This is a genomic window from Micromonospora sp. NPDC093277, from assembly GCF_044765245.1.
GTDB lineage: Bacteria > Actinomycetota > Actinomycetes > Mycobacteriales > Micromonosporaceae > Micromonospora.
Window position 1 is genome coordinate 1 of sequence record NZ_JBIWJO010000019.1, and the last position, 57671, is coordinate 57671.

52 protein-coding genes (1 of these 52 running past the window's edge) are annotated in these 57671 nt (G+C 70.3%); 26 read left to right on the forward strand and 26 right to left on the reverse strand.

Translation table 11 applies throughout. From position 1 onward, the window contains the following. Window positions 1-428 precede the first annotated feature (428 nt). Window positions 429-1448, forward strand: coding sequence for a BTAD domain-containing putative transcriptional regulator (locus ACIRG9_RS29090; protein ID WP_402862819.1), 1020 nt, complete (start codon window positions 429-431; stop codon window positions 1446-1448). Window positions 1449-1461: 13 nt separating this feature from the next. On the opposite strand, the gene ACIRG9_RS29095 is transcribed toward ACIRG9_RS29090, so the two are convergent. From ACIRG9_RS29095 to ACIRG9_RS29110, 4 genes are all read right to left on the reverse strand, one after another. Continuing rightward, complete coding sequence (locus ACIRG9_RS29095; protein ID WP_402862822.1) at window positions 1462-1980, reverse strand: flavin reductase family protein; 519 nt, start codon at window positions 1978-1980, stop codon at window positions 1462-1464. 10 nt (window positions 1981-1990) lie between these two features. Beyond that, window positions 1991-4153, reverse strand: coding sequence for a tetratricopeptide repeat protein (locus ACIRG9_RS29100; RefSeq protein WP_402862825.1), 2163 nt, complete (start codon window positions 4151-4153; stop codon window positions 1991-1993). A gap of 12 nt (window positions 4154-4165) precedes the next feature. Then, complete coding sequence (locus ACIRG9_RS29105) at window positions 4166-5383, reverse strand: hypothetical protein (protein ID WP_402862828.1); 1218 nt, start codon at window positions 5381-5383, stop codon at window positions 4166-4168. 422 nt (window positions 5384-5805) lie between these two features. Then, window positions 5806-6291 carry a carboxymuconolactone decarboxylase family protein gene (locus ACIRG9_RS29110; RefSeq protein WP_402862831.1) on the reverse strand — a complete coding sequence of 162 codons (486 nt, stop codon included), beginning with the start codon at window positions 6289-6291 and terminating at the stop codon, window positions 5806-5808. Between the two features lie 232 nt (window positions 6292-6523). Here ACIRG9_RS29110 and ACIRG9_RS29115 point away from each other — a divergent pair, with 232 nt between their 5' ends. Next, window positions 6524-6988, forward strand: coding sequence for a DUF4345 domain-containing protein (locus tag ACIRG9_RS29115; protein WP_402862834.1), 465 nt, complete (start codon window positions 6524-6526; stop codon window positions 6986-6988). A 64-nt stretch (window positions 6989-7052) separates the two neighbouring features. Here the strand turns inward: ACIRG9_RS29115 and ACIRG9_RS29120 are convergent, their stop codons facing one another. After that, the gene (locus ACIRG9_RS29120; protein WP_402862837.1) at window positions 7053-7619 is read right to left on the reverse strand and encodes an FIMAH domain-containing protein; all 567 of its coding nucleotides are present in this window, start codon (window positions 7617-7619) and stop codon (window positions 7053-7055) included. A 237-nt stretch (window positions 7620-7856) separates the two neighbouring features. Between ACIRG9_RS29120 and ACIRG9_RS29125 the strand changes: the two genes are divergently transcribed. Together ACIRG9_RS29125 and ACIRG9_RS29130 are read left to right on the forward strand one after the other, a co-directional pair. Further along, window positions 7857-9182 carry an aminopeptidase P family protein gene (locus ACIRG9_RS29125; protein WP_402862840.1) on the forward strand — a complete coding sequence of 442 codons (1326 nt, stop codon included), beginning with the start codon at window positions 7857-7859 and terminating at the stop codon, window positions 9180-9182. A gap of 70 nt (window positions 9183-9252) precedes the next feature. Beyond that, window positions 9253-10836, forward strand: a complete 1584-nt coding sequence (locus tag ACIRG9_RS29130) for a nucleotidyl transferase AbiEii/AbiGii toxin family protein (RefSeq protein ID WP_402862843.1) — start codon at window positions 9253-9255, stop codon at window positions 10834-10836. 48 nt (window positions 10837-10884) lie between these two features. Here the strand turns inward: ACIRG9_RS29130 and ACIRG9_RS29135 are convergent, their stop codons facing one another. The 3 genes from ACIRG9_RS29135 to ACIRG9_RS29145 form a co-directional block, all read right to left on the reverse strand. Continuing rightward, entirely contained in the window at window positions 10885-11364 is a 480-nt protein-coding gene (locus ACIRG9_RS29135) for a YcxB family protein (RefSeq protein WP_402862846.1), read from the reverse strand. Between the two features lie 93 nt (window positions 11365-11457). After that, complete coding sequence (locus tag ACIRG9_RS29140; protein ID WP_402862849.1) at window positions 11458-12843, reverse strand: rhodanese-like domain-containing protein; 1386 nt, start codon at window positions 12841-12843, stop codon at window positions 11458-11460. A gap of 108 nt (window positions 12844-12951) precedes the next feature. Further along, on the reverse strand, window positions 12952-13266 hold the full coding sequence (locus ACIRG9_RS29145; protein ID WP_402862852.1) for a rhodanese-like domain-containing protein: 315 nt from the start codon (window positions 13264-13266) through the stop codon (window positions 12952-12954). A 209-nt stretch (window positions 13267-13475) separates the two neighbouring features. On the opposite strand from ACIRG9_RS29145, the gene ACIRG9_RS29150 reads away from it, so the two are divergent. The 5 genes from ACIRG9_RS29150 (at window position 13476) to ACIRG9_RS29170 (ending at window position 18255) form a co-directional block, all read left to right on the forward strand. After that, entirely contained in the window at window positions 13476-13745 is a 270-nt protein-coding gene (locus tag ACIRG9_RS29150) for a metal-sensitive transcriptional regulator (protein WP_402862855.1), read from the forward strand. A 134-nt stretch (window positions 13746-13879) separates the two neighbouring features. Continuing rightward, complete coding sequence (locus ACIRG9_RS29155) at window positions 13880-15280, forward strand: rhodanese-like domain-containing protein (protein WP_402862858.1); 1401 nt, start codon at window positions 13880-13882, stop codon at window positions 15278-15280. Between the two features lie 40 nt (window positions 15281-15320). Then, window positions 15321-15911: a rhodanese-like domain-containing protein gene (locus ACIRG9_RS29160; protein WP_402862861.1), complete on the forward strand. Its 591-nt coding sequence runs from the start codon at window positions 15321-15323 to the stop codon at window positions 15909-15911. After that, complete coding sequence (locus ACIRG9_RS29165) at window positions 15908-16798, forward strand: sulfite exporter TauE/SafE family protein (RefSeq protein ID WP_402862863.1); 891 nt, start codon at window positions 15908-15910, stop codon at window positions 16796-16798. Before ACIRG9_RS29160 ends, ACIRG9_RS29165 begins: the two co-directional genes overlap by 4 nt. Window positions 16799-16914: 116 nt before the next feature. After that, the gene (locus ACIRG9_RS29170) at window positions 16915-18255 is read left to right on the forward strand and encodes an MFS transporter (RefSeq protein ID WP_402862865.1); all 1341 of its coding nucleotides are present in this window, start codon (window positions 16915-16917) and stop codon (window positions 18253-18255) included. On the opposite strand, the gene ACIRG9_RS29175 is transcribed toward ACIRG9_RS29170, so the two are convergent. Then, complete coding sequence (locus tag ACIRG9_RS29175; RefSeq protein ID WP_402862868.1) at window positions 18203-18535, reverse strand: hypothetical protein; 333 nt, start codon at window positions 18533-18535, stop codon at window positions 18203-18205. The two genes, ACIRG9_RS29170 and ACIRG9_RS29175, sit on opposite strands and share 53 nt — an antisense overlap. Window positions 18536-19121: 586 nt before the next feature. Here ACIRG9_RS29175 and ACIRG9_RS29180 point away from each other — a divergent pair. The 3 genes from ACIRG9_RS29180 (at window position 19122) to ACIRG9_RS29190 (ending at window position 21543) form a co-directional block, all read left to right on the forward strand. Next, window positions 19122-19835, forward strand: coding sequence for an alpha/beta fold hydrolase (locus tag ACIRG9_RS29180; protein WP_402862871.1), 714 nt, complete (start codon window positions 19122-19124; stop codon window positions 19833-19835). 42 nt (window positions 19836-19877) lie between these two features. Continuing rightward, window positions 19878-20591, forward strand: a complete 714-nt coding sequence (locus tag ACIRG9_RS29185) for a putative quinol monooxygenase (RefSeq protein WP_402862874.1) — start codon at window positions 19878-19880, stop codon at window positions 20589-20591. 229 nt (window positions 20592-20820) lie between these two features. Continuing rightward, window positions 20821-21543 carry a hypothetical protein gene (locus ACIRG9_RS29190; protein WP_402862877.1) on the forward strand — a complete coding sequence of 241 codons (723 nt, stop codon included), beginning with the start codon at window positions 20821-20823 and terminating at the stop codon, window positions 21541-21543. A gap of 211 nt (window positions 21544-21754) precedes the next feature. Here ACIRG9_RS29190 and ACIRG9_RS29195 read toward each other — a convergent pair whose 3' ends face one another. The 11 genes from ACIRG9_RS29195 to ACIRG9_RS29245 form a co-directional block, all read right to left on the reverse strand. Further along, window positions 21755-22204: an ester cyclase gene (locus ACIRG9_RS29195; protein WP_402862880.1), complete on the reverse strand. Its 450-nt coding sequence runs from the start codon at window positions 22202-22204 to the stop codon at window positions 21755-21757. A 167-nt stretch (window positions 22205-22371) separates the two neighbouring features. Next, entirely contained in the window at window positions 22372-22605 is a 234-nt protein-coding gene (locus ACIRG9_RS29200) for a hypothetical protein (RefSeq protein WP_402862883.1), read from the reverse strand. A 269-nt stretch (window positions 22606-22874) separates the two neighbouring features. Continuing rightward, window positions 22875-23486: a DNA-3-methyladenine glycosylase I gene (locus ACIRG9_RS29205; RefSeq protein WP_402862886.1), complete on the reverse strand. Its 612-nt coding sequence runs from the start codon at window positions 23484-23486 to the stop codon at window positions 22875-22877. 18 nt (window positions 23487-23504) lie between these two features. After that, window positions 23505-24173, reverse strand: a complete 669-nt coding sequence (locus ACIRG9_RS29210; RefSeq protein WP_402862889.1) for an alpha-ketoglutarate-dependent dioxygenase AlkB — start codon at window positions 24171-24173, stop codon at window positions 23505-23507. A gap of 2 nt (window positions 24174-24175) precedes the next feature. Further along, entirely contained in the window at window positions 24176-24697 is a 522-nt protein-coding gene (locus ACIRG9_RS29215; protein ID WP_402862892.1) for a hypothetical protein, read from the reverse strand. Next, the gene (locus ACIRG9_RS29220) at window positions 24682-24972 is read right to left on the reverse strand and encodes a metal-binding protein (RefSeq protein WP_402862895.1); all 291 of its coding nucleotides are present in this window, start codon (window positions 24970-24972) and stop codon (window positions 24682-24684) included. The genes ACIRG9_RS29215 and ACIRG9_RS29220 overlap by 16 nt, the downstream gene beginning before the upstream one ends. Then, a complete protein-coding gene (locus ACIRG9_RS29225) occupies window positions 24969-25634 on the reverse strand; it encodes a 2OG-Fe(II) oxygenase (protein WP_402862898.1) in 666 nt (221 codons plus the stop codon). Before ACIRG9_RS29225 ends, ACIRG9_RS29220 begins: the two co-directional genes overlap by 4 nt. Window positions 25635-25699: 65 nt before the next feature. Continuing rightward, on the reverse strand, window positions 25700-26314 hold the full coding sequence (locus ACIRG9_RS29230; RefSeq protein WP_402862901.1) for a methylated-DNA--[protein]-cysteine S-methyltransferase: 615 nt from the start codon (window positions 26312-26314) through the stop codon (window positions 25700-25702). Then, the gene (locus ACIRG9_RS29235) at window positions 26311-26802 is read right to left on the reverse strand and encodes an RNA polymerase sigma factor (protein ID WP_402862904.1); all 492 of its coding nucleotides are present in this window, start codon (window positions 26800-26802) and stop codon (window positions 26311-26313) included. Before ACIRG9_RS29235 ends, ACIRG9_RS29230 begins: the two co-directional genes overlap by 4 nt. Before the next feature lie 46 nt (window positions 26803-26848). Next, entirely contained in the window at window positions 26849-27361 is a 513-nt protein-coding gene (locus ACIRG9_RS29240; RefSeq protein WP_402862907.1) for a methylated-DNA--[protein]-cysteine S-methyltransferase, read from the reverse strand. 339 nt (window positions 27362-27700) lie between these two features. Then, window positions 27701-30460 carry an ATP-binding protein gene (locus ACIRG9_RS29245; RefSeq protein ID WP_402862910.1) on the reverse strand — a complete coding sequence of 920 codons (2760 nt, stop codon included), beginning with the start codon at window positions 30458-30460 and terminating at the stop codon, window positions 27701-27703. Between the two features lie 279 nt (window positions 30461-30739). Here ACIRG9_RS29245 and ACIRG9_RS29250 point away from each other — a divergent pair, with 279 nt between their 5' ends. Next, on the forward strand, window positions 30740-31441 hold the full coding sequence (locus tag ACIRG9_RS29250; protein ID WP_402862913.1) for an alpha/beta fold hydrolase: 702 nt from the start codon (window positions 30740-30742) through the stop codon (window positions 31439-31441). A 459-nt stretch (window positions 31442-31900) separates the two neighbouring features. After that, complete coding sequence (locus ACIRG9_RS29255; RefSeq protein ID WP_402862916.1) at window positions 31901-32593, forward strand: alpha/beta hydrolase; 693 nt, start codon at window positions 31901-31903, stop codon at window positions 32591-32593. Window positions 32594-33011: 418 nt separating this feature from the next. Here the strand turns inward: ACIRG9_RS29255 and ACIRG9_RS29260 are convergent, their stop codons facing one another. Beyond that, a complete protein-coding gene (locus tag ACIRG9_RS29260) occupies window positions 33012-33461 on the reverse strand; it encodes a hypothetical protein (protein ID WP_402862919.1) in 450 nt (149 codons plus the stop codon). Between the two features lie 510 nt (window positions 33462-33971). Between ACIRG9_RS29260 and helR the strand changes: the two genes are divergently transcribed. The 7 genes from helR to ACIRG9_RS29295 all read left to right on the forward strand — a co-directional run bounded on the left by helR (window position 33972) and on the right by ACIRG9_RS29295 (window position 44449). Then, window positions 33972-36155 (forward strand): RNA polymerase recycling motor ATPase HelR, encoded by a 2184-nt coding sequence (gene helR, locus ACIRG9_RS29265; RefSeq protein WP_402862922.1) that lies wholly within the window; start codon window positions 33972-33974, stop codon window positions 36153-36155. A gap of 258 nt (window positions 36156-36413) precedes the next feature. Continuing rightward, window positions 36414-36833 (forward strand): hypothetical protein, encoded by a 420-nt coding sequence (locus ACIRG9_RS29270; RefSeq protein WP_402862925.1) that lies wholly within the window; start codon window positions 36414-36416, stop codon window positions 36831-36833. Between the two features lie 120 nt (window positions 36834-36953). Continuing rightward, on the forward strand, window positions 36954-37964 hold the full coding sequence (gene pstC, locus ACIRG9_RS29275; RefSeq protein WP_402862928.1) for a phosphate ABC transporter permease subunit PstC: 1011 nt from the start codon (window positions 36954-36956) through the stop codon (window positions 37962-37964). Window positions 37965-37974: 10 nt separating this feature from the next. Next, on the forward strand, window positions 37975-39126 hold the full coding sequence (gene pstA / locus ACIRG9_RS29280; protein WP_402862931.1) for a phosphate ABC transporter permease PstA: 1152 nt from the start codon (window positions 37975-37977) through the stop codon (window positions 39124-39126). After that, window positions 39123-40805 (forward strand): phosphate ABC transporter substrate-binding protein PstS, encoded by a 1683-nt coding sequence (locus ACIRG9_RS29285; protein WP_402862934.1) that lies wholly within the window; start codon window positions 39123-39125, stop codon window positions 40803-40805. Before pstA ends, ACIRG9_RS29285 begins: the two co-directional genes overlap by 4 nt. Window positions 40806-40846: 41 nt before the next feature. Next, window positions 40847-43462: a hypothetical protein gene (locus ACIRG9_RS29290; protein WP_402862937.1), complete on the forward strand. Its 2616-nt coding sequence runs from the start codon at window positions 40847-40849 to the stop codon at window positions 43460-43462. Between the two features lie 63 nt (window positions 43463-43525). Further along, on the forward strand, window positions 43526-44449 hold the full coding sequence (locus tag ACIRG9_RS29295; RefSeq protein WP_402862940.1) for a sortase domain-bontaining protein: 924 nt from the start codon (window positions 43526-43528) through the stop codon (window positions 44447-44449). Window positions 44450-44498: 49 nt separating this feature from the next. Here the strand turns inward: ACIRG9_RS29295 and ACIRG9_RS29300 are convergent, their stop codons facing one another. After that, window positions 44499-45593: an esterase-like activity of phytase family protein gene (locus ACIRG9_RS29300; RefSeq protein ID WP_402862943.1), complete on the reverse strand. Its 1095-nt coding sequence runs from the start codon at window positions 45591-45593 to the stop codon at window positions 44499-44501. Window positions 45594-45762: 169 nt separating this feature from the next. Then, window positions 45763-46797, reverse strand: coding sequence for a substrate-binding domain-containing protein (locus tag ACIRG9_RS29305; protein WP_402862945.1), 1035 nt, complete (start codon window positions 46795-46797; stop codon window positions 45763-45765). Between the two features lie 345 nt (window positions 46798-47142). On the opposite strand from ACIRG9_RS29305, the gene ACIRG9_RS29310 reads away from it, so the two are divergent. Beyond that, complete coding sequence (locus ACIRG9_RS29310) at window positions 47143-47988, forward strand: phosphate ABC transporter ATP-binding protein (RefSeq protein ID WP_402863020.1); 846 nt, start codon at window positions 47143-47145, stop codon at window positions 47986-47988. 180 nt (window positions 47989-48168) lie between these two features. Further along, entirely contained in the window at window positions 48169-49128 is a 960-nt protein-coding gene (locus ACIRG9_RS29315) for an SGNH/GDSL hydrolase family protein (protein WP_402862948.1), read from the forward strand. 14 nt (window positions 49129-49142) lie between these two features. On the opposite strand, the gene ACIRG9_RS29320 is transcribed toward ACIRG9_RS29315, so the two are convergent. Further along, the gene (locus tag ACIRG9_RS29320) at window positions 49143-49823 is read right to left on the reverse strand and encodes an alpha/beta fold hydrolase (RefSeq protein ID WP_402862951.1); all 681 of its coding nucleotides are present in this window, start codon (window positions 49821-49823) and stop codon (window positions 49143-49145) included. Between the two features lie 120 nt (window positions 49824-49943). Then, a complete protein-coding gene (locus ACIRG9_RS29325; protein WP_402862954.1) occupies window positions 49944-52208 on the reverse strand; it encodes an ATP-binding protein in 2265 nt (754 codons plus the stop codon). Window positions 52209-52486: 278 nt separating this feature from the next. On the opposite strand from ACIRG9_RS29325, the gene ACIRG9_RS29330 reads away from it, so the two are divergent. Genes ACIRG9_RS29330 through ACIRG9_RS29340 form a run of 3 tightly spaced genes read left to right on the forward strand, consistent with a single transcriptional unit; the run spans window position 52487 to window position 56612 of the window. Further along, on the forward strand, window positions 52487-54184 hold the full coding sequence (locus ACIRG9_RS29330; protein ID WP_402862957.1) for an ABC transporter ATP-binding protein: 1698 nt from the start codon (window positions 52487-52489) through the stop codon (window positions 54182-54184). Further along, a complete protein-coding gene (locus ACIRG9_RS29335; RefSeq protein ID WP_402862960.1) occupies window positions 54181-55977 on the forward strand; it encodes an ABC transporter ATP-binding protein in 1797 nt (598 codons plus the stop codon). The genes ACIRG9_RS29330 and ACIRG9_RS29335 overlap by 4 nt, the downstream gene beginning before the upstream one ends. Window positions 55978-56021: 44 nt before the next feature. After that, entirely contained in the window at window positions 56022-56612 is a 591-nt protein-coding gene (locus ACIRG9_RS29340; RefSeq protein WP_402862963.1) for an HD domain-containing protein, read from the forward strand. 112 nt (window positions 56613-56724) lie between these two features. Here the strand turns inward: ACIRG9_RS29340 and ACIRG9_RS29345 are convergent, their stop codons facing one another. Beyond that, window positions 56725-57671, reverse strand: the end of a protein-coding gene (locus ACIRG9_RS29345; protein ID WP_402862966.1) for a PQQ-binding-like beta-propeller repeat protein. It continues 1024 nt past the right edge of the window; the window shows 947 of its 1971 coding nt (coding positions 1025-1971); its start codon lies off the right edge, out of view — the gene reads right to left on this strand; the stop codon is at window positions 56725-56727.

A 57671-nucleotide genomic window follows, 5' to 3' on the forward strand; every position in this document is an offset into this window, starting at 1 on the left:
ATCGTGGCCGCCGCACTCATCCTGCTCCACACCGAACACGACCGCACCACATGATCACCTTCGGTGATCAGAACGTTGCGCGGAATGGCTCACTGGTGATCCGGCGAGCGTGGAACGGGGCTGACTTCCGCTCCTAGCTCCGGCTGAGCCCATTGACCTAAATCTCTGCCGCTTTTTCCCTTGTGCGGCTCCGGCAGGTCCGAATCACTAGAGTTTACTATCTTTGCGCCTGGGTGAAAGAGGTGACCAGAGTCCCGTTACCTTGTCGAAGGCGGAGTGTGTTGCTAGCATTACCGGCAGCCACCTAGATTCACCTGCACCAATCAATCATTCGCTTATGGTCAGACGGGGGATGAATGCCGCAGGGAGAAAACTGAATGGCATCCCCCGCCAGTCAAGGACACACTGATTGCGCATCTGAGTCCATTTTGGCGTCCTTATCGATACCCCGCTTCGACCGGCACCGCAAGCCCGCACCCCGGCACCCGGTCACCGGGCAGCCACCTGCCGCCGCCCCGGACTCCCACCATCAGGCTGATCCATTCCCCGCCCCGGCGCTGCGGTTTCACATCCTCGGCCCGCTTGAGGTCTACCGGGACGGCGAACCGTGCACCCCGACCGCCCCGTTGCAACGCAAACTGCTCGCCCTGCTCCTGTTGCACGGCAACGAACTGATCCCGGTCACCCGGATCATCGACGCGCTCTGGGGGCACCGGCCGCCACGATCGGCCCTCGCCGCGTTGCAGATGTACGTCTCAGCGGTCCGCCGGGTCCTGAGCCCAGGTGCCCGAGTCCGAGGCGGGACCCGACAACATCCGGTCCTACGGACCCAGCCGAGCGGATACGTCATCCGGGTCGAGCCCGGTCAGTTGGATCTCCACCGGTTCCGGTCCCTCTCCGCTGACGGCCGCCGGCGGGTCGCCGAGGGCCGGTGCGCGGAAGCGGGCGAGTCGTTCCGGCAGGCACTGGCGATGTGGCGCGGGCCGGCGCTGGCCGATCTGAGCCGCTCAGATCTGATGGAGCGATACGCCGTACCTCTGGAAGCCGAACGTCTCGCGCTGCTTCAGGAACGGATCGGGGCCGACCTGTGCCAGGGCCGCAGCCTCGAACTGGTCGGCGAGCTGGGCGAACTCTCCGCCCGGTACCCACTGCGGGAGAGCTTCCACCAGCAGTTGATGCTGGCGCTCTACCTCTCCGGCGGCCGGGCCGAGGCGCTGCAGGTCTACCAACGCGCGCACCGGATCATGGTCGATGAGGCCGGCGTCGAGCCCGGGCCGGGGCTGCGGGCCCTGCAACAGATGATCCTCGACGGCTCGGCTGCTCCGCACCCGCACCACTCCGCGATCTGGTGTCCGGCCTGCGCCGACCGGCCTACCGCCAATTGCCGTTGCCGCAGGACCTGCCAGGCCGGGGTGCACCATCCGGTCGCCGTCTCGAACCGGTGGTAGCCGGGCGGGCCGATCATCGCGGACGGCTCTGGACCGGCGGCTCAAGCCGCCAGTCCAGGGCCCGCCGGTAGTAGACCAACGGCTCACCGTGCGATATCTCGCCGTCGGCCACCTCGCCGATGACAATCGCGTGGTCACCGTGCTCGAACACCCGTCTGCGTACGCAGCGCAGGTAGACAGGTGTGGCGTCCAGGCGCGGCACCGAGCCGTCCCACGCCCAGTGCAGGCCGGCGAACTTGTCGTCGCTCCGGCTGGCGAACAGCCGCGCGATCGGGCCGTCGCCGCTGCCCAGCAGGTGCACCCCGAACTCCGCCTGCCCGAGCAGGGACCGGTACGACCGGGACTCCCGGCCGATGGACACCAGGACTGAGGGTGGCCGCACGCTGTAGGAACAGATGGAGGAGACCAACAGACCGCAGGGTGCCCCGCCCGGTTGCCGGGCGGTGACCACCGCGACCCCGGAGGCCAGCCGCGCCATCGCCTCGGTGAAGACTCCGGTCCGCGACGGGACTGCGTGCTCCTGCGTGGTCATCGCGGCGGCCCTACACGGCGGCTGACGTGGAGGTGGCCCGCAGGCAGTCAGCCAGCCGCGCGGTGGCATCGACGTCGTCGGTGACCTCCAGGACGGCCCGGTAGTCGGCCGCCGCCTCGGCGAACCGACCCGCCGCCTGGTAGACCATCGCCCGATTGTAGCGGATCTCCGGCGTGCCGAGCAGCTCGACCGCGCGGCTCAGATCGCTGATCGCCGCCACCAGGTCACCCGACTCGTACCCGAGGCCGCCCCGGATGGCCCACGCCTCGGCCAGACCGTCGTCGATCCCCAGCGCGGCCGTCAGGACCTCCCGGGCCGCCGCGGCTTCGCCCCGTTCGACCAGGATCCGTCCCTTGACGCAGAGCAGGTGCGGGTTCTCCGGCGCGTACGCCAGCCCGGCGGTGACGTCGGCCCAGGCCCCGTCGACGTCGTCCAGGTCGCACCGCAGCGCGGCCCGGTTCAACCGCGCGTCGACGTGCTCCGGGTCCAGTTCCAGCACCCGGTCGAAGTCGGCGAGTGCCCCGTCGACGTCGCCGAGTTCCAGCCGGGCGTCCCCCCGGTTGTAGTACGCCTCGGGGAACGGCGGGGACAGTCGCAGCGCCCGTTCGTAGTCCTCGATCGCCTCCTTGTTCCGCCCGAGGCGGCGCAGGACGTTTCCCCGATTGAAGTAGTGGTCGTGGAAGTTCGGGTCGACCTCGATGACCGACGAGTAGTCCGCCAGCGCCTCTTCCAGCCGGCCGGACATGCCGTACACCTGGGCCCGGTTGTAGCGCAGCCCGGTGCGGTGCAGCAGTTGCTCACCCGGTTCGAGCTCCCGATCCAGCCGGGCCATGCCCTCGTTCAGCAGCCGCAACGCCTCCTCCGGTCGGCCCTCCCGGGTCTCCACCAGCGCGATGCCGTTGCGGTGGAACACCGAATAGAAGGCCCGTTCCTTGGGATCGGGCAGCAGCGACGCGATGGCCACCGCCTGGTTGAGCCAGCGCCGGGCCTGCTTCGCGTCACGCCGCTGGTCGCCGTAGTGCCGGGCGAAGAGCATCGCGGTGCCGTACGCCGCATGCATGTGGATCAGCGGGTCGGTGGAGATGGCCCGCGCCTCGTCGTAGCGGGCCTCGGCCTCCTCGGCCCGACCGATGGCGGAGAGCGAGGTGGTGACATCACCGGTGAGGTCCCACCACAGCTCGGGGCGGCTCGCCCGGTCGACGACCGCCCGGCCGCGCTCGCCGAGCTCCGCCGCCGCGTGGTAGAGGCCAAGGTTCTTGCAGTACAACTGGGCCTCCCGCAGCGCCGCCGCGCCGGCGCCGGCCGGGTCACCGCCCTGCTCGGCGTGGTAGGGGACCGCGCCGAGCAGCAGGGACCGCTCGCCCCGGGCCAGCAGCGCGAGCCGGCGCTCGTCGTGCAGCGCGGCCCGGTCGGCAGCGGACAACGACTGGTACGCGGCCCGCTGTCGCGGGTCGTCGCCGGTGCACTCGGTCGCCACGTACGCCCGGGCCAGCCCACCGAGCGTGGCCTCGTCCAGCCCTTCCACCAGTGACCCGCCGGAGCCGCTGCCCTCAGCGTCCGCCGGATCGCCCGGCGCGCCCGGTCCGGCCGGCTCATCGACCCGGACGGTCCGCTCCCGCAGCGTCTCCGGCAGCGAGATGCTCACCGGACCCGGCGCCTCGGCCGGCGGCCCGGCGGCGGTGCCCACCACGACCGTCAACTGACTGGGCGACAGCCGCTGCAGCAGCACCGCGACGAACTCGTGATCGGTCGGATCGGCCTCCTGCACGTCCTCCAGCACCAGGGTGCGCGGACCGTCGCCGAGTGCCGTGAGGTAGTCGCGAAGGAACTCGGCGAGCCCGTGCGCGAGCCGCAGCGTGTGCAACCGGGCCTGGTAACGGGTACGGGCGCCGGACTCCGACTCCTGCTCCAACGTGGACTCGATGGGTGGCACCGCGCCCTCGAACTCCGGGGCGGCGGTCAGGATCTCGATATGGTGCCGAGGTCCCAGCTCCGGGCAGCGGGCCAGCGCGTCCGCCCCGATCGCCCGTAGCACCGCGCCCGCGGCGGTGTACGGGCCACGCAGCCGACGGTGTGCCTCGACCCGGGCGAGTAGCGGCGGAAGGTCGATTCCCGCCCGGAGCCGATCGCGGTCCGCGCGGCGATCAGCGCTGATCCAGTAGTGGCTGCCCATGCTGGCGCCTCCTTAGGCGATGACGTGCTGGAACTGTTGGTTCTTGCGCTGCCGGCGTTCGCGTACGGCCAGCCAGACGGTGAGCGCGATCTGCGCCAGGTTCAGCCCGAGGAAGACCACCGAGTCGAACGTCTGCCCACCGGTCGCGGCGTCGCCGAAGAGCCGGGCGATCGAGTTGGCGAACATCCGGTAGACGGCGGGGGCGACCGCGACCAGGAACGTCGTGATGCTGAAGGTGTATCCGGCGACGATCAGCCAGGAGTACCAGCCGGCGGCCCGTCGGTCGACCGGGTGCCACTGCGTCTCGTCCGTCGTCCGCTCCGGGCGGCCGAGCAGTCGCACCGCGCGGTTGCGCAGCAGCCGCTTCGCGGTGGTGTGCAGGTCGACGCAGCCGAGCAGGGTGGACATCAGGACGTACAGGTCGGTGCGGAGATAGAAGAAGAACTGCCAGAGCACGCGCAGCAGGGTGGCGAAGGCCAGGGCCAGGCAGAGGCGGCCCGCCATCGAGTACGACCCGTCGGGCCGGCGGTTGAGGTCCGCGACGACGGTGAACGCGGCCAGGGCGAGCACGTCGACCAGCATCCCGGCGAGGATCGGCAGGTACCGCCTCCGGCGGGGCACCGCGACCAGGCCGTCCAGGCTGGTCTCCAGCACCACGTAGTAGAACCTGCGACCGATGCTGACCCGGGAGCGTACGCCGAGCCGGCGGGCGGCGAGCACGTGGAACAGTTCGTGCAGGATCAGCAGCGGCACGGCACCGACGAACAACGCCACCTCGATGAGCGTGAAGTAGTCGGTGAAGAACAGGTTGCGGTAGCTCGGGACCAGATCCGGCGAACGGACCATCGCGATCATCGCCCAGGCCACCAGCGCGCCGTAGCCGACCCAGGCCGGCGCGGAGAAGAGCGCGGCGCCCAGCCGCTGCCAGCGCACCGGTGCCACATCCACCGGTGCCTGATCCGTGGTGGCGATGAAGCCCAGCTCGTCCAGGGCCGCGAGGACGTGCTCGAGGTCGGCGCTCTCGCCGTACTCCGCCTGGTACCACCGATCGACCTCGCGCGGGGTGTCCCCGGCCGCCAGCCGGCGGACCACCTCGGCGCCGTCCGGCGGGAAGATCCCGTACGAGTCGACGTCCGGTCTGCCGATGGTGACCTCGTCCCCGTCGGCGAAGTACACGAGGGGATGGAGGACCACCCGGCGGTCCTGGTCGTACTGCACTTCCGTGTCCACGGTCCGTCCTCCACTGGTCCGCGATGGAGAATGAAGCGTCGGGCGTGGGCGCCCACTCCGCGCCCACGCCCGACGCCGGACCCCTTAGAGCTTGGTGGGGTACTGCGGGCAGGCGGCGGCGGTCAGCCGGACCGGACCCGCCTTGCGGATCTTGATCTTCTTGAGCTCCTTCTTCTCCATCTGGGACACCTCCTCCCTCTGTGCGTTCCTGCCCCAACGGTGTCGCCGGCCGCCAAAGTCTCGCCATAGCCACGCCAACACCCCGACGCTCACCTCGACGCGGGGCCAGCGGCGACTCCTCCGTGGCGACGTTGGAGGCCCCCTGGAGCGATGCCGCGGATGCCTGCTGGGCGAGGTCCCCGGCGGAGCACGGCTGTGGCCCGGCCCGGATGGTCCCGGGCCGGGCCACAGGTCCCTTTCGGTCAGCTCGCCAGTCGGTCGAACATGCCGGCCTCGTAGGACCCCCCTTGCTGGTGCACGATCACGGCGAGCCGGTTGGCCGCGTTGATCAGGGCGACCAGGGCGACCAGCGCGGCGATCTGATCGTCGTCGTAGTGCTTGCGTACCTGGGCCCAGGTCTCGTCGGACACGCCGAGGTGGGCGTCAGCGAGCCGGGTCCCCTCCTCGGCGAGCGCCAGCGCGGCCCGCTCGGCCTCGGTGAACACGGTGGACTCGCGCCAGGCGGCGACCAGATGGAGCCGGACCGAGGTCTCGCCCGCGGCCGCGGCCTCCTTGGTGTGCATGTCGATGCACCAACCGCACCCGTTGATCTGGCTGGCGCGCAGCGACACCAGCTCCTGCGTCGAGTGCGGCAGCGACGACTGCTGGATCACCAGGCCGGCGTTGGCGAACCGCTTGGCGAACCGGGCGCCGATCTCGTTGGTGAACAGGTCGATACGAGGCTCCATGGCTTCGTCCTCACTCGTGGAGTTACGTACCGCGCGGATCGAACGCGCGGCGTCTGACGAACATGGAGATGCCGGCGGACCGATCCTTGTGACAACGTGGCCGCGTGACGTGTGCCACGGATCGTAGGGGTACCACAGCGCGACTGGGGCCGGTGTCTGGCGCGACGTGGCGCACCGCCATAGAGTGATGGCGATCGGTCTGCGCATGGCCAGGGACACGACGGTGGGAGCGATGGCGGGGCGAAGAGCACTCATGGTCGTGCTGGTGGCACTCGGCGCGGTGCCCATCGTGTCGGGGCTGGCCGGGCTCTTCATCGGGCCGGCCTTCATACCCGGCGGCGCGTCGACCCCGGTCAGCGTCGACAACAACTACCGCTTCATCGACGCCTACTGGCTGGCGGGCGGCGTCGCGCTCTGCTGGTCGCTGTTCCGGCTGGAGGAGCGGGCGGTCGTCACCCGGACGATTCTCGTGATCGCGGTCGTCGGCGGGTTCGGCCGGCTGATGTCGGTCCTGGCCGTGGGCTGGCCGACTCCCATGTTCGGGACCGCGTTGGTGTTGGAACTCGTCGCGCTGCCGCTGGTCGTCTGGTGGCACGCCCGGGTCGTCCGGGCGGGCGGCAAGGACCGCGAGCCGGCTACGGAGGCGCAGCCGCTGGGTGCCGCGTCGTCGATGGCCAGCCCGGTTGACGCGGCGTGAGACCAGTCCTTTCGACGCCGCCCGCCGTCCCCGCCGGAAGCCTCGCCGCCGGCGTTCCGGCGGCTCAGCGGTTCGTCATTGCTTGGGCGAGTTGCCCCGCCCCGGCGGCGAGCGCGTCATAGCCGGCGCTGCTGATTCGGTCCTTCTTGCGGAGCCTGACCAGCTTCTCAGCGAACTCGCGCAACTTTTCCCGTGCCTTGTCCAGATTACCGTCCGCGATTTCCTTCTTGACCTCCCGTAGTCGCTTGGTCAGGTCCTCACCGGCGTCCCGGGACAGCTGACGGTCCCGGACGAGCAGGTTGATGGTGGTCTGCATCCCCTCGACGAGGTCGGCCGGGCGCGTGGGACGCCCGGTGGATGCGCGGGGGGACGGCGATGGCGACGGTGACGCGGAGGCGGACGCTTCCTCGGTCACCGCGACGTCGACGGTTGGTTCGTCGTCAGCCTCGGTGGGCGCGGCGAGCGCTGGTGCCGGCTTCGGCGGTTCCGCGTCGTCGCCGCCGCCGGAAACAGCCACCGCGATTGTTGCGGCCGTGACGGCGACCGCCGCACCCGCGACGGTCGTCCACATCAGCCGGCGCCCATCCGTCATGGCGCGGTGCCGCGGCCGCGTACGTAGCTGCGGCAGCACCGTGGTCGGCGAGGCGAGGGGGGAGGAGTCTCGGTTGTCAGGAGTAGTCGACACGCCTGACATCGTGCCAGGGCCTGATGTGCAGGTCACGGCCGTCGGAGCATGATCTCCTGGCGCAGACCGGTCACGATCTATCTCGGTAGATGTGGTTGGACACGAGGGCAACCGTCTTTCGGCGTGGCGCTAGGATCAGTGCAATGGCACACCGTACTGGTTTCGAGGCTGGAGGATTCTCCGTTGCGTCAGGGTAGGCCGCCGAAGCTGTCCGAGATCACGACCTTCGCGGAGTACATGAACACGGGATGGGGCGCGCGGGAGCGTACCCCATCGGTTGTCCCCGGCGCCGCCGACGCGGCCGCCGCCCATCGGGCCCGGCTGGCCGAGGCGCTCCCCGGCCGGACCGTCGTGCTGGCCGCGGGGGAGGCGCCCGTGCGCAGCAACGACACGATGTATGACTTCCGCCCGGACAGCGACTTCGTCTGGGTGACCGGCTGCGATGTCGAGAACGCCGTGGTGGTGCTGCGCGACGGCGATGCCACCCTCTACCTGCCGCCGCCCGCCGGCCCCGGCGACCCGGGCTTCTGGACCGATCCGCGTTACGGGGAGCTGTGGGTCGGGGCCGCTCCGGGACTGACCGACTGGGCGCGGGCGCTGGGTGTCGAGGTACGGCCGCTCGCGGAACTCACCGAGGACGTGACCCGGGACGAGGAGGTGACCCGGGTCCTCGCCGAACTGCGCATGTACAAGGACGAGTGGGAGATCGGGCAGCTCCGCGAGGCCGTGGACCGCACGGTCGAGGGTTTCGCCGCGGTCGTCCGCGAGATCCCCACGGCGATCGCCGGGCCGGGGGAGCGGTGGCTGCAGGGCACCTTCGACCGATACGCCCGGGCGTACGGCAACGGCCCCGGCTACGCCACGATCGTCGGCAGTGGCGGCCACGCGCCCACGCTGCACTGGGTACGCTGCGACGGCCCCGTGCTGCCGGACGAGTTGCTCCTGCTCGACATGGGCGTCGAGGCCAAGAGCTGTTACACCGCCGACGTCACCCGCACGTTTCCCGCCTCCGGGCGGTTCACTCCGGTCCAGCGTCAGGTTCACGACCTGGTGGAACAGGCCCACCGGGCGGGCCTGGCGGCGGTCGGCCCCGGCCGCCCGTTCACCGATTTCCACCATGCCTCGATGGAGGTGATCGCGCGGGGACTGGCGGACTGGGGGCTGTTGCCGGTCTCCGTGGACGAGGCGCTCTCCGACAGCGGTCAGCACCACCGGCGCTATCTGGTGTGCGGCGTCGGACACCACCTGGGGCTCGACGTGCACGACTGCGGGCGGGCCACGCCGGAGGCCTATCAGGGCGCGATCATGGCACCCGGCATGGTGCTCACGGTCGAGCCCGGCCTGTACTTCCACTCGCACGACCTGACCCTGCCCCCGGAGTTGCGCGGGATCGGCGTGCGCATCGAGGACGACCTGCTGGTCACGCCGGACGGCGCGGAGGTGCTGTCCCGTGCGTTGCCGCTGGACGCCGTCGGATTGGAGAAGTGGATGGCGGCTCAAGCCCGCTGACCTCGGGTCGAGCGATTGCCCGAGGAATCCTGGTCGCGGCCGTGGCGGGCGGCCGCGTACCGTGGGCGGCGTGTCCGAAACGGATCTCACGAACGATGTCAGTGGCGACTTCGAGGTCCACATCACCGCCTACGAGCGGCACGCCGGCAAGCTGGCGGACTTCGCCGAGAAGCACGGTCTGAAGTACACCCATGTGGTGCTGGACCGGGGACAGAGGCCATCTCAGCCGATGCTGACGCTGGTGGGGTCAGGGTCGCTGGAGCAGCAACGCGATGCCGCCGAGCGGTGGACAAAGCGGCTGAGGGCTGCGGGCCTGCCCGTCGCCCGAGTCAAGATCGAGGCCGCGCCGTGGTGCGACGGTGTGCCGGTGACCGATTCGGATGCCGGCACACAACCCCTCGACCGGTACTTCGAACACCATGTCAAGCTCGTGCTCCCGGTGGGGGTTTCCGCGCTGGTGGCGGTGACCGAGCTGGCCGAGCGACACGGCGCGCGGCTGTCCCGCAACCCGAGACGGACAAGCCACGACGGGAGCCAGGAACGGTTCGTCACCCAGCGGTGCCACCGGGTCGGTCGCATTGCCGCCCAGGCTCGGCTCGACACCCTCGTTGCGGCCCTGCGCGACTCCGGCTGGGACATCCTCGCCGTCGAGCAGGAGTACGTCGTGTCCGACGACCGGATCTCGCTCGACGCCGGCTGGCTGACCCAGCCCGGACCGAATGCACGGGAGCTGGCCAGGGAGGAGACGATGCGCTCCGCACCGGCCGGCACACCTGGCTACCCGAACACCTATCAGCCGCTGCCCGCCCAGCCCGGCGTGCGGCAGCGCGCCGCGTTCGACCCTGCCCTGAAGCAGTACGGCAACGCCTATCGCGCCGGCGAACCAGTGTTCTCCGACCCCGGCACCGGTGCCCGGTGGCGCGCCGCCCGTCGTGCCGCGATGCGACACATGATCACCGTCATCGCCGACACTCGGTGGGCACAGCACCTGGTCCTGCGCGGCAGCGTCACCATGTCCGCATGGTTCGGAGCCGCCGCGCGCGACCCCGGTGACCTCGACTTCGTCGTGGCCCCGCCCTCGATGGACAGCCACAGCGACGAGGCCACGGCCATGTTCGCCGGGATCCTGTCCGCACTGCGGCACCGGCCAGGAGCCGGCCTCGATCCCGACCGGGTCGAGACGAGCGACATCTGGACCTACGAACGCGCCGACGGGCGGCGTCTGATAATCCCGTTCACCACCGACGACGGGTTGACCGGATCCGTGCAGGCCGATTTCGTCTTCAACGAACACCTTCCCCTCGAACCCACCACGATCCGGCTGGACGGCGTCGATCGCCCCGTACCGGCGGCGACCGCGGAGATGTCGTTGGCCTGGAAGGTCATGTGGCTCGCCACCGACACCTACCCCCAGGGCAAGGACCTCTACGACGCGGTGCTGCTCGCCGAGCACACCACAGTGAGCCCGCAACTCGTCCGGGACCTGCTCCGGCCGGAACTGGGCGCCGAAGCCGACGACTTCACCGTCGAATCGGTCCTCGCCTGGAATGTCGACTGGGGTAACTTCCTCGATGAGTACCCCGGGGTCTCCGGTGACGTCGAGGCCTGGAAACGCCGACTGGCGCTCGCCCTCGACGGAGGGTCCCACGGGTGACCGCGGTGGCGGTCCCGACCAGCCGCAGCGAAGGTGGGACCTCGGACGTCACCTACCGGCCGGCTGCAACCCCTTGACGAACGCGCCGAACTCGGCCCGCTGCTCCTCGGTCATCGGGCCTTTCGGAATCGTGACCGCCTGGATCCTGCCGAACATGACGTACCAGACCTCGGGGGTTTCGATGACCCGGCCGAGGCCCGCCCACCGGAGCCGCGACTCGGCGAGCGGGTAGGCGAGCGTGACCCATTCGTCGTCCAGCGTCATGTGCAGCCCATCCCTGATGACGTTGGACTGCATACGCATCGACCAGGCCACCGTTATCGGTGCGATCGCGAACACGAAGAGCAGTCCGAGGACCAGGACGAGGTAGGCCAGCGGCGTTGACGGGTCCAGGGCCACCATGGCGAGGCCGAGGACGATCAGCACGCCACCCAGCGGGCGGATGGCTCTCAGCTGTGGGCGGAGGATGAACCGGAGCGTGCGGCGGAGTTGTCTCTCGTCGTAGGGGACCCACATGGAGATATGCACCGCCGCATCCTAGATCCAGGATCAAAGCGGTGCCGGCCCGGCGGACGGGAGTGGTCGTCTCGCACCGACGGCCACCCCCGTCCCGGCCGGTGTTCAGGCTGCGGTCGGGTGCAGCATCGCCTGCCAGGCACCGTACCCGCCGAGCAGGTCGGAGACGTCCGCCCGGCCGGCGTTGCGGAGCACGCTGGCCGCCACCGACGAGCGGTAGCCGCCGGCGCAGTGCACGACGACGGGCCGGTCGGTCGGCACCTCCTCGATTCGCCGGGTCAGCTCCGCGATCGGAACGTGCAGCGATCCAGCGACGGCACCGTGCTCCCGTTCGCCGTTGTTGCGGACGTCGAGCACCACGGGTGGCTCGGCCGTGTCGAGGGCCGCGCGCAGCTCACTGGCGGTGAGCCGGCTGGCCCGCGCCAGGTCGGCGACCATCTCCAGGAAGGCCGCCTCAGGCTCGCGCAGGTAGCCGACCACCCGGTCGAAACCGATCCGGGCGAGGCGTACGACGATTTCCTCCTCGCGGTCCTGCGGGGCCACCACGAGCACCGCGCGGTCCGGCGCGACCACACTGCCGGCGGTCTCGGCGAACCGGCCGTCGGCGGGGATGTTGATCGCGCCGCGCAGGTGGCCCGCCGCGAACTCCTGCGGGTCGCGGGCGTCGATCACCACGGCGCCGTCGGCCCGGGCGGCGGCGAAGTCGGCGGCGCCGAGCGGACGTGGGGCCCGGCTGTGGTCGAACAGTTCGCGGGCCTTGCGGTTGAGCACGGCGTCGAAGGCGAAGTAGCCGGGCGCGGCGGGCTGCCCGCCGGTGACCAGGGCGAGGAACTGCTCCTGGCTCATCGGGGTGCAGGCGTAGTTGGTGCGGCGCTGCTCGCCGATGGTGGACTGCCGCTCGGTGGAGAGGTTCTTCCCGCAGGCCGAGCCCGCGCCGTGGGCGGGGAAGACCCGGACCTCGTCAGGCAGGCCCATCAGCTTGCGCTGCACACTGTCGTAGAGCATCCGGCCCAGTTCGTCGGCCGTGACGCCGAGCGAGGCGAGCAGGTCCGGCCGGCCCACATCGCCGATGAACAGCGCGTCACCGGTCATCACCCCGTAGGGCACCGCGTCGTCGGCGCGCTCGTACACCAGGATGCTGATCGACTCCGGGGTGTGGCCCGGGGTCTCCATGATCTCCAGGGTCACGTCGCCGAGGCCGATCCGCTCGCCGTCGTGCAGTTTGCGGCTCGGGTACTCCGTCTCGGCCCGCTGTCCGTAGCCGATCCAGGCGCCGGTGGCGGCGGCGACCTCGAGGTGACCGGCGAGGAAGTCGGCGTGGAAGTGGGTGTTGACGACGCCCTCGATGGTCAGCCCGCGGGCCTGCGCGTCGGCGAGGTATTCGTCGATGTCCCGGCGCGGGTCGACCAGCACGGCGCGCTTCGTGGTGTCGTCACCGATGAGGTACGACGCCTGGGACAGGCAGTCCAGGTAGTACTGGGTGAACAACATGGCGCTGAACTCCTTCGCAGCGATGACTGGCGATGCTTTCACAGTAGCGTATACCCCGGGGGGTATATTCCGGAGCCGCCGGCGTGCTGCCGAGCGGCAAGGAATGCGTCAGGCCCGGCTGCCGTCGGTCAGGGGGTGGCCCGCGCGGGCCCACGCGGCCGTCCCGCCGGCGACCGACCGGGCGTCGATCCCGACGCGTCCGAGCAGATCGGCGCCCACCTGGCTGCGGTTGCCGCTGGCGCAGATGACATACACCGTGCCGCCGCGTGGCAGGTCCCGGATGCTCGCGTGCAGGTCGCCCAGTGGGATGCACCGGGCGCCCGGGACGTGACCGCCGACGTACTCGACGCGTTCCCGTACGTCGATCACCGTCGCCCCGTCGGCGTGGGCGGCGGCGAAGGTCGCCAGATCGACCTTTCGCATGGCTCATCACTCCTTTGACCAGATACCCCGGGGGGTATATCGTGGCCGACGATAGCGCGCCGATCCGCCCCGGGCCAGCCGTGCGGCGGGGGGTGCCTGGCGGGGAATGAATACCCCGGGGGGTATGTTTCTCCGGACGCGCACAACGGGGGCCTCGCAGCCGGACGAATACCCCCTTAGGTATGTTTGGAGGCTAGGGAGGTGGCGACATGAAGCTGCGACCGGAGATGACGAGCGACGCGCTGACTCGGCTCAAGCGGGCGCGCGGGCAGCTCAACGCCGTGATCGAGATGATGGAGGAGGGTCGGGACTGCCGGGAGGCGCTGACCCAGCTCGCCGCCGTGTCCAAGGCGATCGACCGCGCCGGCTACAAGATCATTGCATCGGGAATGCGGCACTGCTCGGCCGCGCGTGACCGCGGCGAGCAGCCGGAGATGACCGAAGAAGAGCTGGAGAAGCTGTTCCTCGCCCTGTCGTGACCCGCAGGGTTTGACGTTCGCGCCCAGGCCGTGATCCGCGGCCTGGGCCGGTGACCGCGCATGAGTTCGACCAAGAGAGACGAGTGACCGTTACATACCCCCCGGGGTATGTGCGACAGGAGAGGAGAAGGCGAGTGGCAGTGCAGGTGTCGGTCATCTCGACCTCGTCCCTGGGCGACCGCAGCTACCTGGCCACGGACGGCCGGGTGGCGGTGGTGGTGGACCCGCAGCGGGACATCGACCGGATCATCTACCTCGCCGGCGAGCAGGGTGTGCGGATCAGCCACGTGGTCGAGACGCACATCCACAACGACTACGTCTCCGGCGGCCTCGAACTGGCCCGGGTGACCGGTGCCCGGTACCTGGTCGCCGCGGCCGACGAGGTCGGCTTCGACCGGGTGCCGGTCGCCGACGGTGACGTGGTCGACGTGTCGGAACGGCTGCGTATCCGGGTGGCGGCCACGCCGGGGCACACGTTCCACCACCTGTCGTACGTGCTCGACGAAGCCGGCGACGACGGCTGGTCCCCGGCCGGGGTGTTCACCGGCGGCTCGCTGCTGTTCGGCACCACCGGCCGCACCGACCTGCTCGGCCAGCAGCACGCCCACGAGTTGGCCCACCACCAGCACGCCTCCGCGCGGCGGCTGGCCGACCTGCTCCCCGACGGCGCGCAGGTGTGGCCCACCCACGGGTTCGGCAGCTTCTGCTCCGCGAGCCAGGCCGACGCGCCGGAGTCGACCATCGGCCGGGAGAAGCAGGCCAACCCGGCGCTCCGGCTCGCCGCCGACCGGTTCGTCACCGAGACCCTCGCCGGCCTCGACGCCTACCCGGCGTACTACGCGCACATGGGCGTGGCCAACGCCGCCGGCCCGGCCCCGGTGGACCTCACCCCGGTCGCGCGAGCCGACGCGGACGAACTACGCGCCCGGATCGCCGCGGGGGAGTGGGTGGTCGACCTGCGCCACCGCACGGCGTACGCCACCTCGCACCTGGCCGGCACGGTCAGCCTGGGGCTGGACGGGCCGATGTCGACGTGGCTCGGCTGGCTGATCGACTGGGGAGTCCCGATCACCCTCCTGGCGCAGACGCCGGAGCAGATCGCCGACGCCCAGCGGGAACTGGTGCGGATCGGTGTCGACCGGCCCGCCGCCCAGGCCACCGGGGCACCCGAGCAGTGGGCGAGCGACCGAGCCGATCTGCGCCAGCTGACCGTGGCCGACTTCCCGGCCCTCGCGGCCGCGCAGGCCGGTGACACCCCGGCCGGGCTGCCCGCTCCGCAGGTGGTTCTCGACGTACGGCTCACCAACGAGTGGAAAGCCGGCCACATCGACGGTGCCGTCCACGTCCCGCTTCCCGACCTGCCGAAGCGACTGGCCGACCTTCCCGCCGGAACGGTGTGGGTGCACTGCGGCTCCGGCTACCGCGCCACCGCCGCCGCGTCCCTGCTGGCCAACGCCGGCCGCCAGGTCGTCCTGATCGACGACCTGTTCGGCCGGGCCGCGCAGGCCGGCATACGGATGGCCCCCACCGACTGACCCGCCCCCTTCCACCAACCAACTTCAGGAGAGGAAACCAATGACCACGCCGACCCCCTCGACCCTCGACGCGGCGACCCTGCGGGAGCTGATCGCCGCCGGCCGGCCGCCTCGGCTGCTCGACGTGCGCACCCCGGGCGAGTTCGAGACCGTCCACATCCCCGGCGCCTACAACGTCCCGCTGGACCTGCTCAAGGAGCACCGCGAGGAACTGCGCAACCACCTCGACGAGGACATCGTGCTGATCTGCCGCTCCGGCGCCCGCGCCACCCAGGCCGAACAGTCCCTCGCCGCCGTCGGCCTGCCCAACCTCAAGGTCCTCGACGGCGGCATGCTCGCCTGGCAGGCCGCCAACGCGCCCACCAGGCAGGGCAAGCAGCGCTGGGACCTGGAACGACAGGTCCGCCTCGTCGCCGGCTCCATCGTCCTGGCCAGCGTCCTGGGTTCGGTGTTCGTACCGGGTCTCAAATGGGTCGCCGGGTTCATCGGCGCCGGACTGACCTTCGCCGCGATCACCAACACCTGCGCCATGGGCATGCTGCTCAGCAAGCTGCCCTACAACCGGGGCGCCAGTTGCGACCTGGACACCATCGTCGGCCAACTGCGTGACGGCGCCGGGAATCAGTCTTGACCGCCCTCGTCCTGACCATCGCCGGAGCGGTGCTGATCGGCGTCAGCCTCGGGCTGCTCGGCGGCGGTGGCTCCATCCTCGCCGTACCGCTGCTGGTCTACGTCGCCGACCTGCCGGCCAAGGAGGCCATCGCCACCTCCCTGCTCGTCGTCGGCGCCACCAGCGCCGTCGGCGTCCTGCCGCACGCCCGCGCCCACCGGGTGCGGTGGCGTACCGGACTGGTCTTCGGCCTCGCCGGCATGACCGGCGCCTACGCCGGCGGTCGGCTCGCCGAGTACATCCCGGCGGCGTTCCTGCTCACCGGCTTCGCGATCATGATGCTGGCCACCGCGGTCGCGATGATCCGCGGGCGGCGCACCGCCGAGGGCCGGCCGGTGCCGCACGAGCTGCCGGTGCCGCGGGTGCTCCTCGACGGGGTGGTGGTCGGCCTGGTCACCGGGCTGGTCGGCGCCGGCGGCGGCTTCCTCGTGGTGCCCGCCCTCGCCCTGCTCGGCGGCCTGCCGATGCCGGTCGCCGTCGGCACCTCCCTGGTCGTCATCGCCATGAAGTCCTTCGCCGGCCTGGCTGGCTACCTCTCCAGCGTGCACGTCAACTGGGGACTGGCCGCCGCAGTCACCGCGGCCGCCATCGTCGGCAGCCTGCTCGGCGGACGGCTCGCCGGACGGATCCCGGCCGACCTGCTACGCCAGGCGTTCGGCTGGTTCGTCGTGGTGATGGGCGTCTTCGTCCTCGCCCAGCAGCTTCCCGGGGAGCTGCGGTCCAACCCGCTGCTCTGGACGGCCCTCGCGGTGGCCGCCGTGGCCGTGGCGGTTGCCATGCTCCGGCGGCGCCGTGGCCGACGATCCCGGCACGCCGAGCGCGACCTCCTGGTCACCGGCCAGCGCTGACACCAGCGGGACGTGACGGTGGCACCAGCACCGCAGCCGTCACGTCCCGCCGCCGTGGTCGGCGGTGCCCACCGGCGGCTGTCCCGGGCCGAACGGCGACCTGACGAGGAGACGTGATGACGAATCTGAACGTGGGGACCACCCCGGCCGCCCCGGCCCGCCCCATCGTCCTGGGCCTGCGACAGAACGCGGAGCAGTTCATCCTGCTCGTCGCGGTCAACGCGCTCGTCGGTGGGATGCTCGGGCAGGAACGCACCGTCCTGCCGTTGCTCGCCACGCGGACGTTCCACCTCAGCGCGTACACCGCCGCGCTGACCTACATCCTGGTGTTCGGCGTGGCCAAGGCCGCCACCAACTACTTCGCCGGCACCTGGTCCGACCGGTACGGCCGCAAACCCGTGCTGGTCGCCGGCTGGCTGATCGCCGTCCCGGTACCGCTGTTGCTGATCTGGGCACCGAGTTGGGGATGGATCGTCGCCGCCAACGTGCTGCTCGGCATCAGCCAGGGCCTGACCTGGTCCACCACGGTGATCATGAAGATCGACCTGGTCGGTCCGGCCCGGCGCGGATTCGCGATGGGCCTCAACGAGGCCGCCGGCTACGGCGCGGTCGCCGCGACCGCGCTGACCACCGGGTACCTCGCCGAGGCGTACGGGCTGCGCCCGGCGCCCTTCCTGCTCGGGGTCGCGTTCGCGGCGCTCGGGCTCGGCCTGTCGAGGTTCGTGGTGCGGGAGACCCGCGGGCACGCCCACCTCGAAGCCGCCGACCACGTCGCCCGTGCCGACGGCCGACACGACCACCTGCATCACGGGCTGAGCAACGGGCAGGTGTTCGCCCAGACCAGCTTCCGGGAGCCCGCGCTGTCGTCGGCGAGCCAGGCTGGGCTGGTGAACAACCTCAACGACGGCCTCGCATGGGGACTGTTCCCCGTGCTGTTCGCCGCCGCCGGCCTCTCCGTCGGGCGCATCGGCGTCCTGGCGGCGCTCTACCCGGCAGTCTGGGGCGTCGGGCAGCTGTTCACCGGCGCACTGTCGGACCGGTGGGGACGCAAGTGGTTGATCGCCACCGGAATGTGGGTCCAGGCCGTCGGTCTGGCGCTGATCGCCATCGGAGATGCCTTCGAACTGTGGGCGGTCGCGGCGGCCCTGCTCGGCGCCGGCACCGCCATGGTCTACCCGACACTGCTGGCCGCCATCGGCGACGTCGCCCACCCGGCCTGGCGGGCCCGCTCCGTCGGCATCTACCGGCTCTGGCGTGACGGCGGGTTCGCAGTCGGCGCCCTGCTGGCCGGCGTCGTCGCCGACGCCCTCGGGGTACGCGCGGCGGTCTGGACCGTCGCCGCCCTCACCGCCGTGTCCGGCCTGATCGTCGCCGTCAGAATGTACGAGACCCACCAACGCCGGGCTACGTCCGCAATGCCGACAGCAGCAGATCCGAGACCATCGCGGGCTGCGTGACCAGCGCCAGATAATCGGCCTCCATGCGTCGGACCCGGTACCCACGCTCTTCCGCCTGCTCCGCCGTGGCCTGGTTCGCGGCGCTCAGCTGGAGGTAGCTGCGCCTGGCGTTGTGCCACGCCCTGCCCGGCGTGGGCAGCACCTCAGCGACAACCTTCCACGGCAGCTCGGGTGAGCGGTGCAGCACCTGGCTCCGCTGGCCTGGGTCGGGCAGAAGATCGTCGAGGGCGCCGTCGGGGAACCAGGTGTCCCACCTTGGCAGTCGGCCCGACACCATCATGTCCCGCAGCCACCTCGCCTGCTCCGGGGTAATCAACTGCTGGCGTGCGGGGCGTCTTTGGTAATCGAGGGTGTTCTATGGTGCTTGGTGTGGATGTGAGGGAGCGGGCGGCGTTGCAGGGCATCACGTGCGTCACCGCTCCGGCGGTAGTGTGCTGCCGGTGTGTTGCCTGTGGTTTTGTTTCGGCATGGGCGGCTGATCATGGTGGGTGAGTCGCTCGATGCGGCTAGGGCCGTGGCTGAGCGGGTTGTGGTGTGCGCTAGCGGTGGACGGTTTCCTTCGAGTCCGTCCAGGCGGACAGCGGGATCGGCGGGAACAACTCGGTCATCCGGACTCCTCCGAGCGTGCTGGACACCATTCGGGCCCGCGCCGGCATCCTTCCCGATCCGATGGCCGGGTGGGTGCCAACCTCACGGCTTCACGACGGCTCGCCCCGACCACGTTTACGCCCGGGCCGATCTGGTACTCGCTGCAGGACTGCCGCTGGTTCGGGCGGCGTGCACCGTCAGCGTTGCGGATGTCCGCCGTTGCCTGCAGGCCGGCGTGGGCAGGAACGAACATCCCACCCAGTAGGGAAGGAATCCCCATGAATGGCGGACCGGACATCGTCCTCGTCCATGGCGCCTGGGCCGATGGCTCCTGTTGGAGCGGCGTTGTCGAGCGTCTACAAGCCGCCGGCCACCACGTGACGGCACCCCAGTTTCCGATGACCTCTACGCCCGATGATGTCGCCCGGCTACGCCAGGTCCTGGCCTTGCAGGACGGACCGACGATTGTGGCCGGACACTCCTACGGGGGCCAGATCATGACCGCCCTCGGCACCGACGCGCCGAACGTGGTCGGGCTGGTGTACATCGCGGCGTTCGGGCTGGACCAAGGGGAACCGCTCGGCGCACTGCTGTCGCAAGGCCCTACACCGCCAGCGCTGGAGCACCGGTTCACCGACAAGCAGGGCTTCATCTGGCAGCAACTGGACGACGTCGTCCAGCACTTCGCGTCCGGCGTCGACCCGGTCCAGGCCAAGGTGTTGCACGCCGTACAGCAGCCGATCGCCAGTTCTGCCTTCTCCGAAGCGATGGGTGTCCCGGCCTGGAGATCGCTACCGTCTTGGTACCTGATCGCCGCACAGGACGAGGCAATCCCGCCGGACGCGCAGCGCATGTTCGCCAGCCGCATGGGCGCGACCGCCACCGAGGTCCCTGCCGGCCACCTCGCGATGGTTTCTCACCCGGACGAAGCCGCACTGCTCGTCATGTCGGCAGTCGAGGCCCGGGCTGCGATGCCGGCAGGTCGCAGGTGACAACGAGGCACAAGCAGCACGCTCCGGCCCGGGAAGGGGGCGATGGTGGTGGGAAACGAACGCGGACGAAGCGAGCGAATGGTGCCGCCTCCATCGCCCCGGCCGGCGGTCCTGGCTCAGTTCATCGCCGGTCCCGGGCGCGCGGACGCCGTCCGAGACGCCCTTCTGCAGCTCGGGAGGGCGGTCCGGGAGGAACGCGGCAACCTCGGCTACGACGTGCATCAGCTGAGGAACAATCCGGCCGCGTTCTACGTGCTCGGCAACTGGGCGGACGAGCAGGCCCTGGACGCGCATCTGGCGAGTGAGCAGGTTCGGCGGTGTCTCGCGGAAATCGTCGCGGGCGAGATCGTCGCCCCCTACACCCTGTGGCGCGTGCGGCTGCTGTCGGAACCCGACACCCGATCCGACCGCCCACGGCTGGTCGCGAACTCGCCGGCTCAGGTGACCCTCGTGCCGTTCTTCACGATCAAGGCTGGCGAGGAGGCCGCGGTCGGCAACTGTCACTTGGAAATGGTCGGGATCACCCGCGCCGAGCCCGGGTGCCTGGGTTACGACCTATACCAGTCGGTCGAGGACCCGTCCGTCATGTTCCTCTACGAGAACTGGACTGATCAGGCGGTTCTCGACCAACACATGAACACGTCCAACTTCTACCGCATTGTCCGCGGCGAGATCGACAAGCGCCTCGTCGCCCCGTGGACCGCGCACACGATGACGATGATCAGCGAACCTCATCGCGAGCGGGTCGCGGCCTGACCGGGCCCGACCCGGCCGTCGCGCGTCCGGTACTCGTGGCCCTGGCGCACCACGCCCCGAACCGCACGACTCGGTACGGGTGGCACTCAACCGGACTCCACGGCAGGCGGGCGAGTCGCAGGTGTGGACGGCAGCGACTTGACGGCTGCGGTTCGCCGATGAAGAGGGCGTGAGGCATGAGAGCTGTCGTCTATCGTGGCGTACCCACCTGTTCTGCGGCATCTGCGCCATGCGCGCCCGCGGCCTGTCCGCCTTGTGCCTGCGGGCACGGACCGAGGGGCCTGGCGCCGCGTACGGCTACGCGGGCATGGGCCCCTACCCGGGCGCGCAGGCCGAACTGCTGCGCGTGCCGTGGGCCGACGCGAACTGCCTGCCCGTGGCGGGAGAGCCGGGCGACGCGTACGAGGACGACTTCGTGCTGCTCGCCGACGCGTTTGTCACCGGCTGGCGCGCGGCCGCCACCCTCGCCGACGTCCGCGCCGGGGACACCGTCGCCGTGTTCGGCGCCCGCGCCGTCTACTGCGTCGATCAGGTCGACGCCCGGTTGGACAAGGCCGAAGACCTGGGGGCGGTGCCTATCGACTTCCGCCAGGGTGATCCGGTCGAGCAGATCCGCGGGGACCGGGCCCGCCGTGGCCTGCCGCTGGGGGAGGAGAAGCTGCTGGGTGTGGATAAGGCCGTCGACGCGGTCGGCTTCCAGGCCCACGACCGCGCCCACCCCGACCGCGAGCGCGCCGACCAGGTGCTCGCCGATGCTGCCCGCCCGGTCAATCCCGGCGGCGCGATCGCCGTCGCCAGCGTCTACCCGGAGAAGGACCTCACACCCCAAGCGGGCGGCACCCCCGACGGACACCTCAACGCCCCGTGGGGCACGTTCTTCGCCAAGGGCATCGATTCGGTCTCAGGAGGATGCCTAGCGCCCTCGCGAGCAGGGAGTCGGGTTCCGCGGTGAAGGTGCTCCTTGAGCACGCGATCAGCCAGTTCGCGCCACCCGAGCCATCGAAGACGCCTGCAACCACGACGGCAGGACCTACGCCGCCGCCCTCAACCCAGACGACGCCACCGCAATTGCGATGCCGAGATCCATTAGGCCGAGAACTGTGCAGGGAGGGGCCGTGCACGTCGCTCGACCCCTCTCTGCCTTCAACGGCGTGCTCGCCGACCTACTCGGTGGGGATGATGCCGAGCTGCTGGAGGACCTTCACGCCGTCGTCGAGTCCGACCTCTTCGACGATGAGTCCGTCGACGACCTTGAGGACGGTCGTGCCGGTAAAGCGGAGCGTCTTGCCGGACGCCGCCGGCACCGAGCCGATGGGCACGTCGTCGAAGGCGATCGGCCCGGTGTGGGTGCCGCCGCCTTCCCACTGGCCGACCACGTAGTCGCCCTCGGCGATCAGGTCGGCGGTGCCCCAGAAGTTGAGGTCCGGGAACGCGGTGCGGAAGTTGGTGGCGAACGCCCGCACTTCGTCGCGACTGCGGATGGGCTTGTGCAGCGAGTACTCGAAGCGGATGTCGGGGTGCGCGAGCTCGTCGATGACCCGAGGGTTCCAGGGGTTGCCCCAAAACTCGGTGAACCAGCGTCCGACGATGGCCTTGTTCTCTTGCAGCGACATAATGTCGTCCCTTGTCTCCTCTAGGGGATCGCCAGCTGGTTGCTGGCCGCCGATACTGGGAAGACGCGCCTGGCGGGTGTTTCGTGAGACCGGCCGCCGGGGCTTCTCTACTCAGGTCGCAGCCCGAGCGACAGATAGAAAAACTCGGAACGGATGTCGCCCGGCGTCTACAGGGCGGTGCAGCCGGCTTGCCGCCCGGCGAGCGGTGCATGGCGCTTGAGCGCGGTCGCCAGGCCGCGGTGACGTTGGCTGGGCTCGATCAAGGTGAGTACGTCGAAGCGGCGATCGTCGTCGTTCTCGATGATCGAGAGGCCGACGCGACGTTCGCCACCCCAGGCGATGTGCGCGAGCTTACCGGGTTCGAAAACGATACCGATGATTCGGCCGAGGTTGTCGATCACATCACTCAGTGTCGGTGTCGAGATCGAGCCCGGACCGGATTCGCCGCGACACCTCGGCGGCTGTTGTGTCGTCGGCATCCAGGTCGACGCACACGCCGCTGGCGTCGAAGGTGATTGTGACGACGGTCGGCCCGCCCGTGCTCGGCAGGGCTCTGGTGTGCGTTGACGCTTCGCGGTCGGTGTTTCAGCCCCGGGAACGGCATGCGCTGCGAGCATCGCGAGCGCAGCATCGTGATGGAACGGCCTGGAAGCGTCGAGACGGATCGTGCTCATTCTGGCCAGACGCCGGAGGTGCCTCGTCGGTGCGAGCCGATCAGGTGCGTGTCGACGATGCCGATCGCCTCCATGAGCGCGAACATCGCCGTCGGGCCGACGAACGCGAATCCGCGCTTGCGCAGCTCTTTCGAGAGGGCGACGGATTCGGGCGAGGTGGTGGGGATATCGGCGAAGGTCCGCGGGCGGGGGGTCGTTGCCGGCTTGGACGACCAGATGAGCGCGGAAAGGCCGGTGTGGTCGCGGAGCTTCTGCGTCGCTTGGGCGTTTCGGATCGCGGCTTCGATCTTCTGCCGGTTGCGGACGATCCCGGTGTCTGCGAGGAGGCGTTCGACATCGCGCTCGGTGTAGGCGGCGACCGCGTCGGGATCGAAATCGTCAAACGCGGAGCGGAATGCGGGGCGTTTGCGGAGGATCGTGGCCCAGGACAGGCCCGCTTGGAAGCCTTCGAGCGTGACTCGCTCGTAGACGCCGCGTTCGTCGGTGACGGGCATGCCCCATTCGGTGTCGTAGTAGTCGCGCAGCATTGGATCGACCGACGCCCACGCGGGTCGGGCCAGGCCGTCTTCGCCGATCACGACGCCGGGGTCTTCGGGTGCCTTGTTCATTGCTGTGCTGCTTCTCCGTCAGTCGGTGAGTCCGGTGGTGCGCATGGTGATATTGATCCGACCGGTATCCAGGCCGCAGCCGTCGGGGGCGGTGAAGGGATGCACGCGCGTGACGCCGTGGTAGGCGAGCCTGGATGCTCCGCCGAAGATGAAGAGGTCCCCGGAGCGGAGGCGCAGGTCGGTGTAGGGCTTTCCGCGGTTCGCCGTGTTGCCGAAGCGGAACGTACAGGTGTCACCAATCGACAGCGACACAACCGGGGTGAGGGAGCGTTCGTCCTTGTCCTGGTGCATGCCCAGACGTGCGGAATCGTCGTAGTAGTTCACGAGCGCCGTGTCCGGCGTGTGGGCGTTCACCTCGTCTTCGGGGTAGCCGGCGTCGCGAAGTGCGCGCCGGCTGAGCCGCACCATCCAGTCCGGAAACGGGAGGACTCGGGCGCCGTTGACGTCGGTCGCTTCTCGCGTGTACTTGTAGGGCTGCCAGTGCCAGCCCAGGCACACGGTGCGCACGGACATCTTGTGGCCGCGGACCGTTGCGGCCCGAATGGGAACGGGCCCTTGCGTCCAACGGTGAAACTGGCGCACGATCCACTCCTGCTGCTCCATGTTGAGCCAACTCGGGATGAGGATCGCATCGGCCCCGGGTTCGCTGCGTTCTCCCGGGTCGAGGTCCGGAGTGAAGAGCGTCATCGTCAAGTCCTTACATAGGGTGCTGTGATGACCTCGTTCTCGATCTGCCAGGCGCCGCCTGATTCGGTGACGCCGGTGATTCCATTGAGGTTGACGAGGCCGACGAGATCGAGCGCCTTCCGCTCGGACAGCGCCGCCGTCAGGATGGTTCGAGTCGGCCGCCAATTGGTCGACCAAAGGAGCCTGCGGGTCATCTGCGCCCATCCGACTGGGGAGCCTGTCATGATCCACAGATCTGGATTGGCAGCGGTGAAACGGGTGGCCTGCCGCAACCACGACGCGGCGGTCTCCGGCCAGGTGAGGGTTGAGGCGATCTCGCCGCCGAGCGCTTCCCACCATGTCGCGATAGCGCGTACCGTCGTGAGGTCGCCGTCCGCTCGACCCGATCCGATGGCTAACCGTGTTGCGCCGCGAGCCCAGGCGAGTGCCGTGATCGCCTCGACTTCCGCCTCTGTCGCCGCCCAAGCATGCGGGGGGCGGATTCCCCGCCAACCATGAAGGAGCGGGCTCACCAGGGCGTCCACGGTTCGCCTCTCTCCCGTGCGACCTTCCACGCCTGGTAGCGGTCTTTGCAGCATGTCCCGCACGGCCGGTAGCCTGCGGCAATCGCGGTCGCCTCGTCCGCAAAGAAGACGCGCTGCCTCACGTAGCCGTCTCGCGCGATCGCTCGGAGCGCGGCGGGGCAGTCGAACCGGCCGTAGGTCTTGCTGCCGCTGTGGCCGCCCCACTCGCCCTTGACGGGAGACGAGTGGGGGCGCCCGTCCGCGCCGATGAGCGTGTAGGTCTTCGTGGTGCTCATGCCGCGTCGTGGAAGACGAGGGCGAGTGTGTGCCGCTCGCCGGAGCGGATCGCGGAGACCCCATGCCGCACCGGTGCCGCCGACCAGCCGCGGGCGGAGCGGACGGGACGGTCGCGAGTGGTGAAGACATACCCGTGACCGTGCGGTAGGAGTGTGGCCGTGCCGCGGGACTGCGCCCGCGGCCGCTGCTCCAGCAGGAGGAACTCGCCGCCGGTGTGATCAACTCCGGGCTCGTTGAGATTGATCACCACCTGGAGGGGGAAGACGAGGTCACCGTAGAGGTCGCGGTGCAGCGCGTTCCAGTCCTTCTTGCCGTAGCGGAGCAGAATCGCCGACGACTTGGTCTGCCCAGCATCGTGGCACATCTGCAGCCACTCATCGAGGGTGTCCGGCCATGGGGCGGGCCGGCCGAGCTTGGTCCACCAGTCACGGGCGATCGGCAGCAACCTCGGGTAGAGAGCCTGCTTCAGCGCCTCGATCGGCGCGGGGTAGGGTGCCGCGAAGTATCGGTACTGTCCTTCGCCGAAGCGATGCCGGCCCATGTTGATCGTGCTGCGGAACAGCTCATCGCTGTCGTACAGCTCGCGGATCTCCTTCGTCTCCTCGGGGGCGAGGAGCTGCGGGAGCAAGGCGCCGCCGTACTCGTCAATCTCGACTGCCACGGCGGCCCAGTCCGCGGATCCGACGCGTTTCCGCCAGGGGTTCGCGGGGGGCTTCTTCTTGGCGGTCATGCCGCGACCTCGAGCTCAAGCAGGGTGGTCTTGGCATCGAACCCGCCGATGTAGCCGCCGAGAGTGCCGTCGGCGCGGAGCACACGGTGGCAGGGAACGACGACGGGCAGCGGGTTGGTGGCGCAAGCGGTGCCGACGGCGCGCACGGCCTTGGGGTTGCCGACGAGCTCGGCGACCTCCCGGTAGCTGCGGGTCTGGCCGTATCCGATTTCCGGGAGGTGCTGCTGGACGAGCTGCCGGAAGCCGCGGGAGAGGGACAGATCGAGCGCCAGGTCGAAGACCTTCCGGCGGCGGTCGAAGTACTCATCGAGCTCGCGCGCTGCGTCGTCGAGTCGCTTCGGTGCGCGCAGAATGCGGGGGCTGACCTTCTCGGCCAGGTTCTCCAGCACACGGTCGTGGTCCTCGCGGGCGTAGGCGACGCGGATTAGGCCCTTCGTGGTCGCTGCGAGCAGCAACTTCCCGACCGGGCTGTCAACGGTCGTGTATGCGACGTCGACGAGACCTTCGGCCTGCGCCTCGTTCTCGAGTCGGGCGTGCAGCCTTGCCAGGGTCTCGGGGTCGATGGGCGCCGACAGGGCGGTGAGGGCGTCATCGTTGCGGATGTCGCTCATTGGACTGCTCCTTTCGTTTTTGCGCCCGGATAGTTCTTTCTGAGGGTTTTGAGTCCGTCGGCGGCGGCTCTTCGTGCCGCTTCGACGGTTCCGCCGAGGATCGCCGCGATCTCCGCATGTGACATGCCGGCGAGGTATCGAAAGGTGATCGCCTGCCGTTGCTTGCCGGGGAGACGGCCGACGAACTCCCAGAGATCGGCGTCGTCGGCGCCCGGGATTCCGATTGAGGTCGGCGCTTCCGGCAATGTCTCCACCGGCAGCGGGTCGCGCTTCGCGGCCCGGTGGACATCGATCGCCTTGCGGCGGGCGATGGTCACGAGCCAGGCCTCGACGTTCGCGGTCTCCGGAAGGTCCGGGTAGGCGCGCAACGCGGCAAGGAAGGTCTCTGACCAGGCGTCGTCCGCATCTTGCACTCCGAGGAGCGTTCGGCAGACGCGCAGCACCGTGACGCTGTGCTGCGCGACCACTGATTCGAACGGCTGTTTCATATCCATCCCATTGAAGACGGCGAAGGCGACTCTTTCGTGAGATTCGCTAGAACAATCGTCCGGCGCGCACCTGAGCGGGCTCCTCAAGCTCCAGAAGCGCCTGCTTCCGCTTGAGCCCGCCGGCGTAGCCAGTGAGGTTCCCATTCGCGCCGACGACGCGGTGACACGGCACGAAGATGCACAACGGGTTCGCGCCGACCGCCTGGCCGACGCGGTAGGCCAGGGACTTGTGGCGAAGCCGTTCCGCGATCTGCCCGTAGGCGGCGGTCTCACCGAACGGGATTTCGGCGACGATACTCCACACGGCGCGCTGGAACGCATCACCCGAGGCGTCGAACGGAAGGTCGAACTCACGTCGACTGCCGCCGAGGTAATCGATCAGCTGCTCAGTCGCCCCGGCAAGCAGCGCATCCTCGGCCGTCGTCACTTCCTGCCCGAACGTTTCCTGCGCGGGCCGACGGATGTGATGGCGGAAGTAGAGGCCGATGATCGCGTCACCGCTCGCGACGATCGTGACCGATCCGAGAGATGTTGTCACCAGTGTGTGTCGCGTGCTCATTGCGGTTCCTTTCTCTGCGCTCTGTAGACGTCAGATCGGAGCCAAACGTGAGACGGCAGTTTCGGCAGCTCAGCCAGCGGCCCAATGCCGCTTACGGGGCGATGAAGTAGCATCAGGGCGGCTTTAGGTTTATTGTCTGATTCCGCAGTGATTCCGGGGGTTATGCCCGCCGGCGGGGTACCCGTGGTCCGGGTCCTTCCGTCGGCCCCTTCCCGAACCGTGCTGGCCCTTTCGCTGTCTCAACAGACGCACTCACCGCTTGCTCCACAAAAGGTGGATCAGAGCTTTTTGCCATGGCCACGGACAGCCGCCGGACTTCCCTGCGCCGATCCTGTTCTCCTACGGTCCTCGCAGTGCTATGCGCGCCGAGAGGGCCGAGCGAAGTTCACCGCGGCTGGTAATCCCGAGCTTCGGAAAGATGCGGTAGAGGTGTGTGCCGATCGTCCGGTGGGACAGATACAGCTGCTGTCCGATGTCTCTGTTTGAGAGCCCTTGGGCGGCGAGTTGGGCGATTTGAAGCTCTTGAGCGGTCAGTTGGTCGCTGGCGGCGAGGTCGCATCGCCGGCTGGCCTCCCCGGACGCTCGAAGCTCTCGGCGGGCTTGGTCGCTCCAGGCTGCGCAGCCCATGGCGTCGAAGGCATCGCGGGCGTCCCGCAGCGGAGTGCGCGATTCGGCGATTCGGCGCTGGCGCCGTAGCCACTGGCCGTGTGCAAGCAGGAGCCGGGCACGCTGAAGCGGCCAGTGCTTGAGGTCGGCGCCGAGTGCCCCCTCGAAGCGAACCGCGGCCTCCTGGGGGTCCTGGGCGAGTAATGCGCGTGCGTGCAGCAGTCCTACTGCGATGCAGGTCCCCGGGATGTCGCCGGATGCTGATTCGACCTGTCTTACGCGCGCTCGTGCTTCGTTGATCCGGCCGGTGTGCAGTGCAGCTTCGGCGAGATCGCCGATGAGCCAGCACGCGACAATCGGGTGGTGTGCCGGACTCGCCGGATCGAAGAGGCGTTCGGCCACCTCGTAGGCGTCGGAGTGCCTGCCCGCTCCGAGTGCGGCGAGGATCCGACCGAGTTGCGCGAAGGCGACGGTGATGTTCGCCCCGGTCGGCACCGCGATACGCTCGGCCCGGGCCGCGGCTCGCTCAGCCGCGTCCGGATCGCCTCGGATTCCGGCGATGATCGAATCGACTGTGTCGGCTGCTGCGATCCATTGCGGCTCGCCGAGCTCTGTCGCCAGGCGCCGAGCCTCCTCTGCCGCGGGAATCGCTACGGCCCAGTCAGCGACCTGCGCTGCCATACTTCCCTGCAGCGTGAGCATGCGCGGCAGATGCCCGAGCCGTCCTTGCGTTCGGAGACCCTCGACCGCCTCACCGAGGAATCTCGCAGCGAGATCGAAGTCCCCCACGACTGCAGCTGCCGGGCCCAGGAGACGGACGGCGTCGGTATCGCGGTGGAGATCGGTCGCGGCTGCGCGGACGCGCTCGACTACTGCCGGTGCCGTCCGGAACGGGTCGGCATAGGCCTGGATCGCAAGGATCCGTAGGTCGGCGGATGCCGGATCACCCAAGCGATTCGCCGCTTCGACAAGGACTCTGCGTGCCGAGGGTGCCGGATCCACCATCCAGGCCCGGGTGGCGACAATCCAGGCCATGTCGAGTTGTAGTTCGTGATCACCCGCCTTGCCCGCATGCTCGGCGGCGGCGATCAGTGCTGCGGCACGTGGCGTGTCGCCAAGTGGCCGCGTGTGGACGACTTCTTCAATCCACGTGGCGCGAGCTCGCTCGATCGGATCGGGATCGAGGTGCTCCACCTCACGCAGTATCGGCGTGACGACGTCGCGTTGGCCGAGCTCGAAGGCGAGCTGCGCCGCGGCGAGCAGGCGCCGGACGCGCTGCTTGGACGAGCTCAGCTGGGCTGCCCGCTGCAAAGCGGTGACCGCGACGGCGAGTGCACCGCGGTGCCTCGCGCGTCCGGCCGCCTCCTCCAGTTCCTTGGCGATTTCTTCATGCGTGCCGCTGATCAATGCAGCGCGATGCCACACGCGCCGGTCCGGCTCGGCGCGCAGTACCTCGGCAAGCGCCTCGTGCACCTGGCGGCGCCGCGACAGGCTCGCACTCTGGCGCACCGCCGAGCGGATCAGCGGGTGGCGAAAGCGCACCGTGTGCAGGTCAAGGTCGACGATCGCGGCCTCGGCCGCCGGCTCGAGCAGCTCGAGCCCCAACGTGGTCCCGGCAACCGCGCCCGCGGCCTCGAGGATCTCGCTGACGCGCTCGTCGTCGCTGTGCGCCCCGACCAGCAGAAGCAGCCGGGTCATCTCCGGCAGATCCGACACCCGGGCGGCGAAGGCTTGTTCGAGCCGCTGCGTGAGCGGCAGCGAGCCTGGCGCGATCGGCTCCAGTCGTGCCGCGGTGGTCGGCAGCTCAATGAGCGCGAGAGGATTGCCGGCGGCCTCGCTCAGCACGCGGTCACGGATCACCGTGGAGAGCTCCTGCGCGGACGCGTCCAGCAGTGTCTTCGCGTCGGCGGGCGCGAGACCGCTGAGGCGCTGCTGCGGCAGTCCGGCATCAACGAGCGGCGACGGGTAACCCTCGCGCGCGGCGACCACCAGCACGATCGGATCGGACTGTATGCGGCGGGCGACGAACGCGAGCACTTCGGTCGTCGGGCGGTCAAGCCAATGCGCGTCCTCGGCCAGGACCAGCAGCGGTGCGTCGGTCGCCACCTCGCAGAGCAGATCAAGAACAGCCATCGCGATCCGGAATCGCTCCGGCGCCGACTCCTGCGCCAGCCCGAAGACAGTCTCGAGCGCGGCACGCTGCGCCGCCGGTAAGTCCGCCGCGCGGAAACGCACCGGGCGAAGCAGCTGGTGAAGGCCCGCAAATGCCAGATGCGCCTCGGACTGCACCCCGGTCGTGCTCAGCACCGTGAAGCCGCGTTCGCGCGCAACCGCAGCCGCCACGGCAAGCAGCCGGGACTTGCCGATTCCCGGCTCTCCATACAGCACCAGCGGCCCACCGCTACTCCGGACTCCACCAAGCAGCGAGCCAAGCAGCTCGGTCTCGGCGTCTCGACCGAACAGCGGCCCAAGGTTGTTCACAGCGATCGACATCAGACCCATCCTCGCAGCCGGTGACAGACCGCAGAAGGCCCGTAGCAGTATCCAGACAGCAGACGCGATTGTCCCGGCAATGCCCTGCCCGGTGGGGACGAAACGCCAGGTCAGCGGCGTGTACTCCGCTCGCCACAGCAACGGCCCGCCGGACTCCCCATGAGCTGTCTGCCAGAAACCTGCGTCACGAACTGAAGTCAAATGACGTACGCGGCGCTCGCGCACGGCGACTTACCGTCCTGGCATTGCCCCGGACTTACGAGAGGAACAGGGACCGCCATGGGCACACATACGCTGCGAAATGTTGTTCTCGTACACGGAGGATTCGTCGACGGCTCCGGCTGGCAGGGCGTCTATGAATCACTCACCCGGGACGGCTTCCGAGTCAGCATCGTGCAGAACCCGACCCTGTCGTTGCAGGGCGACGTCGAAGCCACCCGGCAGATCATCGACGCCCAGGACGGACCGGTCGTGCTGGTCGGCCACTCCTACGGCGGTGCGGTCATCACCGAGGCCGGCACCCACCCGAACGTGGCCGCGCTGGTGTACGTCGCGGCGTTCGCCCCGGACAAAGGGGAATCGGTCAGCACACTCATCGCCGACCCGCCGCCCGGCGCGCCGGTACCGCCGATCCTGCCCCCGCAAAACGGGTTCCTCTTCCTCGACCGCGAGAAGTTCCCGGCTTCCTTCGCTGCGGACCTGCCGGCCCCACAGGCCGAGTTCATGGCCGACTCCCAGGTCCCGTGGGGCGCCAGCGCGCTGGAAGGCGCGGTAACCGAACCCGCCTGGCGGAGCAAGCCCAGCTGGTACCTGGTCGCCACCGATGACCAGATGATCCCGCCACCGGCGCAGCACGCCATGGCCCGGAGGGCCGGCGCCACCGCGTCCGAGATCGCAGCCAGCCACTCCGTCTACCTGTCGCAGCCAGAAGCGGTGGCGAGCGTCATTGCGCAGGCCGCGGCCGGCGCCCCGCAGCAGTAGACACCACGCCAGACGCCGTCCGGCCTCTCCTACCAGCCGACGAGTCCGCGTTCTTGGCCGACTCCGAGATGCCATGGGGTCGGCGCGCTGGCCGGTGGGGTCACCGAGCCGGCGTGGCGGCGCAAGTCCAGCTAACCCCCTGGTTACGGCCGAGGTCATCAGGAGGCGTAGAGACAGGCTCCCAGCCCGGTGTGGACCAGGGTTGGTCCGCCCTCGGGGCTGCGGGTGGGACTGCCTCGCCATGCGGCGCATGGCGCCGCCAACCAAGTCAGCACAGTTCAGTGAAATGAGGAGATCACCATGGCACCGAATGTCTCACGCCGTCAGGTGTTGGCGACTGGCGCGGCTTTGGCCGGGTCGGCAGCGCTGATGGCCACTCCGCTCGGGGCGGACGCGGCGACCGCCGCGACGGCCCAGGCGGGCAGGTCGGGTGCGAAGATCAAGCCGACCATCGTGTTGGTGCACGGTGGCTACGCCGACTCGTCGTGCTGGAACGGGGTCATCTCGGAGCTGCAGCGCGAGGGTTACATCACGGTCGCGGGGTCAAACCCGCTGAGGGGCATCCCCACCGACGCCCCGTACATCGGGAGCCTGCTGGACTCCATCAGCGGGCCGGTCGTGCTAGTGGCCCACTCCATGGGTGGGACCGTCATCACCAACGCTGCAGCCGGGAAGAGCAACGTCAAGGCTCTGGTCTACATCGCAGCGTTCGTGCCCGATGTGGGCGAGACGCAGGGGGATCTCATCAACAAGTTCCCCGGCAGCGAGGTTCTTCCCGTGAGCGTCCCGGTCCCCTACACGAAGGCCGACGGCACCACCGGAACCGACCTGTATCTGAGCAAGGACGGCCAGGCGGCCTTCGCCGCCGACATTCCTACGGCGACGTTCCGACTCCTGCATGCCACCCAGCGGCCGTTCGATGCGGACTCCTTCATCTACCCGACCCAGGCCGCCGCGTGGCGGACCATCCCGTCGTGGGGGCTGGTCGCCGGCCAGGACAAGGCGATCCCACCCGCGTGCGAACGCTTCATGTACAGCCGCGCGAACGCCCGCAAGGTCATCGAAGTGCCGACCGCGTCCCACGTCGTCATGATCAGTCAACCGAGGATCGTCGCGGACCTGATCCAGGACGCCGCCAGGGCGACGTCCTGACGTCGCAGGTCGCCACTGCCCCGGCTCACCGCTGTGAGCCGGGGCACCGGCGACGTGAGCTGAGGAAGTACCGACTGTCAATCACTCGGCAAACGATCTCTGGTCGCTAGGTTTTTCACACTTGTCATCCCTGAATGAGCGGGGCCAGTCAAGGGGGTGGGTCTTGGCTGTTGTTGGGGAACCTCAAAGACCGTGAACGCGGACGCGAGTGACAGCTCGGGCACGCCGCCGAACCTGCGTCCCAGGTGGCTCCTGGAACCCTCAATTCCCATCGTGGCGGGTGGAGCCCTCGATAAAGTGCGCGGCCTGAAGCGGTGCGCCAGCCCCGCTGTCCGGGTGGCCGTGACCGATGACAGCGAGGGGGCGTACGGATCGCAGTCAGTGCGGAGGGATCCCGCACTTTAGAGCGGGGGGAATGTCAAGGCGCGAGGTCGGGCCGGTACACCCGGAACCAGTCGCCGATGCGGCCGGCGCGCCAATCACGATCGATGAGCGTGAGGCGCAGGAACGCCTCGCTGCTGGTCTCGCCGAGCGGCTGCCACACCGGGCCGGCCTGGCGCTGCTGCGCCACCTGTGCCCGGGTCAGCACCTCGCCGGTTCCGACGATCCCATGGCCGGTGTTGGCGGCGGCGAACGCCGCGACGTCGGCAGCGACGATCGCCCGGGCGGCAGCGGTGGGTGCGACGGCCCCGGTACGGCGCTGCGCCAGCACGGTGATCTCCCGGATATCGGCCCACCGCATCCGCACGACAACCCCGTCACGGCGCAGGAACTCGACGCCGGTGGCGGACAGCCGCAGGCCATGCCCGCGGCTGGCGACTCGATGCAGCAGCGTGATCAGGGTGACAAGGCCGACCGGCAGCAGCACGGAGAGAACCGGGCCGCCGAACACGTAGCCGAGCACCCACGTGATGAGTGCGATCAAGATGTTGGAGGTCAGGAACGGCCTGATGTGTGTCTGCCACGTCTGCCGCCACGAGGCCCGGAACTCCTCAGGCTCACTGCCAGGCAAGGTCACGTGCTGTCCCCTCAGCTCACACCGATCACGGCCGGGAACGCAGCCTACCTATCGATGTCGGGCCGCATCGGCCCGACCCTCCATCGAGGATCTCTCCGCCGTACGCGAGGGGCCGCCGCTTTGCACGTTGATCTCGATCGCGGTGGGCGACAAAGGGAAAGGGAGGTCGTGCCCTACCTCCCGCCACTCCCAACATATAGCGCACCGGGGGGCTTGCGGCAAGACCCGGGTGGTGCCGCAGAATCACCCGGCCGAGGCCAGGACCTGCGGAAATGTGAGCCGCGAAGGGCGGGTGCCGGCGTCGATGCGACCCGGAGTCGTCGTCACGCCGGTTCAGGCACTTGCCGCGCCCAACTGGTCATGACCGGCCTCAGATCGGAGCTGATGTACGTGAACCCGTCGACCGCCAGTGCGTTCGATCTACCCGAACACCTCTCTCTCAAGGCCGACCCGGCCCTGATCGCCGGCGACGAGCAGCATTTCGCCGCCATCGCGGAGAGCCTCGTGCAGTCGGTCGCCGACCTGTCCGACCGCCTCGACGCCGAGCGGAAGGCCCCCGGCGGCAAGGGCCAGCAGGCGCTGGACCGGGACCAGTCGGTCCACCGGCTGACGGCTCGCCTGCGCGCTCTGCGTCGCTTCAGCCTGGACCTGTGCCTCGGCCGCATGGTCCGCGCGGACGACCCCGAGCCGGTGTACATCGGACGACTCGGCCTCACGGACGGCGCGGGCCGCCGGCTGCTGGTCGACTGGCGCTCTCCCGCGGCCGAGCCGTTCTTCGGGGCGACCCACGCCAACCCGATGGGTCTGGCGAGCCGCCGCAGGTATCGCTGGACCCGCAGCCGGATCACCGACTACTGGGACGAGGTGTTCACCCCGGACGGGCTCGAAGGGCACGCCGCGCTCGACGACCAGTCCGCCTTCATCGCCAGCCTGGGCGGTAACCGGACGGCCCGGATGCGGGACGTGCTCGGCACCATCCAGGCCGACCAGGACGCCATCATCCGGGCGGGATCCGGTGGCGCTCTCGTCGTGGACGGCGGTCCGGGTACGGGGAAGACCGTCGTCGCGCTGCACCGCACCGCGTATCTCCTCTACGCCGACCCTCGCCTCGGACACCGCCGGGGAGGCGTGCTGTTCGTCGGTCCGCACCAGCCCTACCTGGCCTACGTCGGCGACGTCCTGCCCAGCCTCGGGGAGGAGGACGTGCAGATCTGCACCCTGCGGGATCTGGTCGCCGAGGGGGCCGCGGCGGCGATCGAGACCGACCCGGACGTGGCCCGCCTGAAGTCGTCCGCGGACCTGGTGAAGGCGATCGAGGCGGCCGTCCGGTTCTATGAGGAGCCGCCCGCCAAGGGGATGACGGTCGCGACCGACTGGTCCGACATCCGGCTGAGCGCCGACGACTGGGCCGAGGCGTTCGAGGCACCGGATCCCGGCACCCCGCACAACGAGGCGCGCGACCAGATCTGGGCGGAGCTGCTCGCGATCCTGATGGACAAGCACGACGTCGACGCCCCGGCTGACCTGCTCCGCAGGTCGTTGCTGCGGAACAGGGAGCTGGTCACGGCCTTCAACCGCGCGTGGCCGCTGCTCGAGGCGGCTGAACTCGTCGGGGACCTGTGGTCGGTCCCCGCCTACCTGCGCAGGTGCGCTCCCTGGCTCACCACGGACGAGGTGCGGAAGTTGCAGCGCGCGGACGGCCAGGCGTGGACGGTGTCCGACCTGCCGCTCCTGGACGCGGCCCGGCAGCGGCTCGGCGACCCGGAGGCATCGCGGCGCAGGCGCCGGCACGACGCCGCTGTCGCCGCTCAACGTGCGCGGATGACCACGGTCGTCGACGACCTGCTCCACGCCGACGTCTATGACGACGGTGAGGGTGTGCTGACGATGCTGCGTGGACAGGACATGCGGGAGGCCCTGGACGACGGGGCCGCGTTGCCCGGCGCGGATCCGGACCGGCTCGCCGGCCCGTTCGCGCACATCGTCGTGGACGAGGCTCAGGAGCTGACCGACGCGGAGTGGCAGATGTTGCTGCTCCGCTGCCCGTCCCGGAGCTTCACCGTCGTCGGGGACCGTGCCCAGGCCAGGCACGGGTTCACCGAGTCGTGGCAGGAACGGCTCGAGCGCGTCGGGCTCGACCGGGTCAACCTCGCCTCCCTCAGCGTCAACTACCGGACGCCGAAAGAGGTCATGGCGGAAGCCGAGCCGGTCATCCGGGCCGTGCTCCCGGACGCCAATGTGCCGACCTCGGTCCGCGGCGGTGGCGTTCCGGTCGTACACGGATCTGCTTCGGATCTGGGCTCGATCCTCGACAGCTGGCTCGCCGCCCATGCCGAGGGGATCGCCTGCGTCATCGGCGACCCTGCGTTCCGGGCGACGGCCCGGGTCCGGTCGTTGACCCCTGAGCTGTCCAAGGGGCTCGAGTTCGACCTGGTCGTCCTCGTCGACCCGGAGGCGTTCGGCGAGGGTGTCGAAGCAACGGTCGACCGCTATGTCGCGATGACGCGGGCGACGCAGCAACTCGTCATCGTCACGAGCCCCTGACCGCGGGACGCAACCACAGCGCGCGGGCGGGCGCACGGCCGAGCCGGCTCGGCCGCAGTCCGACCAGCCATCGTGTCGACTACCTGGAGATTCCCAGCGACCGTCGAGTATCGAAACTTTCCCTTAACTCGACGTTAGTGTTCACAGAACGTACCGGACCTGGTAGGTCCCGGTGATTGCTGCCTAGCGTGACGACGTTGCCAATGATGTCGACTTGGGAAGGCGTCGTGTCGCTTTATCCGATGATCATCGGCCATCGTGATTAGGGCCCGCTATCAGTGCTACCGCGTCGATCAGGGACTGATCGCTTGGCGCCTGCTGGCCGGCAACAATCGCGTCCTGGGAGTTTCCGTTCATCAATTCCGCGCGCTGGAACTCGCGGTCGCCTCGATCGAGCGCGTCCACCGTGAGGTGGAGCGGGGTGAGTTCGTTGTCGAGCGGCAGGTCGGCGGATTGTGGTGGTGGGACCTGGCGGCGGGAGCCACGCCGATAGCCCGTTCCGCCCAGGGCTTTGCCCGCCGGGTCGATGCCCGGCTCGCCGCGTCCCGGTTCCGCGAAAATGCCACGATCGCGGACGTCGAGCAGGGGTTGTCGGTGTTCGGGGCGGGCCGTCGGGGCCGGACGCTGGGGGTGCCAACCCGTCGTTCGGCGCGCGGCCCCAGCCGGCGGAAAGACTAAGTGTTGCCGCAGCGCGACGTTTGGCAAGCGTTCATGATCCCCGATTTTGCTGCGATCAGCATCAATGCCAGCACCTGTCCGAAGCTAAGTGTCCGGGAGGGTTTCGTGCAAGGTCCCGCTGTGTTCGACGACAGAACTCAGGCGGCGGGAGCCGATGTCGACCGCCCACGTCAGATCAGCGCGAGCATGCCGCTGAGCGACCGGATCTTCCGTAGCGCGGTCGGGCTCTGCGGGATCCTGGTGCTCGTCGTGATGGGCGGTATCGGGCTGTTCCTTGCGTACCAGTCGGTCCCGACGCTGCGGGTGTTGGGCTGGAGCTTCTTCACCGAGCGTGAGTGGCTGCCCGAGCAGAACCGTCTGGGTATCGTCGCCGTCCTCGCCGGCACGGTGCAGGTGGCGATCGTGGCGATCGTCATCGCGTTCCCCCTCGCCCTGGGCGTCTCGCTGTTCATCTCCGAGTACGCGCCGCGCCGGTGGCGGCGCACTCTCATCGCCCTGCTCGACCTCATGGCGGCGGTGCCGAGTGTCGTCTACGGACTCTGGGGGTTCTTCTTCCTGCAACCGCAGATCATCTACCTGTCCCGGTGGCTCGCCGATCACGTCGGCTGGATCCCGGCCTTCCGGGTACGAACCGACCCCACCGTCCAGGGCTGGGAGCAGAACCTCTACACGTCCTCGGCGTTCATCGCCGGCGTCGTGGTGGCCCTGATGGTGATGCCGTTCGCGGCTGCGGTGATGCGGGAGGTGTTCGCCCAGGCGCCACTCGCCGAACGGGAGGGCGCGCTCGCCCTGGGCAGCACCCGCTGGGGCGTGATCCGTACGGTCGTGCTGCCCTTCGGTCGCGGCGGCATCATCGGCGGCACGATGCTCGGCCTCGGCCGCGCGCTTGGTGAGACCATCGCGGTCCTGCTGATCATCTCCCCGGCGTTCGACCTGAAGTGGTCGGTCCTCGAACGCGGCACGATCACCGTCTCCACGCTCATCGCCGGCCGGTTCGGCGACGCCAACGGCTTCCAGATTTCCGCGCTGCTCGCCGCCGGGCTGGTGCTGTTCCTGTTCACCCTGCTGATCAACACCCTCGCGTCGCTGCTGGTCGCCAGGTCCCGCAGCGGTGCGGCGACGGAAATCTGAGGTGCGACGGATGACCACCATCCTGCCCCAGCCGCGGCGAACCTCCGACGACCAGCCGGCCGCCGCCCCGCCTGACCCGGACGGCGGGCCGCCGCCCCGGCGCCGCAAGCGGAGCGACGTGCCGCTTGTGCCGCGTACCACCACGTTGGACGACGTGCTCGCGGTCGCCGGCTCGGCCCTCGGCGCGGTGGGCCTGGTGTGGCTGCTCTACGGCAACCTGCTGCCGGTGGCCGGCCCGCTGGGCTTCGTGGTCTGCGTGTGGCTGGCCTTCCTGCTGCTCTACGCCGTGGTGAGCCTGCTCCGCCACACCGGCCCCGTGGTGGCCGACCGGCTCGCGGCAGCAGTCGTGCACGTGGTCGCGGCCATCGCCGGGCTCGCGTTGGTGCTGGTTGTCGGCTACACGTTCTGGCGGGGCCGGGAGGCGCTGAGCCACCCCAACTTCCTGGTCGAGGATCTCAGCCTGGCCGGGCCGCTCGACCCACTCAGCCGTGGCGGGGTGCTGCACGCCATCGTGGGTTCCCTGATCCAGATCGTCATCGCGGTCGCGATCACGCTGCCGCTCGGCCTCGGCTGCGCGATCTTCCTCAACGAGGTACGCGGACCGCTCGCCCGGCCGGTCCGTACCGTCGTGGAGGCGATGACGGCGCTGCCCTCCATCGTGGCGGGCCTGTTCATCTACAGCACCGTGCTCGTGGCGGCCGGCTTCCAGCGCAGCGGCCTCGCCGCCGGATTGGCGGTCAGCGTGATGATGCTGCCGATCATCGCGCGGGCGGCCGAGGTCGTGTTGCGGGTCGTGCCCAACGGACTGCGGGAGGCGAGTCTCGCCCTGGGCGCCTCCCAGTGGAGCACCGTGTGGCGGGTGGTGCTGCCGACCGCGCGGCCCTCGCTGGTCACGGCGATGATTCTCGGCGTCGCGCGGGGCGTGGGGGAGACCTCCCCGGTCCTGCTCACCGCCGGGTACACCACGTACCTCAACGCCGACCCGACCAGCGGGCCGATGGTCTCCCTGCCGCTGGTGACCTTCACGCTCGCCAAGTCGTCGGAGGAGGCCGATCACGCGCGGGCCTTCGGTGCCGCGGCGATCCTGTTCTTCGTCGTGCTGGTGCTCTTCGTGGTGGCCCGCGCGGCCGCCGCCCGGGTCAATCGGAAGGAACGGCGATGACCGCCTCCATGTTTCGACCGCGGCGTCTCGCCGCTGTACGCGCGGTGCTCGCGCTGCTGCTCGTCGCCCTGTCCGGCATCGCCGGCGCGTTCCCCTCGGCCACCCCGGCCCGCGCCGCCGAGACCCCGATCTACGGATCCGGGTCGACCTGGAGCGCGAACGCGATCTCGCAGTGGATCGCCGACGTGGCGACCAACGGGCTCCGGGTGAGTTTCACGGCGAACGGCTCCAGCGCCGGACGGCTCGACTTCCACGTCAAGCAGAGCGACTTCGGGGTCTCCGAGATCCCATACCAGGGCCGCGACCCGGTCACCGGCACCATCGATGACACCAACCGGCCGTACGCGTACATGCCCATCGTGGCGGGTGGCACCTCGTTCATGTACCACCTGACCGTCGGCGGTCAGCTCTACCGGGACCTGCGTCTGTCCGGGGACACGATCACGAAGATCTTCACCGGGCGGATCACGAACTGGTCGGACCCGGCGATCACCCGGGACAACAACGGCAAGCAGCTGCCCAACAAGCGGATCGTGCCGGTGGTCCGCTCCGACGGCTCCGGCACCACCGCGCAGTTCACCACCTGGATGGCCAAGGAACACGCCAGCCTGTGGTGCCCGTTCTTCGCCGAGAAGATCTCCAGGACGAACCGGTGCGGACTGACCTCGTACTATCCGCAGTTCAACAACTCCGTGGCGCAGAGCGGCTCGGTGCAGATGGCCGGTTACATCTCGGCCAGCTACGGCGAGGGGACGATCGGGTACGTCGAGTACTCGTACGCCCGGAACAAGAACTACCCGGTCGCCAAGGTGCGTAACGCGGCGGGCTACTACGTGCTGCCCACCCAGTACAACGTCGCCGTCGCCCTGACCAAGGCGCGGATCAACACCAACCGTGACCCCAAGGTCTATCTCACCCAGGTGCTGGACGACGTCTACCGGTACCAGGACCCGCGGACCTATCCGCTGTCGTCGTACTCGTACATGATCCTGCCGACCTCGCTCGACGGGCGGCTCACCGAGGAAAAGGGACGGTCCCTCAGCCTCTTCGGGCAGTACTTCCTCTGCCAGGGGCAACAGAAGGCCGGCCCGCTCGGCTACTCGCCGCTGCCGCTCAACCTGGTGAAGGCGGGATTCGAGCAGCTGCAGCGGGTGCCCGGGGCGGTGCGGAGCAGCCTGCGTCCGGAGGGCTGCCAGAACCCCACGTTCGATGCGGCGAACCCGAACAGCAACCGTCTGGCGCGTATCGCGCCACAACCGCCCGGCTGCGACCGCGACGGACAGGGACCGTGCAGCGGCGGCGGTGCCGGGAACGGGGGTGGCGGCAACGGCGGCGGTGCCAACGGTGGCGGGTCCGGTGGCCGTAACGGCGACCTGGCAGCCGGCCAGCCCGGCGGGACGGTGAGCCCCGGCGCCTCGGTCGGTCCCGGTCCGACCACCCCTGGCGAGGACGTCCGGATCGACCCGATCACCGGTGAGGTGCTCGGCGACGCCGAGGGGGCCGGCGACGGAGCGACCGGCGGGGGCGGCGGCTCCGGCGTTGTCGAGCTCGCCGCATCACAGGGCTCCATCCAGGCCCTGAGCGTGCTGGTCGTGGTCCAGCTGGGCCTGGTCCTGCTGCTGCCCGTGCTGGTGGCCCGAGCCGTACGGCGACGCGACCCTGACCCGCGCGACCGCTGATGACCGTTCCATCGACCCGACACAGGCTGAGGAGCAGCACCATGACCCCCACTGTTTTTCATCGCCGTCGACGGGGCATCGCGGGGACGTCCGTACTGGCGGTGCTCGCCACCCTGATCGTCCTGCCCGGGCTGCTGCTCGGGACGGCGACCCGGGCCGTGGCCGCAGGCCCGGTCATCGGCCCGCCCGAGGGTGTCGACGGGCCGATGACGCTGACCCAGACCATGGACGACACCTACGGCGCCGATCTGGGGCGAACCTTCCTCGGATCGGTGACCGTTTCCCAGACCACCGGCCTGATCCGCCAGCGGGTCACGGTCTCCTGGTCCGGTCTGCGCCCGACGGTGAACGGCTCCCCGCCGGTGGTCGTCATGCAGTGCTGGGGCGCCCCGAGTGCGGTCACCCCGCAGCGGTGCTGGTACCCGAATCGTGGGGACACGGCCCTGGTCAACCGGCTGGACCCGAAGCTACCCGCGGGGCAGACCCTCGACCCGGCCGTCTGGGGCGAGTCTGTCGAGTCCGACGTCACGGCCGGCGCGATCCCGTTCACCGCCCGGGACGGCCGGTCCTACTTCAGCTTCTCCGACGGCCTGCCCGGTGGGATTTTCCCGGACTACCCCACGAGCGCTCTCTACCCACAGGGCGTGATCCTTTCGAACCCGCCGGACCGCTCCCAGGCGACCTTGAACGAGGTGACCGCGGTCAGCAACGAGTCCGGTGCCGGCTCCCAGCCCGTCGAGCTGATCCCCGCGGCAGACCTGCCCAGCCTCGGCTGTTCGGACCGCCAGGAATGCTCCCTGGTGGTCGTGCCGGTCGGCCCGATCGGGTGCCGGCCGATCGGCGAGTATCCGGAGCTCTACGCGGACTTCGCCGACTTCCTCGACGAGTACTGCCAGAACAACCAGAGCACCATCGGATCCGACACCTGGATGACGCCGACGAACTGGGACCGCCGCTTCGTCTTCCCGCTCACCTTCCGGGCGACCCCCGAGGTCTGCGCGCAGGACACCCGCCCCGAGACCGGGCTGGTCGGATCCCCGTTGGTGGCTCCGCTCATGGCGAGCTGGCGACCGCGGTTCTGCCTGGACAAGGCGTTGTTCAAGCTGGGCTACACAGATGTGCCCGAGGGCGATGCGCGCCGGCAGTTCGTCGCAGGCCTCGACGAGCCGGACGGCGGCCTGGGAGCGCTGCTGTCCTCCCGTCCGCTGGACGAGAAGCCCGACAAGCCCCTGGCGTACGCGCCGGTCGCGGTGAACGGGTTCGCGGTCAGCTACATCCTGGACACCACCGACGAGCAGGGAAACACCCGCGAGGTGACCCAGCTGCGGTTCAACGCCCGCCTCCTGGCGAAGTTGATCACGCAGTCCTATCCCGGGGGCGGACCGGGCCAGTCGTCGCCGGTCAAGAACAATCCGCGGTGGTGGGCGGCGGACCCCGAGTTCAAGGCGCTCAACCCCGGGCTGAACCCGTTCGACAACCCCGCCGGCTCCACCTTCCCGATCCTGTTGCAGGGCGACCAGGATCTCGTCCACGCCCTCACCGCCTACATCGCCAGCGACCCCGCGGCGGTGGCCTGGCTCACCGGCGCGCCCGACGAGTGGGGGATGCGGGTCAACCCCAAGTTCCGCGGCTGGGCCGTACCGGCCGAGCAGTTCGAGCTGCGCGAGGACTGGACCACTCCGGGCACCTCCAACGACGTGTACGGCAATGTTGTCTGGTTCAACCTCGCGGCGAATCAGGTGGCGACGCTGCGTGAGGCCGCGCTGGCAATGGTCCGCGCCTGGCCGACCAGCATCACCGAGCCGCTGATCAGCACCGGGCAGCCGGTCACGTACAAGCGCGTCCTGGCGCAGACCGTGGGCACCCGCGCCCTGCTGGCCATTGTCGACAACGGCAGCGCGGCGCAGTTCGGCCTGCGCCGGGCGGAACTGCGCAACCGCGCCGGCGAGTTCGTCGCCCCGACATCGGCGGCGATGGCCTACGCCCTGCAGACCGTCCGCACGGACAAGGCGACCGGCGTGGTGTCGGTCGACCACGCGACACTCGACGCCCGTGGCTACCCGGGCACCATGCCGGTCTACGCCGTCGTGCCGAAGGCCGGGCTGCCGAAGGCCGTCGCCGACCGGTACGCCACGTTCCTCGAGTACGCGGCCAGCACCGGTCAACACGTCGGGTTCGCCGCCGGTGACCTGCCGGACGGTTATCTGCCGTTGCCCCCGGCGATGCAGGCCGTGACCACCGCCGCGGCGAAGGCGGTCCGCGACCAGGGCGCCGGCGCCACGCCGACCCAGACCCCCAAGCCCTCCACCCGGCCGACCGACCGTACCGACACCGGCGCGGGCAGCACCGGAACGCCGCCCGCCGGTCAGGCGCTGGACCCCGACGCGACGCCGTCGGTGCCGTCGTCCGGCGGGGCGCCGTCGCCCGGTCCGGTGCCGTCATCCCCCGGGGTGCCGTCGCCGGCACCCTCGGCCGTGGTCCCCGCGTCCGCGACCACCACGGCCGCCTCCCCGGCGGCCCGCTGGCTGCTGCCCGTCCTGCTGGCCCTCGCTCTGGTCGCCGGGGTGGTGGCACCGGTCGCCACCGTGGTCACCCGGCCCGGGCATCCGCTCGGCGCCCGGCTGAGCCGACTCCGAAATGCCCTGCGCGGGCGCTGACCCGCACAACGCCGTCGCGGGCGGCGGGCTCCGGCCCGCCACCCGCCTCCCGTGGAGGCAACCGTGACCACGCTCGTCCAGTCCTCGGTGGTGGAGCCGCCCACGACCGACCACCCGGCCGATTCCCCTGCCCCCCGGCATCCGACGCTGCTCGCCGAGACGCTCAGTCGGGGGATGGCCACGCTCGCCGTCGTCTCGCTGGCCTTCGTCGGATACCTGCTGGTCATCAGCCCGCTACAGCACGACCGCACCCAGTCGGTCCTGCGCGACTCGTTCGCCGAGCAGCTGTCCGCGCAGACCCTGCCCGCCGGCGGGCTGATCGACACCGGCTCGCCGGTCGCGCGGCTGCGGATACCGGCGCTGGGCCTGGACGAGATCGTGGTCGAGGGCACCGGTGGCCGGCAGCTCGACGGAGGTCCGGGGCACCGACCCACCAGCCCGCTGCCCGGACAACCCGGCACCGCGGTGATCATGGGCCGCTCGGTGACGTTCGGCGCTCCGTTCCGGCAGCTGACCCGGCTGAGGCCGGCCGACGAGGTCACGGTCACCACCGTCCAGGGCGAGCACACGTACCGGGTGATCGGCGTGCGACGGGCGGGCGCGGCGCTGCTGCCGCCGCTGCGGGCCGACCAGGGGCGGCTGACGTTGGTGGGCATGGAGGGCGACGGACCGGTGCCCGGGCTGCGCCTGGGCGTGGACCGTACCGTCTACGTGGACGCGGAGTTGATCGGAGCGGTGCAGGCGGCGCCGCCCGGCCGTAGCCGGGTGCAGTGGCCGCAGGAGGTGCCGCTGGCCGCCGACCGGACCGGGTTCGTCCAGCTGGTGCTCTGGCTGCAACTGCTCGCGGTCGCGGTCGCCGCCTTCACCTGGGCCCGGTACCGGTGGGGACGGCGGGAATCGTGGGTGGTCGGCATGCCGCTGCTGCTCGCCCTGGCTGTGCAGGTGTTCCACCTCACGGCCGTCACCCTGCTGCCCAACCTCATGTGACGCGGGGGAGCCCGGCACCAGTGGTGCCGGGCTCCGACCGGGGCTGCCGTCAGGACAGCGCGACCGCCACCGCGATCACCTGGGTGGATCGGTTGCCGACCGAGCCGTTGTCCGAGACGAGCAGCAGGCTCCGGCGCCCGTCGGGAAGCTCGGGCCCCCACGTCAGCGCCTGCAGGTTCTGCACCGTGCCGATCCGCAGGTCGGCAAGGTCGAGCACCAGCCGCTTCTGCAGCGACAGGTAGTCCGCGCCGGCAAGCGCCGCCGGGGCCTCCTCGCTCAGCAGGTTGGTGGCGCCGAGCGACGGGTCGATCTCGTAGAGCCGCACCGAGTTCCCGCCGTTGGGCAGCGGGGCCTGCTCCAGCACGAGGTAACGGCTCTCGTCGACGGTGACGAGCTCGGCCACGCCGTTGCCGGGCAGGGCGTCCAACTGGTACGCGAACTGGGCCAGCGGTTCACCGGACGCGCTGTCCCGGAAGGTCATCCGGACCGGCGTCGCCCCGTCCTGGAGCAGAGGCCAGCGTAGGGCGCTGGCGACGAACGAGCCGTCGGCGCTGAGCGTGAGGCCCCGGTAGCCGCCACCCGCCTGCGGGCCCTGGCCCGGCACGTCCACCCGCTCGTTGCCGGGCCGCGGCAGCTCGGCGACGAAGGCGCCGTTGGCGGTCGCGGCGCGGACAGCCGGAGCGGCACCGGCGGCGCGGTCGCCCGCCGACGCCCAGAGCACCCTTCCGGAGGCGGCGTCGTAGCGGATCGCCTGCGGGTCGGCCGCGTCCGGGCCCGTTGCCGGGTACGGCGTGCCGTCGGGACGGGTGAGCGGGTGCACCCCGCCGACGAGGCGCAGTGCGCAGACGCCGGAGCCGACGGTGAGCTGGGCCGAGAAGAACCGGGCCGGCGCGCGGTTCGAGCGGTCGGCGCTGACCAGCCGCAGCGTGCCGCTGGCCGGGTCGTAGTCGGCGCCGGTGATGCCGGCCACCCGGCTGCCGCCGTAGCTGAGCTGGCCCGGCAGGTTGACCGTGCCGAGCAGGGTGAACGCGTAGCCGGAGGCGCCGACCGGGGCGGGCGGCCCGGCCACCGCCGGGGCGGCGAGCCCGGTTGCCGCGGTGACGGCCGCGGCCGTCGCGACGAGGACTGTCCTGCGCTTGAGCATCTGTTCCTCCTGAGGTTGAGGCGCCGGACGGGATGTCCGACGGGAACACGGGGGCGGCGCGGCGCCGTCGGTCGTACGTCACGGATGCGCACGCAGGTCGGTGCGCCGCGAGTGGGGCCGGGGCCCGGCACCGTGGTGCCGGGCCCCGGGTGCGGGGGTCCTGCGGCGGTCAGCTGCCGCAGTTCGAGGACCGGCGGAAGCCGGCGGCCTCGATGTCGGCCTTGGCGGTGGCGTTGGTGCAGATCCAGCCCAGCGGGCCGAAGGCGGCGTCGAGCCGGGCCTTGTAGGTGCTGCCGGTGGCCAGGTCGGCGACGCGGAACACGTTGTACAGCGCCCGGTCGTAGACGTTCACCGCGGTGCCGGCCGTGGAGACCTGGCCGGTCACCGGGTCGACCTTGACGGTGGAGTTGGCGGCCAGGCCGGACGGCCGGACACTGTCGTCGAGGTTGCGGAACACGACCGAGGTGAAGGCGCCCTTACGCCCGGCCGAGAAGGGGGCGACGGCGTTGGCGTTGTTGGCGATCGGGGCCGGGTCGTGCTCCTGCACCCCGACCTCCGGGGTGGCCGGGTTGCTGTCGTTGTCCCAGGTGTCCTTGGCGCAGCTGCCCTTCGTCGTCTCCGTCAGACCGATGTTGGCGAGGAAGACCGAGCGGGTGCCGGAGCCCGGCTGGGGCAGGTAGGCGGTGCGGTTGCAGGCGGGGGTGCCCGCCGCCGCCCCGTACAGGTTGAACAGGTCGAGGGTGGTCAGGGTGGCGGGCACGCTGCTGCCGCTGGCCTTCACCGCCACTCCGAGGCCGTCCCGGGCGAACTCGCGGAACGTCAGGTTGGACTCGGTGCCGTCGGTCTTCTTCGGCCGGGAGGACCGGGCGAAGTCGATGCAGTGGGTGGTGTCGGCCTGCAGCGCCGTGATGCCCGCGGAGGAACCGTTCGGCCGGGTGATCGCGGTGCAGCCCGGCTTCAGCGGGATCGTCGACGAACCGGTCGCGTCGTACGAGAACAGCTTGTTGGTCGGAGCCGGGGACTTGGCGTTGTAGTCGGCCGCGAGCTTGGCGGTGACGAACTCCGTGGTGTCGGAGCCGACGCCCACCACGTCCGACGCTGCCGGGGTGCCCGGGCTGTCCGCGTACGCGGTGCCGGTCACCGTCATGAGCAGGGCCGCCGAGCCGGCGACGACCAGACCCGCCGTGCGGATGACTGAGCGCATGAGAATCCTCCTTGAAGGGCGCTCCGTTGACCCCACGCTTGTGGAGCCGAGGGAAACCCTGCCCTCCGCAATCGCCCCACTCCACAACGTGACATCGAAGCTTGCGCTCTCGCCGCGTCCCCGGCCGGTGAACGCGCAACCAACGGGTGGCCCGCCCGGGTGGCCGGACCTGGACCGACCCGGCGGCGCCCCGAACCGGGCCGGCGCGACGGTGCATCTTCCGTGAACCGCGCGTTCACTCCGGACGGCCCGGACGTGGCTAGCCTCGTTCTCGAACGGCCCGGCAGGCGCCGGCATCCGGAGAGCGAAAGGGAGGCGGCGGTGTCCGTCCACGAGCTCGCAATCATGGGCGACGAGACCGACCGCCCGACCGTGACGGCGACGCTGCCCGGGCAGCCTCCCGAGCACGTCGCCGACGGCGCCGCGCTGGAGGCCGACGCCGTCTCCGCCTGGTTCGGCACGCACAAGGTCCTCGACCGGGTCTCCCTCACCATGGCCGCCGGTACCGTCACCGCGCTCATCGGCCCCTCCGGCTGCGGCAAGTCGACCTTCCTGCGGATTCTGAACCGGATGCATGAACTGGTGCCGTCGGCCGCCCTGTCCGGCGAGGTCCGCTTGAACGGGCGCGACATCTACGAGCACGGCCGTCCCGTGATCGAGACCCGCCGCCGGATCGGCATGGTGTTCCAGAAGCCCAACCCGTTCCCGGCCATGTCCATCGCGGACAACGTCCTCGCCGGCCTGCGCCTCACCGGAACCCGGGCCTCCCGGGGGAACCGCGACGTCCTGGTCGAGGAGTGCCTCACCAAGGCGGGCCTGTGGCGCGAGGTGCGAGACCGACTCGGCCAGCCAGGTGGCGCGCTCTCCGGCGGGCAGCAGCAGCGACTGTGCATCGCCAGGTCCCTCGCCGTACGCCCCGACGTGCTGCTCATGGACGAGCCCTGCTCCGCGCTCGACCCCACCTCCACCCGGCGGATCGAGGAGACGATCGAGGCGCTGCGCCACGACGTGACGATCGTCATCGTCACGCACAACATGCAGCAGGCCGCCCGGGTCTCGCAGTACTGCGCCTTCTTCCTCGCCGAGGAGGGCCGGCCGGGTCAGATCGTGGAGGCCGGTGACACCGAGACGATGTTCGGTGCGCCGGCCGACCCCCGCACCGCCGACTATGTGCACGGCCGCTTCGGCTGACCGTCCCACCAGCCGCCCTGACCGGCCGCCGACCGGTTGACCCGGTGATCCGGCGCCGCGACGAGCGGGTACGGCTGATCTTCGCCGGGCGTTCGCCCTCGGGCCGACGGGCGGTGACCTGGTCGGTACGTGGCTGGAGGATCCTCATTTCGTGCCTACGCGCGGGGGGTGGCCGCGGCCATGATGACCACGCGGTTCGTCGCCCTCGGCGACTCGATCACGGCCGGCTTCGGCGACCCGATGCCGGACGGGAGCTGGCGCGGGTGGGCCGCGCTGCTCGCCGAGGCCCTCGGCCCACCCGGCAGCGTCGAGTTTCACAATCTCGCCGTTTCCGGCGCGCTCACCGGCACCGTCGTCCGGGACCAGTTGCCCCGTGCGCTGGAGCTACGTCCCACCGTGGCCGCGGTCCTCGTCGGGGTCAACGACACGCTCCGCGCCAGTTTCGACGTCGCGGCTCTCAGCGCCGCCGTCATCGAGACCGTCGCGGCGCTGCACCGGGTCGGCGCGCTGGTGCTCACCGCCCGGCTGCCGGAGCCGGGCCGGATGCTGGGCCTGCCCGCCGGGCTGGCCCGGCCGCTCGCCCGGCGTATCGACGTCGTCAACGCGGTGTTCGACCATGCCGCCCAGCGGTTCGGCACGGTGCATTTCGACGCCGCGAGCCACCCGGAGACCTACCGCAGCAGCATGTGGAGCGTCGACCGGCTGCATCCCAGCGAACGCGGCCACCGGCTGCTCGCCGGCTCCTACGCCGACCTGCTGGCTGCCCGGGGCCATCCGGTGTACGCCCGACCCGACCCGAAGCCCGGCAACCCGCCCCCGACCCGACGACAGCAGCTGGCCTGGCTCGCCGTCAAGGGCACCCGCTGGGTCCGGGACCGCTGCACCGACCTGGTCCCGCAGCTGCTCTGGATGGCCACCGTCGAATCCTGGCACCGACTGGGCGGCCGGGCCCGCCGGCTGGACGAGCGGCTCACCCGCGAACTGGCCAGCGCCCTCGCCGCCACGGACCAGGCCGATGCGGCGATCGGCCGTACCAGGTCCCGGACCACGGTGCCACCGTCGGCCGCGGCCACGCCGGCACCCCGGTCACCTCGCCCACACCCGCCCGCGCCCCTGCCCGACGGCCAGAACACCGCGTGATGGCCGGCCGGTGGTCAGGCGGCGGCCTGACGGATGAGGTCGGCGACCGCGGCGGGCTGCGAGACGTGGACGGCGTGGCTGCTGATGGCTTCGACGATCGACGATCCGGCGCGTTGGGCCATGGTGCGCTGGGCCGGCGGCGGGATCATGCGGTCCTCGGTGGCGACCAGATACCAGCTGGGCCTGTGCCGCCAGGCCGGCTCGGTGACGGCACCGCTGAGCGCGTCCACGCCCCAAGGGACCTGCGCGTCGGCCATGAACGCGGCCAGTTGCGCGGGCAGATCGGCGGCGAACGCGTCGTGGAACCTGTCCCGGTCGAGGTAGAGCAGGCCGTCGCGCGGCGGCAGGATCGGCGGCACCGGCGCCCCGGGCGGCGGGTTGGCGATCAGCGTGTTGACCGACTCGCCCTGGTCGGGGGCGAACGCGGCGACGTACACCAGCGCCGCGACGTGGGGGTGCGTGCCGGCCTCGGTGATGACGGCCCCGCCGTAGGAGTGGCCGACCAGGACGGCCGGGCCGTCGAGCGCGTCGAGGACCCGGCAGGTCGCGGCGACGTCACCACCGAGCGTCAGCGTCGGGTTCTGCACGATCCGGATGCGGAAGCCGTCCACGGCGAGGTCGTCGTGGACGGCCTGCCAGCCGGATCCGTCCACGAAGCCGCCGTGCACGAGCACGACGTTCCTGACTGTCGTCATGGTCGCTCCTGACCTGGATGGACAGGCCCGACGCCCGTCCGATGCGCTCCATCCAACCGGCGCGGAAGGGGCGAGGCCACGCAGAAGAGCAGGCAGAAGTTCGACGGCGCCCACGGCGGGTCAGCGGCTGGCCGTCGCCAGGTCACGACAGCGGCTGCTCTCGTCGGCGTCACCGATCGCCTCGAACACGTCGGCCGCGCGTGCGTAGACCTGGCGGCTCTCGTCGGCCCGGCCCTCGTCGGCCAGGGCCGCGGCCAGTGCGATCAGGATGCGCGCCTGCGAGCCGGACAACGGAAACCGGTCCATGAGGCGGACCGCCTCGGCGAGGGCGGTGATCGCTTCGGCCGGGCGGTCGAGCAGCCGAAGGCAGTCGCCGACACGGACCAGCGCCAGCGGCCGGGTGAGCGCGGCGATGCTCGGCGTCATCCCCGCCTCCTCGTCGTCCACGAGAACACACATGCGGCGGTACTGCTCCAGCGCTTCGTGGTGGTGCCCGCTGTCGCGCAGGCAGTCACCGAGGGTGCTCAGACCCTGGCAGTACGCGTCGGCGTCGCCGTCGGTCTTGAACATCTCCACGGCCTGAGCCGCTGACACCGTGGCCTCGTCGAGCCGTTGAAGCAGTCGCAGTGCGATTCCGCTGTACTGGTGGGCCCAGGCGATCTGGGCCCTGGCGCCGCAGCCGGCAGCGATGTCCAGCGCCTGGGCCGCGTACCGCAGGGTGGCTTCCGAGTCACCGGGCGGCACCAGGTGAACCCAGGCCAGATAGTTCAGCTGAGTGGCATGCTGGGCCGGATCACCCAGGGCGGCGGCGGCCTCGGCGCCGAGGGTGAAAACCTCACGCCAGTGTGGTGCGTGCATCCACCGGTCGGAGAACCAGTGCATCGACTCGGCGCAGTCGAGGACAGCGGCGTGCTGCGCGTTGCCCGCCCCATATCGCAACGCACCCAGCCAGTTGTCCGAGTTCACGCGCAGCCAGTGGTCGGCCTCGTCCATCGAGGACAGGCGCACGAGGTCGGTGTCGGGCCGGTCGGAAGGACCGTACGCGGGTTCGAACCACCGCCCGGCGGTGGTGGCCGTCCGCAGCAGCCACGACATCATCGTCCCGGCGACCGCGTCCCGCTCGGCCGCGGTGTCCTCCTCGTGAAGTCGATCGCGGGCGAACAGCCGGACCAGGTCATGGAAGCGATAACGGCCCGACGCGCTGTCCTGCAGCAGACCGAGGTCGACGAGTTCGTCGAGGGCGTCCCAGGCATCCTCGATCGAGATTCCGCCCAGAACCGCGGCGAGGGCGGCGTCGAAGTCCCGGCCGGGCACCAGGGCGAGCCGGCGGAAGACCCGCCGCGCGGATGCCGCGAGCTGTTCGTAGGAGAGCCCGAACGCGGTGGCGATCTTGAGATCTCCGGCTCGGAGCTGGTCGAGGCGGCGCTCCTCGTTCGTCAGCCGGGCGGCGAGGTCGGCGGCTTTCCAGCCGGGCCGGCTGACCAACCTGTTCCCGACGATCCGTAGCGCGAGGGGCAGACCACCGCACAACTGTGCGAGATGGGCCAGCGCCGGTTCACCATCCGCGGCAACGCGGTCACCGAGGATCCCGGTCAACAGTTCGGTGGCCTCCGGCAGTGGCAGGGGTCCGAGGCTCAGCCTGCGTACGCCCTCCAGGCCGGCGAGCAGCCGTCGGCTGGTGACCAGAGCCCGGCTCCCGCCGGCCGGCAGGAGTGGACGGACCTGCTCCTCCGACGCGGCATTGTCGAGCACGACCAGCACCCGCTTGCCCCGCAGCAGCGAGCGGTAAAGGGACGAACGGCCGGGAGCATCGGTGGGGATCTGCTGGTCCGTCGCACCAAGGGCACGAAGCAGCGACGCCAACGCGACATCGACGGTGAGGGGTTGCTGGGACATGCCGAACAGATCGAGAAAGAACACCCCGTCGGGGAAGTTCGACCGCAGGGCGTGGGCGGCGCGAACGGCGAACGTCGTCTTTCCCAGGCCGGCGGACCCGGTGATGAGTCCCACGCTGGCGACACCCGGGGAGACGTCCGCGCAGACGAGATCGTTGGTCCAGGCCATTTCGGCGACCCGGCCGGTGAAGTCGGCAACGGATCGGGGCAGCTCGCACAAACCGGTCGGGCGTACCCAGCGATCCCGCAGCCGGCCGTCGCGGGCCAGCTCGATCAGCTGCTTCCGGTCGGCGTCCTCGAGTTTTAGCGCGTCCGCGAGGGCGGTGACGCTTCGGTGCTGAGGTCCCCGGCTGCGTCCACGCTCCATGTCCGACAGCGTCCGAGCGCTGACCCCCGACGCCTCCGCGAGCTGCTCCAGCGTCAGGCTCGCCGCGTGCCGATGGCGTCGCAGCAGCTCCGCGAAACCGGGTTGGGCAATGATCGCGGTCACCTTCCCAGGTGGGCTGCTCGACCTCTGTGAATGGTTGAGAGCGTACGGGGTGTCCACGTTCGAGCCAACATCCGTTCACCGAGTTCGTCGGTGCCGTGCGTGCCGTCGCCGCTGTCTGATCGGCGCCGGCATCCGCCGAGTCGTGCAGGCGCCGGTGGTGGCGTGCCGTAGACCGTGAGCAGGGGTACCCCCACGACGCGCGAGATCATCGGTAACCTGGACGGGTGCCACCAAACCTCCCTCATCCCGACCCCGGCGCGCCGGACACGAGGGGGCCGATGTGGTACATCTGGTGGCTGATCCGCTGCCAGCCGTGGCGGGTGCTGCGCGGCAGCCTGATCGGTACCGCCTGGATGCTCGGGTTGTCGGCGCGGCCGTACCTCGTCGCCCGCGCCATCGACGACGGTCTGCGCACACACGACTACCAGGCGTTGCTGTGGTGGGTTGCCGCGATCGTCGTCGCCGGGGTCGGCCTGGCGTACCTGGGCATCATGCGGCACCGCACGATGACGTTCGTCCGGGAGGACGCGTCGGCCCGCTCCGCGGCCGTCCTGCTGCGTCAGCTGTCCCGGATCGGCGCCGTGCTGCCGCGCCGGCTCGCCGCCGGGGAGGTCGCCACCGTCGGCGGCAGCGACATCACGAACACGTCGGCGGTGTTGACGATGACCGGGCCGGGCGTCGGAGCGGTCCTCGCGTACGCGTTCGTCGCCGTCGTGTTGTGGTCGGTCTCCCCGTTCCTCGCGCTGTTCGTGCTGCTCGGCGTGCCCGCGGTGGCACTGGTCGTCGGGCCGCTGCTGCGCCGGCTCGAACGGGTCGAGTCGGTCTACCGGCACCAGCAGGGCATCCTCACCACCCGCGCCGGAGACATCGTGGCCGGGCTGCGCGTACTCGCCGGGGTCGGTGGGCGTGGCCTGTTCGCCCGCCGGTACGCGGCCCGCTCCCAGCACCTGCTGGCCGAGGGATACCGGGTCGGCGCCGTGAACAGCTGGATCCAGGCGCTGACGATTGTCATCCCGGGACTGTTCCTGGCCGCCGTGGTGTGGCTGGCGGCGCGGATGGCCGCGGCGGGCGACATCACGATCGGGCAGATGGTCGCCGTCTACGGGTACGTGGCGATCCTCGTCGTGCCCGTCTGGTTCCTGATCGAGGGCGGCTACCAGGCGATCCGGGGCCGCGTCGCCGCGCGCCGGATCGTCGCCCTGCTCAACCTGACCCCGGATGACGTCGTGGCGCCTTCGGGGAACGACCGGAAGGCTGTCCTGCCCGCGCCGGACGGTCCCGCCGAACTGCATGATCCCGCTACCGGGCTGGTGGTGCCCGCCGGTCGGCTGATCGCCGTCGCCGCCGACGACCCGGCCGAGGCCATCGCGCTGGCCGACCGCCTCGGGCGGTTCGTCGCCAGCGACGTGACCTGGGGCGGCGTACCGCTGGCCGGGATCGCGCTCGACGAGGTACGGGCCCGGATCCTCGTCGCCGACCACGACTCCTACCTCTTCGCCGGGACCCTGCGGGAGATCCTGCGCACCCGGCCGGGCGCCGACGACGCCGAGATCAACGCGGCCCTGCGTACGGCGTCGGCCGAGGACGTCGTCGACGGACTGTCGGACGGGCTCGCCACCCCGATCGGCGCGAGGGCTCGCACCCTCTCCGGCGGCCAGCGACAACGCGTACGTCTCGCCCGGGCGCTGCTCGCCGAACCGGACGTACTGATCCTCATCGACCCGACGTCGGCCGTGGACGCGCACACCGAGGCGCGGGTCGCGCGGCGACTCGGGGCGGCGCGGGCCGGGTGGACCACGGTCGTGCTGGCGACGTCGCCGCTGCTGCTCGGGTGCGCCGACCTGGTCGCGCACCTGCGCGAAGGCCGGATCGTGGCCGCCGGCACCCACCTCGACCTGCTCGAACAGGAGCCGAGCTACCGGGCGCTGGTGGCCCGGGACAGCGAGTCCGCCGACATCGACGGAGCGCTGCGGTGACCGGGCTCCCCGTCGCGGACCCGGCCGCGGTCCGCCGGGCCGCGCGGGACCTCGTCGCCCGGGACCGCCGCGCGGTCGCCATCGTGCTGGTGCTGCACAGCGCCGCCGCGGTCGCCGGGCTCGCCGCACCGTGGCTGCTGGGCAGGATCGTGGACGAGGTCGCCGCCGGCGCCGGTGCCGCCGCCGTGGACCGCCTGGCGCTCGCGATCGGTGGCTGCGTGCTGGCCCAAGGGCTGCTCACCAGGTACGCCCAGTACGCCGGCCACCGATTCGGCGAGCGCGCCGTCGCCCGGCTGCGCGAGGAGTTCGTCTCGCGGACGCTCGACCTGCCCGTCTCCGTCGTCGAGCGCGCCGGCACCGGCGAACTCGCCACCCGCAGCTCGGTCGACGTGACGACGGTCGGGACCACGGTCCGGGACGTGGTACCCGTCATCGTCATCGCCTCGGCGCAACTGGCGCTCCTGTTCGGTGCGATCTTCCTGCTGCATCCGCTGCTCGGCCTGGTCGCACTGGCCGGGCTGCCGTCGATCTTCGCGGTCACCCGCTGGTACCTACGTCGCGCCCGGCCGGCCTACCTCGCCGAGGGGGCGGCGACCGCCGAGCTGACCGAGGCGCTGACCGCGACCGCCGAGGGCGCCCGCACCGTCGAGGCGCTCCGCCTCGACGCCGACCGCATCGCGTACGGCACGCGGCGGATCGGCCAGGTGTGGGCCGCCCGCCGGGCGACCCTGGCCCTCCGGTCCGTCTTCTTTCCGGTGGTGGAGGCGAGCTACGCGCTCCCGATCGCCGCGGTGCTGCTCAGCGGCGGGTACTTCCTGAACAGGGGAATGGTGACCCTCGGTGAGGTGGTCGCCGCCGCACTCTATCTCCAGCAGGCGGTCGATCCCATGGACCAGCTGCTGCAATGGGTGGAGCAGGCGCAACGCGGCTTCGCCTCGTTGGCCCGCGTGCTCGGCGTCGGCCCGAGAACCGAACGGGAGAACGGGCCCGGCGACGTGACGGTCACCCCGGCCACGATCGGGATACCGGAGGCGCGCGGCACGGCGGCCGCGCCGTCCGGGCAACCGCTCGTCGTGCGTGGCGCGCGGTTCTCGTACGCCGACGGCCACGACGTGCTGCACGGCATCGACCTCGAGGTACGCCCCGGCGAACGTCTCGCCATCGTCGGACCCTCGGGCGCCGGGAAGTCCACCCTCGCCCGGCTGCTCGCCGGAATCGACGCGCCGCGCGAGGGCGTGGTGAGCCTCGGCGGCCGCCCGATCACCGACCTGGACCCGGCCGAACGGCGCCGCCGGATCGCCCTCGTCACCCAGGAACACCATGTCTTCATCGGCTCGCTGCGCGACAACCTCGCCTTCGCCGCGCCCGGCGCGACCGACGAACAGATGCGCTCCGCACTGGGCGCCGTGGGTGCCGACTGGTACGCCGACCTGCCCGGCGGCCTCGACACGCAACTCGGCGACGGTGCCCGCGAACTCGCCGCCGCCGACGCCCAACAGCTCGCGCTGGCGAGGCTGGTGCTCGCCGACCCGGACACGCTGATCCTCGACGAGGCGACCGCCGCGCTCGATCCGACGACGGCCCGGCGCACCGAGCGGGCGCTCGCCGCCGTGGTCACCGGGCGTACCGTCCTCGCCATCGCGCACCGGCTCAACACCGCGCACGACGCCGACCGGGTGGCGGTGATCGAGGACGGCCGGATCACCGAACTCGGCAGTCACGACGACCTCGTCTGCGCCGACGGCGCCTACGCCGCCCTCTGGCACTCCTGGCACGCGGGCGACCACCAGTGACCCGTCGCGTTCCTCATCTGGTCACCCAACGCCGTGAATCAAGGGTGGTGATCCCGACCGACGAGCAGATCCGGGCGTTGCACGAGCGGTGTGCGTCGACCGAGGAAGCCTTCGAGCTGGTCTACACGCACTGCCAGATCGTTTGTGCCGTAGCGGAGCAACTGCTCGACCGGCATCACTCGGCCGTGAACGTCGATCTGGTGCGGGCGGGAAGTCTTTTGCACGACATCGGCGTCTACCGCCTCTACGATGCGGCGGGGCAGCTCGATCATGGGAGCTATGTACGGCACGGCGTGTTGGGGCAGGAACTGCTGCGAGACCTCGGTTTCCCGGAGTTGATCAGTAGATTCTGCTCCCACCACACCGGTGTCGGGCTTACCCGTGAGGATGTGCTGCGGCAGCGGCTGCCGGTGCCGGTGGGCGACTACATGGCCGACACCGTGGAGGAGCAGTTGGTGATGTACGCGGACAAGTTTCACAGCAAGACGTCGCCGCCCACCTTCGTGACCACGACGTCCTATGCTGCCGGCGTACGGCGGTTCGGTGCGGACAAAGTGGCCCGGTTCGCGGCGCTGGTGGAGAAGTTCGGCGAGCCGGATCTGTCCCGACTGTCCCACCACTACCAGCAACGCTGACCTGATCCGCGTACGGCAAATGCTCGTCAAGCAGGGTTGGAAGGGAACAGGCCAGGAGCGGTCGACTGCGACCGCCCCTGGCCTCAACGGTTACCGGACCGCGGTTTCGGAACTACGTGGCGGTGCAGGTGATGGGGGCCGGAATCGCGTTGGCGCCGTTCCAGCTCCCGAGGAAGCCGAAGTTGGTGCTGCCGTTCGCGGGCAACGCACCGTTGAAGGAGACGTTCCGCGAGGTGACGCTGGCGCCGCTGGTGGTCATTGTGGCGTTCCAGAACTGCGAGATCGTCTGGCCGTTGGCGAACGACCACTGAAGACTCCACCCGTTGATGGCCTTGCTGCCGGCTCGCACGATCACCTCGGCCTGGAAGCCGCCCGGCCACTGGTTGACGATGCTGTACGTGGCACTGCACGCACCGGCCGGCGGGTTCGTCGGCGAGAGCGTCGGGGACACCGTCGGCGAGACCGTTGGTGAGGTGGTGGGCGAGGTCGTTGGGGACACCGTGGGAGAGGTCGTCGGGGAGCCGGGGACCCGGAACGAGTAGAATCGCGTGCTGGCGGTGCCGCCACGGGCGTACCCGTTGCCCCAGTAGAGCTTGCCGCCGACGATCGCCGGTCCGGCGTTGGACGAGCCCGCACCCTGGTACTGCCACAGCACCTGGCCGTTGTTGGCGTTCAGGGCGTACATCCAGTTGTTCATCGAGCCCACGTAGACCACGCCGTTGGCGTAGGTGACCGGTCCGATCGAGCGTCCGCCGTGCGGCTCCGGCACCTGCCAGAGGATCTGCCCGGTACGCGCGTCCAGCGCGCCGAACGAGCTGTAGTTGATCGTCTGGCCGTTCGGCAGCCGGTGGCTCTCATTGCCGGCGTTGCTCTCCGTGAAGAAGATGCGCTGTCCGTCGTTGGCGGTGCCCCACTCGATGCCGCCCTGCGTCGAGCCAGGTCCGACCGACGTGCCCCAGATGATCTCGCCCGTGGCCGCGTCGAGCATCCACACGTCGCCGCTCTTCTGACCTGCCATGACCGCGCGGCGGGTCGTCCCGTTCGGGCCGGGGAGGTCGA

Bases quoted from the DNA above. Each gene is read 5' to 3' on its own strand.
- ACIRG9_RS29095 (WP_402862822.1), bottom strand. From the start codon at position 1,980: ATGACCACGCAGGAGCACGCAGTCCCGTCGCGGACCGGAGTCTTCACC.
- ACIRG9_RS29240 (WP_402862907.1), bottom strand. From the start codon at position 27,361: ATGAGCACGCGACACACACTGGTGACAACATCTCTCGGATCGGTCACG.
- ACIRG9_RS29175 (WP_402862868.1), bottom strand. From the start codon at position 18,535: ATGATGGTGTCGGGCCGACTGCCAAGGTGGGACACCTGGTTCCCCGAC.
- ACIRG9_RS29180 (WP_402862871.1), top strand. From the start codon at position 19,122: ATGAATGGCGGACCGGACATCGTCCTCGTCCATGGCGCCTGGGCCGAT.
- ACIRG9_RS29195 (WP_402862880.1), bottom strand. From the start codon at position 22,204: ATGTCGCTGCAAGAGAACAAGGCCATCGTCGGACGCTGGTTCACCGAG.
- ACIRG9_RS29220 (WP_402862895.1), bottom strand. From the start codon at position 24,972: ATGAGCACCACGAAGACCTACACGCTCATCGGCGCGGACGGGCGCCCC.
- ACIRG9_RS29110 (WP_402862831.1), bottom strand. From the start codon at position 6,291: ATGGAGCCTCGTATCGACCTGTTCACCAACGAGATCGGCGCCCGGTTC.
- ACIRG9_RS29190 (WP_402862877.1), top strand. From the start codon at position 20,821: ATGCGCGCCCGCGGCCTGTCCGCCTTGTGCCTGCGGGCACGGACCGAG.
- ACIRG9_RS29330 (WP_402862957.1), top strand. From the start codon at position 52,487: ATGTGGTACATCTGGTGGCTGATCCGCTGCCAGCCGTGGCGGGTGCTG.
- ACIRG9_RS29145 (WP_402862852.1), bottom strand. From the start codon at position 13,266: ATGCGAAAGGTCGATCTGGCGACCTTCGCCGCCGCCCACGCCGACGGG.
- ACIRG9_RS29310 (WP_402863020.1), top strand. From the start codon at position 47,143: ATGGGCGACGAGACCGACCGCCCGACCGTGACGGCGACGCTGCCCGGG.
- ACIRG9_RS29185 (WP_402862874.1), top strand. From the start codon at position 19,878: ATGGTGGTGGGAAACGAACGCGGACGAAGCGAGCGAATGGTGCCGCCT.
- helR (WP_402862922.1), top strand. From the start codon at position 33,972: ATGACCGGCCTCAGATCGGAGCTGATGTACGTGAACCCGTCGACCGCC.
- ACIRG9_RS29235 (WP_402862904.1), bottom strand. From the start codon at position 26,802: ATGAAACAGCCGTTCGAATCAGTGGTCGCGCAGCACAGCGTCACGGTG.
- ACIRG9_RS29170 (WP_402862865.1), top strand. From the start codon at position 16,915: ATGACGAATCTGAACGTGGGGACCACCCCGGCCGCCCCGGCCCGCCCC.
- ACIRG9_RS29290 (WP_402862937.1), top strand. From the start codon at position 40,847: ATGACCCCCACTGTTTTTCATCGCCGTCGACGGGGCATCGCGGGGACG.
- ACIRG9_RS29285 (WP_402862934.1), top strand. From the start codon at position 39,123: ATGACCGCCTCCATGTTTCGACCGCGGCGTCTCGCCGCTGTACGCGCG.
- ACIRG9_RS29230 (WP_402862901.1), bottom strand. From the start codon at position 26,314: ATGAGCGACATCCGCAACGATGACGCCCTCACCGCCCTGTCGGCGCCC.
- ACIRG9_RS29100 (WP_402862825.1), bottom strand. From the start codon at position 4,153: ATGGGCAGCCACTACTGGATCAGCGCTGATCGCCGCGCGGACCGCGAT.
- ACIRG9_RS29305 (WP_402862945.1), bottom strand. From the start codon at position 46,797: ATGCGCTCAGTCATCCGCACGGCGGGTCTGGTCGTCGCCGGCTCGGCG.
- ACIRG9_RS29250 (WP_402862913.1), top strand. From the start codon at position 30,740: ATGGGCACACATACGCTGCGAAATGTTGTTCTCGTACACGGAGGATTC.
- ACIRG9_RS29210 (WP_402862889.1), bottom strand. From the start codon at position 24,173: ATGACGCTCTTCACTCCGGACCTCGACCCGGGAGAACGCAGCGAACCC.
- ACIRG9_RS29245 (WP_402862910.1), bottom strand. From the start codon at position 30,460: ATGTCGATCGCTGTGAACAACCTTGGGCCGCTGTTCGGTCGAGACGCC.
- ACIRG9_RS29205 (WP_402862886.1), bottom strand. From the start codon at position 23,486: ATGAACAAGGCACCCGAAGACCCCGGCGTCGTGATCGGCGAAGACGGC.
- ACIRG9_RS29315 (WP_402862948.1), top strand. From the start codon at position 48,169: ATGATGACCACGCGGTTCGTCGCCCTCGGCGACTCGATCACGGCCGGC.
- ACIRG9_RS29115 (WP_402862834.1), top strand. From the start codon at position 6,524: ATGGCGGGGCGAAGAGCACTCATGGTCGTGCTGGTGGCACTCGGCGCG.
- pstA (WP_402862931.1), top strand. From the start codon at position 37,975: ATGACCACCATCCTGCCCCAGCCGCGGCGAACCTCCGACGACCAGCCG.
- ACIRG9_RS29320 (WP_402862951.1), bottom strand. From the start codon at position 49,823: ATGACGACAGTCAGGAACGTCGTGCTCGTGCACGGCGGCTTCGTGGAC.
- ACIRG9_RS29300 (WP_402862943.1), bottom strand. From the start codon at position 45,593: ATGCTCAAGCGCAGGACAGTCCTCGTCGCGACGGCCGCGGCCGTCACC.
- ACIRG9_RS29140 (WP_402862849.1), bottom strand. From the start codon at position 12,843: ATGTTGTTCACCCAGTACTACCTGGACTGCCTGTCCCAGGCGTCGTAC.
- ACIRG9_RS29150 (WP_402862855.1), top strand. From the start codon at position 13,476: ATGAAGCTGCGACCGGAGATGACGAGCGACGCGCTGACTCGGCTCAAG.
- ACIRG9_RS29160 (WP_402862861.1), top strand. From the start codon at position 15,321: ATGACCACGCCGACCCCCTCGACCCTCGACGCGGCGACCCTGCGGGAG.